Raw genomic sequence first — 57,671 nt, 5'->3', positions numbered from 1 at the left:
AACGAGCCGCTGCTGCCCTCGTCCCAGCGGGGGCGCGCATGCGCCGGGCTCGTCCGGGACCCGGGATTGCCGTGCTCCTTGAGCCGGTGCGGCGTCAGACGGTCATTGCTCCTGGGCACCTCGTCGGGCTCACGGTTCTCCAGGACCGCGCCGACCGGTCCTGACTCGGGCAGGCGCGGCTGTTCCTCCGGGCGCGGCGGGGCGGGCTCGCGGCGGCGGATCCGGGCGCCCATCCAGAAGGCGCCGATCAGCAGCGCCACCAGGACGAGTCCGACGACGAACGGCCAGATGCCGATCGCCGCGCCCTGGGCCGCGGCGATGTCCAGCGATGGGGTACTCATGGGCCGCGGGTACCCCCGGTCCGCGCCGCGAACCTGCTCGCCTCACCCGGAGCGGGAGTCCCTGGTCCTGGAACGGTTCGCCCTGCGGACCGCGTCCAGCAGCTGCGCCTTCGACATCCGCGAACGCCCCTCGACATCGAGGCGCCCGGCGACGTCGTACGGGTGTTCCTTGGACGCGTTCTCGCCGACGCCCTCGCCGCCGTGTGCGCCCCGCCCCCGGGGCTTGGCCGACCGCGGGTCCGAGGGGCCCTTGCGGCCGCGCTCCTTGCGTTCCCAGTGGTGGCCGACCTTCTCGTGCGTGTACTTCAGCGCGCCGTAGGCCACCCTGTGGGCCCGTTCGCCGTAGGCCACCCTGTGGGTCCGTTCGCCCTCGCCGTACTGCTCGACCGCCGAGTCGTGGGCCTTGATCCGGGTGTGCCGGGCGTCCCGGGAGGAGCGCTCCAGCGGCGGTGGCAGCTCCTGTCGTCCGGGAACGGTCTCCACCTCCGTGTCTCGTCGTGCGTCGTGGCTCTGTGTGTCCGCGTGGTGCTCCGCCGTTCCCCGTCGCCGGACGGGTGCGCCGCGGGGCGGGCGGAACACGGGCCGGACCCCTTGGGAGCCCCGGGTTTGGCGGGGTGCGGCACCGGCTACCCGCGCGGTGTGACTACGACATCATCGACCACTTCGCAACAGGAACTGATCCAGTTCCTGGAGGACCGTTTCGCCTGCGCCCAGGCCTGCACGGACTGCGCGCGGGTGTGCGCGCTGCGCGCGAGCCTGGTGGATCCGGGCGGCAGCAAGGAGCAGGAGGTCGTGCGGCGCAAGGGCATCATGTGCGCCGAGGTGTGCGACGCGACCTGCCGGATGCTGTCCGAGCAGAACTGCCAGGACGAGGAAGGCATCCGCCTCCAGCTGGAGTGGTGCCGGACCGTCTGCCTGGAGAGCGCCCACGTCTTCGACCGCCACCCGGGGGCCGAGCAGGCCGCGGACGCCTGCCGGGCCTGCGCCCGCGCCTGCGGAGACTTCATCGCCACCCTCGTGTGACACCGGGCCGGCCCGGACCGGCCCGGTGACACATGGCTGCACCGCCATTCCCAATTTCTGGAACACGTTCTACGGTGTGCGCCGTCAGACCGGCCTGTTGAGCCTGGAGGCGCCGTGCATCTCGACCACACGCCCGAGCAGCAGCGGCTGCGCAACGAACTGCGCGCCTACTTCGCCGAGCTGGTGCCGGACAACGCCTACGCCCGGCATTCGGACCCCGCCGCCCAGAAGCGGTTCTACCGCGCCACCATCCGGCGCCTGGGCGCCGACGGCCGGCTCGGGGTGGGCTGGCCCGAGGAGTACGGCGGGCGGGGTCTGACCCCGATGGAGCAGTTCATCTTCTTCGACGAGGCCGCCCAGGCCGGCGTGCCGCTGCCGCTGATGGCGCTCAACACGGTCGGCCCGACACTCATGCGGTTCGGCACCCAGGAGCAGAAGTCCTACTTCCTGCCCAGGATCCTGTCCGGCGAGATCGACTTCGCCATCGGCTACAGCGAGCCCGGCGCGGGCACCGACCTCGCCTCCCTGAGGACCCGCGCGGTGCGTGACGGCGACGAGTACGTGGTCAACGGGCAGAAGATCTGGACCACCAACGGTGACACGGCCGACTGGGTGTGGCTCGCCGTGCGCACCGACCCCGACGCCCCGCCGCACAAAGGCATCACCATGCTGCTGGTGCCGACCACCGACCCCGGCTACTCCTGCACGCTGATCAACACCCTCGCCTCGCACGACACCACGGCCAGCTACTACGAGAACGTCCGCGTCCCCGTCGACCGCCGCGTCGGTGAGGAGAACCAGGGCTGGCGGCTGATCACCAACCAGCTCAACCACGAGCGGGTCACCCTCGCCGCCCACGGCACCATGGCGATCCGCGCCCTGCACGACGTGCAGCGCTGGGCCGCCGCGACCAAGCTCGCCGACGGCCGGCGCGTGATCGACCTGCCCTGGGTGCGCCGCCGCCTGGCGCAGACCCATGTGAGGCTCGACGCACTCAAGCTCCTCAACTGGCAGATGGTCAGCGCCGTCCAGGACGGCACCCTCACCCCGCAGGACGCCTCCGCCGTCAAGGTCTACGGCTCCGAGGCCCGGCGCGACGCCTACGCCTGGCTCATGGAGGTCGTGGCCGCCGCGGGCGCGCTCAAGGAGGGCTCGGCGGGCGCGGTCCTGCACGGCGAGCTGGAACGCGGCTACCGCTCCGCGGTCATCTTCACCTTCGGCGGCGGCAACAACGAGATCCAGCGCGAGATCATCTCCTGGATCGGCCTGGGGATGCCACGGGTACGGCGTTAGCCTGCCGACGTGGCAACCATTCACAGGGGTGACCCCGGGCTCTTCGGGCCGTCCTCGGTGACCTGGCAGATGCACGGCGACCCGATGATGTGGGTCGCCGGCATCAGGGCGCTGTACCTGCAGGCCCTGCATCCGCGCGCGGTGCGCGGGGTGATGCAGAACTCCGACTTCCGGCTCGATGCCTGGGGCCGGCTGATGCGCACCGCGAACTTCGTCGGGACGACGACGTACGGGACGACCGAAGCCGCCGAGAAGGCGGGCGCCCGGGTGCGGAAGATCCACCGGACGCTGTCGGCGACCGACCCGCGAACGGGGGAGAGGTACGGTATCGACGACCCCGAGCTGCTGCTGTGGGTGCACTGCGCCGAGGTCGACTCCTATCTGCACGTCCTGCGCCGCTCCGGATTCCCGCTCAGCGACGCCCAGGCCGACCGGTATCTCGCCGAACACCGCGAGAGCGCCCGCCTGGTGGGCCTCGACCCCGGTACCGTGCCCGCCGGCCGGCTCGAGATGGCCGCCTACTTCGACCGGGTCCGCCCCGAACTCGCCGCGGGAGCCGACGCACGCGCCGTGGACGACTTCCTGCTCCGCCCGCCGACGCACCCCCTGCTCGTCCCGGCGCGTGAGGTGCTGTGGCGGCGCGTGGCGCATCTCGCCTACGCCTGCCTGCCACCGTACGCCCACGAGCTGTACGGCAGACCGGCCCCCGCAGCCGCCGTCGTCACCCGCAGGCTGCGGGCCACGGGCACCCTGCTGCGCTGTGTTCCCGCACGTCTGCGCTGGCAACTCCCGCCCAAACACATTCTGCGCGCGATGGCGAGGCTCGGTCCCGAGGCGCGTCCCGCACCGTACAAAGCCGGACGATAGCCCGCCATACTGGACGAGGGCCTCCTGAGCGGACCGGGCCGGCACCGGGACGGGGACCCGGGGGCGGTGCGCGAGGCGGGCCCGGCCCGGTGAGGGCGGGGGCACACGGCGACGGGGGCGACGGCGCGAGATGGCGGACAGCAGGCTGATCCAGGGCCGTTACCGGCTGCTCGAGCCGATCGGGCGGGGCGGCATGGGAGAGGTGTGGCGGGCGCGGGACGAGTCGCTGGGCCGCCATGTCGCCGTGAAATGCCTCGAACCGATCGGTTCGCACCACGACCAGTCCTTCAGCCGCGTGCTGCGGGAACGGTTCCGGCGCGAGGCCCGGGTGGCCGCCGCGCTCCAGCACCGCGGAGTCACCGTCGTGCACGACTTCGGCGAGTGGGACGGCGTGCTGTACCTGGTGATGGAGCTGCTCGACGGGCGCAACCTCGGCCAGCTCCTCCAGGACAACAGGCACCACCCGCTGGCCGTCGAGGAGATCGTCGAGATCGCCGAGCAGGTCGCCGCCGCCCTCGGCTACACCCACCAGCAGGGCATCGTGCACCGGGACCTGAAACCGGCGAACATCATGCGCCTTCCCGACGGCACCGTGAAGATCTGCGACTTCGGCATCGCCCGCCTCGGCCATGACATCGGCTTCACCGCCCGGCTGACCGGCACCGGCATCGCCTTGGGCACCCCGCACTACATGTCGCCGGAGCAGATCGGCGGCACCGAGGTCGACCAGCGCAGCGACCTGTACTCGCTGGGCTGCGTGCTGTACGAACTCGCCACCGGAGCACCGCCGTTCGACCTCGACGACGCCTGGGCCGTCCTGGTCGGCCACCGGGACACCCCGCCCGCGCCCCCGCGCGGCCACCGTGCCGAACTGCCCGAGTACCTGGAACGGATCATCCTCGACCTGCTCGCCAAGCGCCCCGAGCAACGGCCCTTTGACGCACACGAGTTGTGCCGCCGCATCATCGCCGGCCGCTCGGCGGCCAGGTACGTGCCGACGGTGGCCGCCCCGCGCCCGCGGCCGAACCAGCCCGAGCCGGCCGCGCGCGGCACCCGCCTGCCGTCGTGGACGCGCGGCATGAGCACCGGCCACAAGGCGACGGGCCCCGAACTGCGCACCACCCCACCGGACCCGTCGGCCGGCCTCACCGGCGAGTGGACGACGCGCCCCGCCGCCGACCGCGCCGGAGCGCGGGTGCCGGTGCCCGTACCGGTGACCGGCGAACGGCCCGCCCCTCGGCCGGAGCTGCTCAGGGCCCTCGCCGACCGGCAGAACGCGGCCCTCGGCCTGGCGCGGCTCGGCTGCTGGGCCGAGGCGGGCGAGATACACCGCTCGGTCGCCGCCGAGCGCGCCCGTCTCCTCGGACCCGACCACCCCGACACCCTCGCCGGCCGCTACGAGGTGGCCTTCATCCTCAGCCGCACCGGCCGCCCCGCCGAGGCGCTGCGCGAGTACAAGCAGGTGGCCGAGGCCCGCATCCGGGTGCTCGGCGCCGACCACCCCGACACCCTGGCCGCGCGGCAGGAAATGGCGTACGTGCTCGGCCGGCTGGGCCGGCACTTCGACGCCCACCAGGTCTACACGGCGGTGCTCGCCGCTCGGGAGCGCACCATGGGCCCGGACCATCCCGACACCCTGCGCTGCCGCCACAACCTCGCCTTCAGCCTCAGCCGGCTCGGCCGCCCGGAGGACTCCCACCGCATGGCCTGCCAGGTGGCCGCCGCCCGCGCCCGGGTCCTGGGGCCGCACCACCCCGACACCCTCGTCACCCGCTACGAAGTAGCCTACGCACTGGGCCAGCTGGGCCGCTGGGCCGAGGCGCTGCAGAGCTACCGGGAGATCACCGAGGCACGCGCCGAGGCGCTCGGCCCCGACCATCCCGACACCCTGGCCGCCCGCCACGAGGTCGGCATCAGCCTGGGCCGGCTCGGCCGCAGCGCCGAGGCGCTCCAGCTCTACCGCGGCCTGATCGACGACCGCACCCGCGTGCACGGCCGCGTCCACCCGGAGACCCTCCGCGCCCGCCACGGCCTGGGCGTCAACCTCGGCCGCCTCGGCCGCTGGGAGGAGGCGCTGGCCGAGTCGCGTGACGTGTGCGCGATCCGCGAGCGGGTCCTCGGGCCCGACCACCCGGACACCCTCGTCAGCCGCCGCGAGGTCGCCGTCGGCCTCGGCTGGCTCGGCCGCTGGGCCGACGCCCTCGCCGAGTACCGGCAGGTGGCGGCCGCCCGCGAACGCGTCCTGGGCGCCGGCCACCCCGACGCCCTCGCCAGTCGCAACGACGAGGCCCACTGCCTTGAGCAGCTGGGCCGCGGCGCCGAGGCCGTCGAGCTCTACCGCAGGGTGGCGGTGCTGCGTCAGCAGCGGGCGGCCGGCGGCCGCTGAGGCCGCCGCCGGCCGCGGGGCCGGGCGAGGCGCACCCTGGCCGACGTGGATCATCGCGTGTTACGAAGAACCATGAGCGCACACGAGGCACACGGGACGTACGACGCCGTCATCGTCGGCGGCGGGCACAACGGGCTGGTGGCCGCCGCCTATCTGGCCCGGGCCGGACGGTCGGTGCTGGTTCTGGAGCGGCTGGACCGCACCGGCGGCGCGGCCGTCTCCACCCGCCCCTTCGCCGGTGTGGACGCCCGGCTCTCCCGCTACTCCTACCTGGTCAGCCTGCTGCCCCCCAAGATCGTTCAGGACCTGGGCCTCGACTTCCGGCTGCGCACCCGCACCATCTCCTCGTACACCCCCGTCGAGCGGGACGGGCGCCCCACCGGGCTGCTCGTCGGCGGCGGGGAGCAGCGGACCCGTCAGGGCTTCGCGCGGCTGACCGGCTCCGACCGCGAGTACGAGTCCTGGCAGCGCTTCTACGGGATGACCGGCCGCGTCGCCCGGCGGGTCTTCCCCACACTCACCGACCCGCTGCCCACCCGCGACGAGCTACGCCGCCGTATCGACGACGAGGAGGCCTGGCGGACCCTGTTCGAGGAGCCGATCGGCGTCGCCGTCGAGGACCGCTTCGCCGACGACCTGGTGCGCGGCGTGGTCCTCACCGACGCCCTCATCGGCACCTTCGCCGACGCCCACGACCCGTCCCTGGCCCAGAACCGCTGCTTCCTGTACCACGTGATCGGCGGCGGCACCGGCGCCTGGGACGTGCCGGTCGGCGGCATGGGCGCCCTGACCGACGCGCTCGCGGACGCGGCCCGCCGGGCCGGCGCCGTCCTCGCCACCGGCCACGAGGCGGTGCGGGTGGCGAGCGACGGCCGCGCTGCCGAGGTCACCTACCGGACCCGGGACGGCGAGGGCACGGTCGGCGCCCGCCACGTCCTGGTCAACGCCTCCCCGCAGGCCCTCGCGGCCCTCACCGGCGACGAGCCGCCACAGCCCGCCGAGGGCGCCCAGCTGAAGGTGAACATGCTGCTCAAGCGGCTGCCCAGGCTCCGCGACACCTCCGTCGACCCGCGCGAGGCGTTCTCCGGCACCTTCCACATCGCCGAGGGCTACCGGCAACTGGCCGCCGCGCACGCCCAGGCGGCGGCGGGCGAACTGCCCACCGCGCCGCCCTCCGAGATCTACTGCCACTCCCTGACCGACCCCACGATCCTCGGCCCCGGACTCGTCGAGCGGGGCTACCAGACCCTCACCCTCTTCGGCCTGCACACCCCCGCCCGGCTCTTCGCCCGGGACAACGACGCCGTACGGGAGGAACTGCTGAAGTCGACCCTCGCCCAGCTGGACGCCCACCTCGCCGAGCCGCTCGCCGACTGCCTGGCGACCGACGCCGACGGCCGGCCCTGCATCGAGGCCAAGACCCCGCTGGACCTGGAACGGGATCTCCACCTGCCCGGCGGCAACATCTTCCACCGGGCGCTGAGCTGGCCGTACACCCAGGAGGGCACCGGCCGCTGGGGCGTGGAGACCCGGCACGGCAACGTGCTGCTGTGCGGGGCGGGCGCCGTGCGCGGTGGCGGCGTCAGCGGAGTGCCGGGGCACAACGCGGCCATGGCGGTGCTGGAGGAGCAGGGCGGCTGAATGCCCCGGCCCTCGCGGGGCACTCCGACAGAGCGACGTTTCCGTAGGACGACCAGGCCGCCCGGCGGCGGCCGCCCACCCCCCACGGGAGGCTCACATGGCCGACCTCAGCCCGATCGAGCTGCAGAAGGCCCTCAGCGGCATGGACTACCCGACGGACAGGCAGCACCTGGTCGAGCGTGCCCGCAGGAACCGGGCCGACAGCAGGATCGTCAGTCGGCTCGACGGCCTGAAGCAGGACCACTTCGACGGACCGACCGAGGTGCAGAAGGCCGTCTTCAACGAGTGACGGCCCCACCTGCGCCCGCGGGCCCGCCGCCCCGGCCGGACGGCGGGCCCGCGGGCGCGTCCGGTGCCGCCGCGGCCGGCAGCGCGTGCAGGGTGCCGCCGGACGAGGCGGCGTGCACACTCCGGCCACCCGGGGCGCAGGCCGTCGCCAGGATCTGGCCGCCGAGGTCGAAGCTCTGCAGCGAGGCCCCGTCCGCCGCGTCCAGCAACTGCAGCCGGCCGCTCCAGCCACCGGCGTACACCGCGGCGCCGTCGGTACACAGCGCGAAGAACTCCTCCTGCCGTCCGTAGTACGCGCGCCAGATCGGCTCGCCGGTCGCCGCGCTGTGACAGTGGACCGTGCCCGCCGCGTCCCCGACGACGACCGTGTCGAGCACCCGGACGGGCTGTGCCACCACGGGCGCCCCGAGCCGCTTCTCCCAGGCGGTCGAGCCGTCGGCGGCGGTGATGCAGCGCAGGGTGCCGTCGCCGTCCGCCACCACGAGGTGCTCCTCCAGCGGCAACGGCGGCGCCAGGACGGGGGCCGGCAGTCGTACCGGCGCCTTCCATGACAGGGCGCCGTCCTCGTCGTCGACGGCGAGGAGCGTCGTGCCCTGCGCCGCCGACAGATACACGTGCCGGGCGCCGGCCGCGACGGGCACGGCCGGCGCTCCCAAGGCGTCGAGGAGAGGGCCGGTCTCCCACCACAGGCGGCGGGTGACCGCGTCGAAGTGGTGCAGCCGGCCGGTGGCCTCGCCGAGGAACACGCTCTGCCCCCGAAGCAGCACCCGGGCCCGGTCGAGACCGCCCGCCGGCACGGACCACCACATGAGGTGCTCCCGGGTGTTCCAGGACTCCAGCCGGCCGGCGGAGTCGCACACCAGCAGCACGTCCCCGTCCGCGCACAGCTGCACCGGGGCGGTGAAGTCCGTCCGGCGGGCCACCTCCGCGCCCGTGGCGGCGTCCAGCCAGCGCACCGCACCACTGCCGTCGGCGGCGACCACACCGCCCTCCTCCGTGGCCACGACGCTGTGCGGCCACTCCCCGGCGCCGACGCTCCAGCTGCGCCGCCCGGGGCGGAACGGCACGGTCAGATCGGCGGCGTTGCCCGCCCCGGCGAGGAAGTCCCGCAGCTGCGTACGGTAGGCGGCCAGGGCACGGCCGACGGAGTCGGGCAGGTGGAGCATTCCCGGTGGGCCGAAGCCCTCGGCGACCTCCTCCAGCGCGGGACGGTCGGCCGGGTCCTCGGCCAGGCAGGCGCGGATCAGCCGGCCCGTGGCGTCGTCCGGCAGCCCCGACAGGTCGGGCGCCATCCCGCCCACACGGCGCAGCAGCATGGCCCGGGCATCGTTCTCCGCCGTGTACGGCGGGTGGCCGGTGAGGGCGTACAGGACGATGGCGGCGACGCCGAAGACATCGGTCGCCTGCCCGGTCCTGGCCAGTCCCCGGATCTGTTCGGGGGCGCAGAAGTGCGGGTGGCCGATGACCGTGTCGAGGGTCAGCGTGACCCGCTGACCGCGGATGCGGGTCAGCCCGAAGTCGATGATCCAGGGCCCGTCCCGGGTCAGCAGGATGTTCCCCGGATGCAGGTCCCGGTGCAGCAGTCCCTTGTGGTGCGCGGTGCCGAGGGTGTCGGCCAGCTCCGCGGCGACCGTCTGCACCGCGTCCCGCGGCAGCGGACCGCCGTGCGACTCCACCACGCGGTACAGCGACAGACCGGGGATGAAACGGGTCGCCAGGGTCGGCCGCCGGCCCGCGCCGAAGTCCAGCGCGAGCAGGTCGGGGATGCGCGCGCCCTTGCAGCGCTCCAGCGCCTTGCTCTCCTGGTGGAAGCGCTGCATGTGCTGGGCGTCCTCGGTGAACTCGCGCTTGAGCAGCTTCACGGCCGCCAGGGCGTCCGGGCCGTGCCGGTCGCCCGGACGCCTGCCCAGGTAGACCGTGCCGAACCCGCCCGTGCCCAGCCTGCCCAGCAGCCGGAAGCCGGCCGCCTCCGGCGGGTCGGCGTCCGGGTCCAGTGGCATCACCATGTCGTCGTCCTCTCTTCGGGCCGGTCTTGGCGCGGGTCTTGGCGCGGGTACTGGCGCAGGCCCTCGGACCGGGCTTGCGGCAGGTCTTCGGGCCGGCTGCCCGGTACCCGCACCGGGTGGGTCAGCGCAGGACGGCCGCCTCGCTCTCCGTCTCGTGGGAGAAGCCGATGCCGCACAGCACCGTGGACTTGCCGAGCTCGCAGGTGCCGGTGTCGCGCAGCCGCTCCCCGCTCGGGCGCGGAGCGTCGCGCTCGCAGCGCAGGACGAGCACCAGGCGTCCCGCCTCCTGCCGGCCGCGCACGGTGATGTGCGCCCGCACCTGCCCGGCATCCGTCTCCTGGGTGACCTCCCGGCCGCGCAGCGGGATCGCCTGACGGCTGCCCGTCCGCAGGTCGGTGACCACGAGGACGCCGGTGAGCTGGGGGTTGCGCTGCTTGTAGGCGCGCCACCCGGCCGCCGAGCCCAGCAGCACCACCAGCAGGACCAGCGGGTAGAGCCAGCCGGGCGTCCGGCCGGGCACCGTGCCCCGCAGGTCGAGTTCGGTGACGACCGGTTCGCCGGTGGAGAACTTCGTGTCCCCCAGGGAGCCGTGGATCGCCGTCGTCCAGGGCGAGGAGATCTCGGCGCGCAGGGGCACCCGGGCCTCGAAGTCGCGTGAGCCGGGGAGCAGGCTGAACCGGGGGTTCTGCCGCCAGGCCAGCGTCAGCCGTACGGTGCGCCGCCCGCCCGGCTGCAGGGTGACGGGGCCCTGCGAGGTCACCCGCGCACCGTCGGTGCCGTCGGCGCCCGTGAGCCGGACGGTCAGCGGCACGTGGTGGGCCTTGGAGACCAGGGTCACCTCCAGGGTCCGGGTCCGGGCGCCGGTGCGGTCCGAGGTCCCTACGGTGACGTGTCCCCGGCCGGCCGCGCGCACTCCCTCGCCCGCGACCGACACGGCGACCGTGCCGTCCTGGTCGGCGCGGAGCAGACTCACCGCCTTCTGGGTCCGGACCTGGTCCTTGGCGGAGCTCAGCTGGGATCCCAGGGCCGCCGGGTCGACCGGCAGGATGCGCGGGGCGCCGAAGGCGCTGCCGAGGACCTCGGAGACCTTGGTGCCCTCGGCGAGCGGGAGCCCGTAGCCCGTGATCTTGTGGTCCGCCCCCAGCGCCGAGTAGCGCGCCCTCAGCCGCTGCCAGGCCTGGCTGCCCAGCTGGGCGTAGGGGCTGCCCGGCGCGTTGACGGCGCCGTCGGTGAGCATCAGCACCGCACCGACCGGGGCCGTGCTGTGGTCGAGCTGGTCGGCCGCGGCGTCCAGCGCGGCGCCGTGGTCGCTCGCCGACTCCTCGGCGGAGCCGGGCAGTTCCCTGTCGAAGAGGCCGTCGGTGCGGTTCGCCGGTGCCATCGGGTGCACGACGCTCGTCGCCCGCCCGAAGGTGACGACGGCCACCTGGTCGGCCGGTGTGAGCGAGGCGAGGAAGTCGGCCAGGCGGCGCTTGACCGTGGTGTAGAGCGGGACGCCGTCGGGTCCCTTGTCCTGCATCGAACTGGAGACGTCGACGAGGACCACGTAGGCCGCCGGGACGTCGTCGACCTTGAGCGAGCGGTAGATGTCGTCGCGCGGCACCGGTGGGTCCGCGGCCACGGCGGGTGCCGTACCGCAGACGGCCAGCAGGACGGCGAGGGTGAGCAGCACGGCGTGGCGGGCCGTCGCCCGGATGGTGAGCATGAGGTGTCTGTCCCCCTGTGGTGTGCGTGAGCGGGCCGTCGGCCGCGGCGTGCCGCCGGGCCGGAGCGGTTCGTGGGGCCGCCGGGTTCAGGAGCGGGTGCGGGCCGGAACAGCCGGGTTCAGGAGCGGGTGCGGGCGGCCACGGCGTCCAGTCTGCGCAGCCGGGCGATCTCCCGTTCGCACTGCCGGATCTGCTGGTCGAGGTCGGACCTCATCCGCGTCAGCCGGCCGATCGCGTGGTCGCGGTAGTGCGGCCAGAGGCGGCGGTCCGTGCTGCCCCGGATGAGGGCGATCTCCAGGTCCTCGCGCTCCTCGTCGGCGCGGTCCCCGCTCGCGTACGACGTCCACACCCGGTGATAGGCGTCGAGGAGGTTCAGGACCCGTTCGCCGACGTGACCGTGGGCCGCCCAGGCCTGCAGGGCCGCGCCGAGCTCTTCGTTCTCCCCGCCCGCCCGGCGGGCCGCGCACGCCCGCGCGGCCAGCAGTTCGCAGTCCTCCCGGGTGCCCGAGCACCGCATCGCCACGCGGTGCACCTCACGGAGGGCGAGTGTGGACCGCAGCTGCGGCAGACGGTCGGCGATCCGCTCGAGCCAGCGCTGGTCCTCGGGCGTCTCCCGCCAGTGCGGCACCTCGGTGGACAGCCGGTGCACCGCGTCGGCGACGATCCGCGGGTAGGGCTCGGGCCAGTCCAGGACGCGCAGGGCGAGGTCGCGGCCGGCCGGTCCGGGGCCCTCGCCGGTGGTCGCGTCGACCGACAGGGCGCCGTCCAGCAGGAGTTGGACGACCGCCGGGGCATGCTGGCGCACCGGGCGTGGATCGAGCGCGGCCTGGAGCATCGAGGCGTAGGTGCCGACGCGTCCCGCCGGGCCGCCGGAACCGGACTGCCGGGCCGCCGCGGCCAGAGTGGCGAAACCCGACGGCGGCAGGTCGGCCAGGACGCACAGCACGTCCCAGCGGGCCGCCGTCTCCGGCCGCATCCGGGCGGGGGAGCGGCCCAGCGCACGCCGGAGCACCGCCTGGGGCGAGAACTCGTCCGGGTCCGCGGGAGTGCGCAGCGCGCAGCCGAGCAGCCCCTGGAAGAAGTCGGACTGCAGGACCTCGTCGGCGACCGCGCAGACGACCGCGGCCTCCAGCAGCCGGGAAGCCGCCTCGGGATGGCCCGACGCCCACTTCCGGTTGGCCCCGGCCGGGCAGGCACCCGAACTCAGCAGGCCGTACAACAGCGGAAGTTCGGGGCTCTCGGCGATCTCCGCGGCCCGCTCGGGCTCCGGTTCGAAGCACAGCCAGCGCAGCCAGGCACGCAGGAGACCGGCCGGGTCGGGCCGCTCGTACAGGGCCCGGACGAGGCGGCGCGCGAGGCCGGGGACCGAACGCAGCAGGTACTGGGTGAAGCCCATGGTGCCCTCGGTGAACGGGGCGACGGCGGGCAGCAGCCGCTCGGCCACGGGATCGGGCGCGTCCTGCGGGCAGGTGGCCCGGATCCGGCCGATGACGAAGGCCAGCACCTCGTCCAGCGGGTCGAGGTCCCCCCCGGTGCCGGCGATGGCGGCGCGCATGTTCTCGAAGTTGCCGAGGGCGACGTCCGTCCGGCCGTCGAGCAGGTCCTCGATCAGCTGCTCGCGGAAGGCCTCGGAGACGACGGGACGGGACATGAGCGGCGCCAGGGCCTCCATGTCGGTGTCCGGATCCGCCAGTGCCCGGCCCGCGAGGACGGCGAGCGCCCCGGCACCGATCCCGGGACTGCGCAGGGCCTGGACGATCCGGTCGGTACCCACGTCCTGGCCCTCGCTGACGGCCTGGACCACGGCCATCGACGGGTCCAGCGCGGTCAGTACCTCCAGCGCCTCCGCGTGCGCGAGGGGACCCTCGATGTCCAACGGCTCGCGGGCGTCGGCCAGATGGCGTACGACCGCCTCGCCGCCGTGCTCCGTCCAGTTCTTGATGAGCAGGTCGTGGTAGGTGCGCGCCTGCGGGGACAGCGCGCCCAGGTCCGGCAGTTCGCCGCCCAGGCTCAGGCTGGTCACCCCGGGGGAGCCGCCGGCGTCCCCCCAGTACAGGCGCATGGGCACCTCGGAGCCCGAGGAGGTCCAGCTGGCGGCGGACAGGGTGCTGCGCATGCCGAACGGCAGCAGGGCCGCCACGGAGTCCAGGACGAGCAGCAGTTGGAGCGGCCCGTACTGGCGGTCGCCCGTCACCGCCACCGTGCCGTCCAGTAGATGGGCCGCCGCGGCCGCCAGCCAGCGGGTGATCTCCGAGACCCGGGGGGTGATGTTGTCCCGGACGTCGGTGACCAGGAGGTCGTCGTCGCCGTAGGCCAGTTCGACCGGTCCGGCACTGCTCTCGGTCAGGCTCTGAGCGGCCGTGCGGGCGGCCCTCGCCAGCGCGCACCAGCCGATGCCCGCCGCCCGCACCTGCGCGTAGGGGACGGCGAAGTGGCTGATCCGGTAGATCGGGCGGTTGGACCCGTCGACCCCGGCCGTGCCGTCCAGCAGGAAGACGCCGACCGTCCCGGCTCCGCCGGGTCCCGGGGCACACCCCATGGTGATCCACGGCAACTGGTCGCCGGGCGCCGGGGTACCCGGCGACCAGTGGTGGATGGTGGTGTTGAAGTCGGCGATGCCGCTCGGCGGATGGGCGGCGAGAACCTGGTAGCCGCTGTTGGTGCGGGGCTCCTTGCCCCACAGGGCCCAGTCGGCGATCAGCCCCGGTGCCATGGTGTGTCCTCTCGTGTGCGGGTGTCGGATGCCGGATCAGGACTGCGACGGGCCGAAGCCCCGTAGGAAGAGGAACGGTTCGAGGATGTTGACGGGCCGGGGCGGCGCCACGAAGCGCACGGCGTCCTCGACCGGGTTGAGCAGGTACGGGTTCTCGAAGTCGAAACCCCGCTCCGGATCGACCCAGAAACCGACGGCCGAGCAGACGAAGTAGCCGACGCGTTCGGGCGCGAAGAACAACTCGATCTGCTGCTGGATCTCGCGCAGACTGCCGTGCGGAAAGGCCTGGCACAGCCCGTCGAACAGCCGCTTGGCGTCCATGACCTCCGGCTGCCCGGTACGGGGGTTGAGCCGGACGTTGCCCTGTTCGCAGGCGAAGCGGAAGACCCGGTCGTCGTCGAACTTCGCCAGGCACACGGCGATGCTGTGCGGCAGGAAATTGCCCTCCCGCGCGTCGTGCATGTTGATCTCGGTGGCGACCCCGCCGAGGACGTCGGTGAAGAAGTCCGCGTTCTGCCGGGCGTCCTTGGCCACCGGTCCGTCGTCGCCGTTGACCTGCCACTCCCGGACGGGGTCGACGACGTAGACCATGGCCCGCGAGGCGCCCAGGTCCTTGATCAGCTTGCCCCCGAGGGCGGCCCCGGTCTGCGAGTGCAGGTCGAACGCCTCCCCGGGCAGGTCCCGGACGGTGACCTTGAACTCGGTCAGGTCGCGCGTGCGTTCGGTGCCGCGCCGCCACCGTTTGCGTCCGGCGCGGGAGAACCGGGTTCCGGTGAGGTCCCCGGCCAGGGTGAAGCGGACCGGGCGCTGTTCGGTGAGGGTGGCGTTGGGGAACTTCCGGTCGCGGTAGAGGATGCGCGCCAGGTCGCCGAGGAACTTCTGCGAGGCGTGGTCCTCCGGCCAGATGCTCCATTTCCCGTACAACGGGTCCTGGACGGCCCGGGAGAGGGCGGCCAGCAGGGTGGACTTGCCGCTTCCCATGCCGCCCCAGAGGGTGACCGTCGACTCGGGCGGGGCGGGCCGGCCCTCCGGCTCCTGATGGGCCCCCTCCTGGCCCTCGCGCTGCTCCGGGGCCGCCTTCCTGCCGCCTTTCGCGGGCTTGTCGGCGCGCGGGGCCGGGTCGGGCTCGTCGACCTTCTCCAGGAAGACGCTGGGCAGCGCCTCCTCGTCCGGTGCGGGCCGTGGGGAGGGCGCGGCGGACGGCCGCGCCCTGTCCTTCCGCCCGCCCGGGGGGCCCGGGCGGGGGCGCGGGCGTGGGGGCGCGGACCCGTTCGCGGCCGGGGCTTCGCCGGTGGCCGCGGGCCCGGCGGCCGGGGCCGTCGGCGGCGAGGGTGGGGGCAGGGCGGCCCGGCCCCCGACGAGGGTGGACCGGTCGAAGACGTCGAACGGCCCCTCCTCCCGGTGCTGCTGCCTGCGGTCCGGTCCGGCGTCCTTGACAGGCTCGGGCCGCGCGTCGTCGTCGACCATGGATGTGCTCCCGCTTGACGGGCGGCGGACCTCGGCCGCCGCACGGTGGTGGTCCGGCCCGCGCGTGGGGCGCGTACCGGGATGTCGGTGAGGTCTCGGTCAGCCGGCCACGGCGTGCTGCCAGTCACCGGCCGTGCCGTCGGCGACGACCAGCCGGATCGGTGTGCCGTCCGCGGGCAGGCACAGCGCCGGTGCGGCGACGGCGGAGGCGATCAGCCGCGGGTCGTGGCCCGCGGTGAACCGCCCCTCGGCGCCGAACGCGTGCCAGGCGTGGTCCGCCCAGTGCGCCAGATGGGGCTCGCCCTGCAGGTCGTCCATCCAGGCGGGTTCGTCCACGACCGCGACACACGCGACGCCGTCGTAGTGGCGTACCGCGTCCAGTTCGGCCTGCCAGTCCAGCCGGTCGGGGCAGATGCGTACGGCCGCGCCGCGCCGCAGCACCCGGGGCGGACGCGCCCGCGGGTGCGGGGGACGGGAGCCGACCACCAGCAGCACCCGGTGGCTGTCGGCCCGCCACAGCGGGCGCCAGGCGGACAGCTCACGGGGCACGTGTTCCAGCCCCGTGGCGAAGTCGTGCCGCAGGGGACGGGGGCGCCAGGACGCGAGGGCGAGCGCGGCGTCCGGTGCCGCCGACATCCCCAGCCGGCGTACGACGGGCCCGCGGTCGCCCGGTCGGTCGAGCGGATCGTGGTCGCGGTAGCCGATCAGTCCCACCCGGAGTGTCTCCTCGACGCCGACCGCGTCCTGGACGGCGGTCACGACGGCCGCCGCCTCCTGCAGCCGCTCCTCGACCGCGGTGCCGCCGTCGGCCTGCGGTCCGGCGACCTCCACGGCCACCACCAGGTCGACCGGGCGGGGCCGGGAGAGCTGCCGCGGGGTCCCGGACGCCAGGGCGGTCCAGGGGGAGGTCTCGGGTTCGTGCGGACCGTCGTGGCGCAGTTCCACCCGGCCGAGCCCGCGCAGGGCGTAGCACAGGGTGGTCCGGGAGCCGGGCGGCAGTTCGAGCCGGTCGATGCGCAGGGAGCGCCACCGCGACGCCGGCTCGTCGAGCCCGGCCAGGACGACGGCGGCGACGCTCTCGCCGGTGGTGGCGCCCTGCGGCGGCGCGGTGACCGGCACATGGACGACCGGTCCCGCGGCGGTGCGGTCGTCGGCGCGGCTGCCGGCCGGGAACAGCGGCCGGCGCACCAGGCCGACCGTGCCCGAGCCGCCGTCGACGTGGGCGGCCGCGAGCCACACCGTGGTGCGCAGCGGCAGCCCGGCCGTCAGGTCGTCCGGCGTCATCGGCCAGTGTGCGGACAGCCGCAGGCACAGCAGCGCGCCGGACTCCCCGCGCACCGCCTCGGCCGCCTGCTCGACGGGCTGCCAGCCGGCGGCCCTGACGGCGAGCACGAGCGGCCCCGCCGCGTCGCGGCCCGCGGCCCGCACGAAGGCACCCAGGGACTTGCGCAGCGCGCTGCCGAGCCCGCCGCCGGCCTGGTCCCGGCCACCCGCGAGCAGGAAGAGCCGGCCGCCCCTGTCCTGCGGAAGTGCCCCGGACGCCGGGGCCAGTTCCGTCCAGGACGCCTCGGCGAGCCGTATCACCTCCGGGCCGGCGGCGGTGTGGAGCAGCCGGCTCAGGCGCAGCCGCTCGCAGCCGGTCTCCAGGATGTCGAGGGCCGGAAACATCCCCGAGGCGAAGCGGGTGAGCACCCATCCCAGGCCGGCCCGGGACAGGCCCGCGCGTTCCTGGGCGAGTACGTCGTCCCAGGCCGGGCGCCAGGCATGAGGGGCGGCGGGGGAGCCGGCGGCGGCCAGCAGCCGCGCCACGTCCCGGTGGTCGGGTGGCGCCGGCTCGGCGGGATGCTCGCCGCCTGTCTCCGCTCCGCGCGCTGTGGGCCCGCCCGCCAGCAGGTCCGCGACGCGGAGTGCGGCCCGAAGATCGGCCGCCCCCGTGTTCACCCCGGTGTTCGACTGCACTGTTCCCCACCCCCGATACGGCCGCCGACGCCCCGGCGAGGCGGCGGGCGGCCGCTGTTGCACGTGAATCAGGCATCGCAGGGCCCTGGTGACGAGGCAGCCATGACTGATCGCAGATCCCGGAATCCCCAGTCCGGTTGCGGATTCACATTATCGCCCGCTGAGCGGATGGGACCCGTATTCGTGAGCTTTTATTTCCGCTGCTGCCACGCACATCCCGAATTGAAAGAAAAGGATGGGGATACTTTCGATCTATTTTCGATGCCGATTGATTGTCGATTTCGGGAAGATGGGAATCGACTGAGATCGATCAGGTGTGATCGCCCTAGTCTGCGGTGGCCGTCCAGCCCTTCGCCTCGATGCGGGCCGCGTCGGCCGGGCGTGCCTCGTCGAACAGGACTTCCCGGCCGGCCTCGACGCGCTGGGCGCCGACGTAGGCCCCGCGGCCCACGTAGCGGCTGTCCGTCGTGTACCGCCAGCGCACGGTCAGCTGCCGGGCGGCCGGGAACGCGGCCTCGAGCCGGTGCTAGGCACGGCCGGAGAAACCGGTGACGACGCCATCGGGATGCCGCTGCGGCCCCTCGCCCGGGCGCGTGGTGGTGAACGGGACCGGCTGCCAGGTCGCGCCCCCGTCCGCCGAGGCCTCGAGGACGAGTTCGTCCGACCGCGGTTCGGTGTCCCACCACACGGCGCAGCACAGCCGGGCGCCGCCTCGGGAGGCGTCGAGCGTGGGCAGGGCGAGGGTCGCCGTCGTGGCGCTCGCCATGCCGGAGAACCAGGCCGTACGCCCCCGCGCCGGGCGCACCGGCACGGCACGCGCGAGATTGTCGCCTGCGGCCACCCTGGGAGCGGACCCGGACCGCCAGGTGCGCACAGGATGCACGGAGTTGCCGAGCAGGACCAGGAAGGTGTCGGTCGTCGGGTCGAGCACCAGGCAGGTACCGGTGAAGCCGGTGTGGCCCGCGGTGCGCGGAGTGGCCATCGCGCCCATGTACCAGTGCTGGTAGAGCTCGAACCCGAGGCCGTGCTCGTCGCCGGGGAAGGCGGTGTTGAAGTCGGTGAACATCAGCTCCACCGACTCCCGCTCGAGGATGCGGGCACGTCCGTAGGCGCCGCCGTTGAGCAGCGTGCGGCCCAGCACCGCGAGGTCCCACGCGCAGGAGAACACCCCCGCGTGCCCGGCCACTCCGCCGAGGCCGAAGGCGTTCTCGTCGTGCACCTCGCCCCACACCAGGCCGCGGTCCAGTCCGGACCAGGGTCTGCGGGCGTCCTCGGTGGCCGCGATGTGCGGCTTCCAGGAGGCGGGCGGGTTGTACCGGGTGCGGTCCAGGCCGAGCGGGCCGGTGACCTCCTCCCGGAGCAGCACGTCCAGCGCGCGGCCCGTGACCTGTTCCAGGACGAGTTGCAGGGAGATCATGTTCAGGTCGGAGTACCGGTACGCGGTGCCGGGCGGGTTCAGCGGCGCCTCGTTCCAGATCAGCTCCAGCTTCTGCTCGTGCGTCGGCGCGTCGTACAGCGGGATCCAGGGGCGGAAACCCGAAGTGTGGGTGAGCAGTTGGCGTACCGTCACATCCTGCTTGCCGGCGCGTGCGAAGTCCGGAAGGTACGCGGCGACCCTGCCCTCCAGCTCCAGCGTGCCCCGCTCGATCTGCTGCACGGCGAGGAGCGAGGTGAACAGCTTGGAGACCGAGGCCAGGTCGAAGACGGTGTCCCGGGTCATCGGCAGCTGCCGGTCGGGCGGGAGCTCCACGCCGGTGTCGGTCTTCTCGTCGTACGCCGTGTAGCGCACCGCCATGCCGATCGGCTCGTGCAGCGCCACGGTGCCGCCGCGGCCGGCGAGCAGGACGGCGCCCGCGTACCAGGGGTGCTTGGGGGAGGGGCCGAGGAACGTCTCGGCATCGGCGACGAGCCGGCGCAGAGCGGCGGGGAGCAGGCCGGCCCGCTCGGGCGAGCCGTGCCGCAGGACGCGGCGGCCGGCCGCCCCGGCCGCCCCCGTGGGGAGAGCCCTGCCCGCCGGGAGGGAGGCGAGACACAGCGCACCGCCCAGCACCATCGACGCCCGGCCCAGTTGACGGCGGGTCAGCCCGCGCCCGCCCCTGTCCCCGTTCCCATTCCCGTTCCCGTCCCCGTTCCCGTCCCCGTTCCCGTTCCCGTTCCCGTCCCTGTTCCGGTTCCCGTTCCCGTCCCCGTTCCGGTTCCCGCGCCCGCCCCTGTCCCCGTACCGGTCCCCGCTCTCGTGCGCCGCGCCGTCCGCCATTCGTCAGGCCTCCCGTCGTACCGCGCCCTGAAAATATCTTTCGCCACTTGCCTCGCAGAGTGAAACTTTCCTGTCAGGTCCGGGGTGTGTCAATGAGGCGTGCGGGGCCGCGCGAGACCCTGCAAAGAATCTGACGGAGTATCAGAAATAGCCTTCCGTCGTCCGGAGGACTGCGGCATCCTGCGCCCATGCAGACGGAGCTGAGCAAGCAACTGGGAGTCGAGCACGCCGTCTTCGGCTTCACGCCGTTCCCCGCCGTCGCCGCGGCCATCAGCCGGGCCGGTGGCTTCGGAGTGCTCGGCGCGGTCCGCTACACCGCCCCCGACGACCTCAGGCGCGACCTCGACTGGATCGAGGCGCACATCGGGGGCCGGCCCTACGGCCTGGACGTCGTGATGCCCGCGAAGAAGGTCGAAGGGGTCACGGAGGCGGACGTCGAGGCGATGATCCCCGACGGCCACCGGCAGTTCGTGCGGGACACCCTCGCCAAGTACGGCGTACCCGAGTGGCCCGCGGGCGAGGCCTCCGGCTGGCGCATCACCGGCTGGATGGAGCAGGTGGCCCGCACCCAGCTCGACGTGGCCTTCGACTACCCGATCGGTCTGCTCGCCAATGCCCTCGGCCCCCCGCCCGCCGACGTCGTGGCCCGCGCCCACGAGCGCGGCGTGCTGGTCGCCGCGCTCGCGGGCAGTGCCCGGCACGCCAGGAAGCACAGGGAAGCGGGCATCGACGTCGTGGTCGCCCAGGGCTACGAGGCCGGCGGCCACACCGGCGAGATCGCCACGATGGTGCTCACCCCCGAGGTCGTCGACGCGGTGGCGCCGCTGCCCGTGCTGGCGGCGGGCGGCATCGGCAGCGGCCGGCAGGCGGCGGCCGCTCTCGCGCTGGGCGCCCAGGGCGTGTGGCTGGGCTCGGTCTGGCTCACCACCACCGAGGCCAAGCTCCACTCGCCGGCCCTGACCCGCAAGCTGCTCGAGGCCGGCTCCGGCGACACCGTCCGCTCCCGCGCCCTGACCGGGAAACCCGCCCGCCAGCTGCGTACCGAGTGGACCGATGCCTGGGACGACCCGCACGGCCCCGGCACCCTCCCCATGCCGTTGCAGGGCCTGCTGGTCGCCGACGCGGTCTCCCGTATCCAGAAGTTCGAGGTCGAGCCGCTGCTCGGTACGCCCGTCGGCCAGATCGTCGGCCGGATGACGAGCGAACGCTCCGTCCGGGCCGTCTTCGACGACCTCACCCGCGGCTTCGAGCAGGCCGTCGGCCGGATCAACCGCATCGCCGGAAGGAGCGGCCAGTGACCGGCACACCCGGCACCGCCGACCCGGGCGGCACACCCCCCACCGGCTTCTGGGCCCAGGCCACCGCCGATCCCGGCCGTGGCGTCCTGGTCGCGCCCGACGGCGAGGAGTGGACCGCCGGTCGCCTGCACGCCGCCGCCAACGGCCTCGTCCACGGCCTCCGGGCCGCCGGCCTGGAGCGCGGCGACGCCTTCGCGGTCGTGCTGCCCAACGGCGTGGAGTTCCTGACCGCCTACCTGGCCGCCACTCAGGCCGGCTTCTACCTCGTCCCCGTCAACCACCACCTCGTCGGGCCCGAGATCGCCTGGATCGTCGCCGACTCCGGGGCCAAGGTGCTCATCGCCCACGAACGCTTCGCCGATGCCGCCCGCCGGGCCGCCGACGAGGCCGGGCTCCCGGCCGGCCACCGGTACGCGGTGGGCGAGGCCGCCGGCTTCCGGCCCTACCACGAACTCCTCGCCGGAAAGCCGGGGTCGGCGCCGCCCGACCGCACCATGGGCTGGGTCATGAACTACACCTCGGGCACCACCGGCCGCCCGCGCGGCATCCGCCGCCCGCTGCCCGGCAAGCCACCCGAGGAGGCCTACCTCGGCGGCTTCCTCGGTATCTTCGGCATCCGGCCCTTCGACGGGAACGTGCACCTGGTCTGCTCGCCGCTCTACCACACCGCCGTGCTCCAGTTCGCGGGCGCGTCCCTGCACATCGGGCACCGGCTGGTCCTGATGGACAAATGGACGCCGCAGGAGATGCTCCGCCTCATCGACACCCACCGGTGCACGCACACGCACATGGTCCCGACCCAGTTCCACCGCCTGCTGGCCCTTCCCGAGGAGATACGGGCCCGCTACGACGTCTCCGCCATGCGGCACGCCATCCACGGGGCCGCCCCCTGTCCCGGCCACGTGAAACGGGCGATGATCGACTGGTGGGGCGGCTGCGTGGAGGAGTACTACGCGGCCAGCGAGGGCGGCGGCGCCTTCGCCACCGCCGAGGACTGGCTGAAGAAGCCCGGCACGGTCGGCCGGGCCTGGCCCATCAGCGAACTCGCGATCTTCGACGACGACGGCAACCGGCTGCCGCCCGGTCAACTCGGCACCGTCTACATGAAGATGACCACCGGCGGTTTCTCGTACCACAAGGACGAGACGAAGACGCGGAAGAACCGCATCGGGGACTTCTTCACCGTGGGCGACCTCGGCTACCTGGACGAGGACGGCTACCTCTTCCTGCGCGACCGCAAGATCGACATGATCATCTCGGGCGGGGTCAACATCTACCCCGCCGAGATCGAGTCCGTCCTGCTCGCCCACCCCGCCGTCGCCGACGCCGCGGTCTTCGGCGTCCCGCACGACGACTGGGGCGAAGAGGTCAAGGCCGTCGTCGAACCGGCCCCCGGCCACCGGCCGGGCCCGGCCCTCGCCGCCGCCCTCCTCACCCACTGCGCCGACCGCCTCGCCGGCTACAAGCGCCCCAGGAGCATCGACTTCATCACCGAGATGCCCCGCGACCCCAACGGCAAGCTCTACAAGCGACGGCTGCGGGAACCGTACTGGGAGGGCCGCACCCGGCCCCTGTGAGCGCACGGTCCTTGACCTCCTCGCGCGGCGAGCCGAGGATCATGTGCCATGACGCCTGGACACGGGAGCACGGTCGACGGAGTGCTGCGGCGCAGCGCCCGGCGCACGCCGGCGCGGGTCGCCGTCGAGTACCAAGAGCGCTCGTGGACGTACGCCGAACTCGACAACGCCGTCTCGCGCGCGGCGAGCGTGCTGCTCGGGCAGGGCCTCGCCCCCGGTGACCGGGTCGGTGCCTTCGGCCACAACTCGGACGCGTACCTGATCGCCTTCCTCGCCTGCGCCCGCGCCGGGCTGGTGCACGTGCCGGTCAACCACAACCTCACCGGCGACGACCTCGCCTACATCGTCGGCCAGTCCGGCAGTGCGCTCGTCCTCGCCGACCCGGACCTGGCCGGCCGGCTCCCGGCCGGGACACGGTCGTTGCCGCTGCGCGACACCGGCGACTCGCTGCTCGACCGGCTGCCGGCCGCCGTGCCCCACGACGGGCCGGAACCGCGCGGCGAGGACCTGGTCCAGCTGCTCTACACCTCGGGCACCACCGCCCTGCCCAAGGGCGCGATGATGACCCACCGGGCGCTGGTCCACGAGTACCTGAGCGCCATCACCGCCCTCGACCTGAGCGCGGGCGACCGTCCGGTCCACTCGCTGCCGCTCTACCACTCGGCGCAGATGCACGTGTTCCTGCTGCCCCATCTCGCGGTCGGCGCGACGAACGTCATCCTCGACGCACCGGACGGCGAGAAGATCTTCGACCTGATCGAAGCCGGCCGCGCGGACAGTCTGTTCGCCCCGCCGACCGTGTGGATCGGCCTGTCGAACCGCCCCGACTTCGCCACCCGAGACCTGAGCGGCCTGCGCAAGGCGTACTACGGAGCCTCGATCATGCCGGTGCCGGTCCTGGAGCGGCTGCGCGAACGCCTGCCGGAGCTGGCCTTCTACAACTGCTTCGGCCAGAGCGAGATCGGCCCCCTGGCCACCGTCCTGGCCCCCGACGAGCACAAGGGCCGGATGGACTCCTGCGGACGCCCGGTGCTGTTCGTGGACGCCCGCGTGGTCGACGAGGACGGCAAGGACGTCCCCGACGGCACCCCCGGCGAAATCGTCTACCGCTCACCGCAGTTGTGCGAGGGCTACTGGGACAAGCCCGAGGAGACCGCCGAAGCCTTCCGCGACGGCTGGTTCCACTCGGGCGATCTCGCGGTCCGGGACGCCCACGGCTACTTCACGATCGTCGACCGGGTGAAGGACGTCATCAACTCCGGGGGCGTCCTGGTCGCCTCCCGCCAGGTCGAGGACGCGCTCTACACCCACCCCGAGGTCGCCGAGGCCGCCGTGATCGGCCTGCCCGACGAGAAGTGGATCGAGGCGATCACGGCAGTCGTCGTCCCGCGCGGCGAGGTCACCCAGGAGGCCCTCATCGCCCACGCCCGCGAGAGGCTGCCCCACTTCAAGGCGCCCAAGCGGGTGCTGTTCGTGGAGCAGTTGCCCCGCAACGCCAGCGGAAAGATCCTGAAGCGGGAACTGCGGGACCGGTACGCGGGGCAGTAGCGACGCATCCGGCGGCGGGCGCCCGTCCGGGTCCAGGACCCCCGCAGAACCGTGTGCAGGTCAGGAGCGCAGGTCCACGATCCGCCTGATCTTGCCGACCGAGCGCTCCAGGGACTCCGGCTCCACGATCTCGACCGTGACCGACACGCCGATGCCGTCCTTGACCGCCCTCGCGATCGTCCCCGCGGCCGCCGCCCGTGCCTCGGCGGTGGCGTCCGGGCGGGCCTCGGCGCGGACGGTGAGGGCGTCCAGGCGGCCCTCTCGGGTGAGGCGGAGCTGGAAGTGGGGGGCGGCGCCCGGGGTGCGCAGGACGATCTCCTCGATCTGGGTGGGGAAGAGGTTCACCCCGCGCAGGATCACCATGTCGTCGCTGCGGCCGGTGACCTTCTCCATCCGGCGGAAGGCACGGGCCGTGCCCGGCAGCAGCCGGGTCAGGTCACGGGTCCGGTAGCGGATCACCGGCATGGCCTCCTTGGTGAGCGAGGTGAACACCAGCTCCCCCTCCTCGCCCTCGGGCAGCACCTCGCCCGTGATCGGGTCGACCACCTCCGGGAAGAAGTGGTCCTCCCAGATGTGCAGGCCGTCCTTGGTGTCCACGAATTCCTGCGCGACCCCGGGCCCGATCACCTCCGACAGTCCGTATATGTCGACCGCGTCGATCCCGAACCGCTCCTCGATCTCCCGCCGCATCTCCTCGGTCCACGGCTCCGCGCCGAAGACGCCGACGCGCAGCGAGGTCCCGCGCGGGTCCACGCCCTGGCGCTCGAACTCGTCCAGGAGGGTGAGCATGTAGGAGGGTGTCACCATGATGATCCGGGGCGCCAGGTCCTGGATCAGCTGCACCTGGCGGGCCGTCATGCCGCCGGAGGCGGGGACGACCGTACAGCCCAGCCGTTCCGCGCCGTAGTGGGCGCCCAGGCCGCCGGTGAACAGCCCGTAGCCGTACGCCACGTGGACCGTGTCACCGGGCCGCGCGCCGGCCGCGCGCAGCGAGCGGGCCACCATGTCCGCCCACAGGGACACGTCGCCGTCGGTGTAGCCGACCACTGTGGGGCGTCCGGTGGTGCCGCTGGAGGCGTGGATGCGGCGGATGCGGTCCCGGGGCACGGCGAACATCCCGTAGGGGTAGTTCTCGCGCAGGTCCGCCTTGGTGGTGAAGGGGAAGCGGGCCAGATCGGCGAGCGAGTGGCAGTCGTCGGGGCCCACCCCGGCCTTGTCGAAGGAGGCCCGGTAGAAGGGCACGTTCTCGTACGCGCGCCGCAGCGAGGCCCGCAGCCGCTCCAGCTGCAGCGCCCGCAGTGCCTCGGTGCCCAGCCGTTCACCCGAGTCCAGCAGCTCCGTCGCATCCGCCATCCGGGAGTCTCCCTCGCCCACCACAACAATACGGTCGACCGATCATTCGGTCGAGATGCCGGAGATCAGTTATCCAGGCCGTCCGGCCGCAGACAAGACTCCGGCGGAGAAATTCCCTGGCAGCCGTCGCCCCGCCCGGCCAGGATCGACGCCGTGCCGATCTTCACCGCGCCCGACGGAACCGAGCTCGCCTACCACCTGCGCGGGCAGGGCGATCCGCTCGTCGTCCTGCCCGGAGGGCCGATGCGGGCCTCCGCCTACCTGGGGGACCTGGGCGGGCTCACCGCCCACCGCCGGCTCGTCCTGCTCGACCTGCGCGGCACGGGCGACTCCGCGTTACCCGCGGACGCGTCGACGTACCGCTGCGACCGGCAGGTGGACGACGTGGAGGCGCTGCGCGCACACCTGGGCCTGGAGCGGATGGAGGTGCTCGGGCACTCGGCGGGCGGCAGCCTCGCAGTGCTGTACGCCGCCCGCCGTCCCCGGCGGGTGGCGCGGCTCGCGCTGATCACCGCCGCCGTGCGCCCGCTCGGCCTGCGTGCGACGGCCGAGGACCGCCTGGCCGCCGCCCGGATGCGCAGCCGGGAGCCGTGGTTCGAGAAGGCGTACCCGGCGCTGGAGGCATGGCTGGCGGGGACCGGCGGGTACGGCCCCGAGCTCGCCCCCTTCTTCTACGGGCGCTGGGACGCAGCCGCCCGCGCCCACGCCGGGGCCGACGAGGAGCAGACCAACGAGGCGGCCGCGGACCGCTACTTCGCCGAGGCGGCGTTCGACCCGGTCGCGACACGTGCCGCACTCGCCGAGCTGACCGCCCCGGTGCTCGTCCTCGCCGGCGAACTCGACGGAGGACCCCGCCCCGGCCTCGCCCGCCGCGCCGCCGAGACCTTCCGCCACGCCGAGTTCGCAGTGCAGCCCGGTGCCGGGCACTATCCGTGGCTGGACGACCCGGACTGGTTCGTGCGGCGCGTCGCCGCCTTCTTCACCGGGGCCGCTGTGCCGTCGGCACAGTGATCGCAGGGTCTGCTGTGCCGGCGGCCCCGTCACCGCGGGGCAGCTCTGCCGCGGGCGCAGTGACCCGCCTGGTCCGCGCATCCGTGGGCAGGTGCCGGAGGGGCGTGGTGTGCCGGTCGGGGGATTCGACCCGCGGACCGTGCGGGCGGGCGGCAGGCCCCTCCTCACCCGCACGCACCTGGGGGCCCGGGCCTGCGCCGCCCGTTCTCCCGCCGCCCATCCGCGGCGCCGGCGGTGCCGGCCGGCACCGACCGCCGCCCGGCCGGCCGCCGGTCCGATTACGCGCCGGGTGCACGCCCCGCACGTCCCGAGCTCAGCGGTCCGCCGCCACCGCCACCTCCCGCGCCCACCGGTAGTCCGCCTTGCCGCTGGGGGAGCGCCGGATGGAGTCCGCGATCACCAGCTGGCGCGGGATCTTGTAGCCGGCCAGGTGGGCACGGCAGTGGGTCTGGACGTCCTGCAGGGACGGCCGCGGGGCGCCCTCGCGCAACTGCACGACGGCGGCCACATGGTTGCCCCACGTCGCATCCGGGACACCGGCCACCAGGGCGTCGTAGACGTCGGGGTGGGATTTGAGGGCCTGCTCGACCTCCTCCGGGTACACCTTCTCGCCGCCGGTGTTGATGCACTGCGAGCCGCGGCCGAGGACGGTGACCACGCCTTCCCCGTCGACGGTCGCCATGTCGCCGAGCAGCACCCAGCGTTCGCCGTCCTTCTCGAAGAACGTCTCGGCGGTCTTGCCGGGGTCGTTGTAGTAGCCGAGCGGTACGTGGCCGCACTGTGCGACCCGGCCCACCTCGCCGGGCGCGACCGGCTCGCGGGTGGCCGGATCGACCACCCGCGTACGGGAGTTCATACGGATACGGAAGCCGCGCCCGGGTCCGGAGTCCTCCGTCGCCGTGCCGTTGAAGCCGGACTCCGAGGAGCCGAAGTTGTTCAGCAGCACGGCGTTCGGCACCAGCGCCCGGAACTGCTGCCGGACCGTCTCCGACATGATGGCTCCGGACGAGGAGACGCTGAACAGTGACGAGCAGTCCGTGCCCTTCATCGGCCCGGCGAGCGCGTCGATCAGCGGCCGCAGCATCGCGTCGCCCACCAGTGAGACGCTGGTGACCCTCTCCTTCTCGATCGTCCGCAGCACCTCCTCGGGGACGAACTTGCGGTGCAGTACGACGCGTTGCCCGAAGTCGAAGCCGATGAAGGCGGTGAGGGTCGAGGTGCCGTGCATCAACGGGGGAGTGGGGAAGAAGGTGATGCCCGCGCCGCCGGCCGCGACGCGTTCGGCGAGCTCCTCCGGCTGCTTCACCGGCTCGCCGGTCGGCGCGCCGCCGCCCAGCCCGGAGAAGAACAGGTCCTCCTGCCGCCACATCACGCCCTTGGGCATCCCGGTCGTGCCGCCGGTGTAGATGATGAACTGGTCGTCGCCCGACCGCGCCGGGAAGTCGCGCCCGGGCGGACCCGCCGCCTCGGCGTCCGTGAAGGCGATCGCGGGGAGCTCGCGGGCCCCCGGCTGTGCGCCGCCCACCCGCAGCAGGTGCCGCAGCCCCTCCACCCGGGGCAGCGCCGCCGCCACCCGGTCGGTGAACTCCGCGTCGAAGACCAGCGCCACCAGGTCCGCGTCCCGGTAGAGGTACACCAACTCCTCTTCGACATAACGATAGTTGACGTTCACCGGCACGATCCGTGCCTTCAGGCAGCCGAGCACGGTCTGCAGGTACTCCACCCCGTTGTAGAGGTGCAGCCCGAGATGCTCGCCCGGGCGGATCCCGCTGTCGGCCAGATGGCGGCCGATGCGGTTCGCGGCCGCGTCCAGCTCCGCGTAGGTCAGGCGGCGCTCCGCGCCGGTGCCCGGGTGGTCGGCGTACACGAGGGCCTCGCGGTCCGGAACCACGTCGGCGACCGACTCGAACAGGTCGGCAAGGTTGTACTCCACCGCTCCTCCTGACCCCGGGGCGTACGGGCATGCCTGGCACCTGGCATCCGTCGGCTCGCCGGTCATCAGAGCAAAGGGCGCCGCAAGTGTGAAGGGGCCGCGCAGCAGAAATCTGACTGACTGTCAGAAAACCCTTGAAGTGGCTTCCCGGCTCCTGCAACCTGTTCTCGTTCCTGCAGACGGGAGACCGCTATGAGTGGGACGGAACACCTCACCGTGCGGCGCGAAGGCGCCACACTGGTGCTCACGCTCAACAGGCCCGAAGCCAAGAACGCGCTCTCGCTCCCCATGCTCGTCGGCCTCTACGACGGCTGGCTGGCGGCCGACGAGGACGACGCCGTCCGCTCGGTCGTCCTCACCGGCGCGGGCGGCGCGTTCTGTGCCGGCATGGACCTGAAGGCCCTGGCCGGAGACGGCATGGCGGGGCAGGGGTACCGCGACCGGCTGAAGGCCGACCCGGACCTGCACTGGAAGGCGATGCTGCGCCACCACCGCCCGCGCAAGCCGGTGATCGCCGCAGTGGAGGGTCACTGCGTCGCGGGCGGCACGGAGATCCTCCAGGGCACCGACATCCGGGTCGCGGGCGGGTCCGCGACCTTCGGCCTGTTCGAGGTCAGGCGGGGACTCTTCCCGATCGGCGGCTCCACGGTCAGGCTGCCACGCCAGATTCCGCGCACCCACGCCCTGGAGATGCTTCTCACCGGCCGCCCTTACAGCGCCCACGAGGCCGCCGGCATCGGGCTGATCGGCCATGTCGTGCCCGACGGCACGGCGCTCGCGAAGGCCCTGGAGATCGCCGAGCAGATCAACGCCTGCGGCCCGCTCGCCGTCGAGGCCGTCAAGGCGTCCGTGTACGAGACCGCCGAGCTGACGGAGACGGACGGACTCGCCGCCGAACTCGAGCGCGGCCGGCCCGTCTTCGGCACCGCCGACGCCAAGGAGGGCGCCCGCGCCTTCGCGGAGAAGCGCACCCCCTTGTACAAGCGCGCCTGACCCACCGAAGGAGCACCCCGGCATGCCCGAAGTCCTCAAGGCCCCCCTCGTCGTCGAGTTCCCCTTCACCCGCTCCCTCGGCCCGGTGCAGAGCGCCTTCCTGACCGGTCTGCGCGAGCGGGTGGTCCTCGGGGTGCGGACCGGCGACGGCCGCACCCTCGTCCCGCCCGTCGAGTACGACCCCGTCACCTCCGAGGAGATCCGCGATCTCGTGGAGGTCGCCCCCACCGGCACGGTCACCACCTGGGCCTGGAACCCCGCCCCCCGCCGCGGCCAGCCCCTCGGCAAACCGTTCGCCTGGGTCCTGGTACGCCTCGACGGCGCCGGCACCGCCCTGCTCCACGCCCTCGACGCCCCCACCCCCGAATCCGTGCACACCGGAATGCGGGTCCGGATCCGCTGGGCCGCCGACCGCACCGGCGCCATCACGGACATCGCCTGCTTCGAGCCGTACGACGGAGACGGCGCCCGGCCCGGCCATCACACCGGCGAGTTCGAGGACCGGGTCACCGGCATCGTCGCCCCCGCACGACTCGACTACACCTACTCGCCCGGCCGCGCCCAGAGCGCGTACATCAACGCCCTGGCCGAGCACCGGACCGTCGGCGAGCGCTGCCCGTCCTGCCGCAAGGTGTACGTTCCCCCGCGCGGCGCCTGCCCCACCTGCGGCGTCCCCACCGCCGAGCAGGTCGAGGTGGGCCCGGCCGGCACCGTCACCACCTTCTGCATCGTCAACATCAAGGCGAAGAACCTGGACATCGCGGTGCCCTACGTCTACGCCCACATCGCCCTGGACGGCGCGGACCTGGCACTGCACGGCCGGATCGGCGGCATCCCCTACGACCGGGTGCGCATGGGCCTGCGCGTGGAACCGGTGTGGACGGCCGGGGGCCGCCACCCCGACCACTACCGGCCGACCGGCGAGCCCGACGCGGACTACGACACCTACAAGGAGCTGCTGTGACCGGCCAGGAGGGCTTGGGGCCCCGTGACATCGCCGTCGTCGCCTTCGCGCAGACCGACCACCGGCGCACCACCGACGAGCTCTCCGAAGTGGAGATGCTGATGCCGGTCCTGCACCAGGTGCTCGAACAGACCGGCCTGCGGACCGCCGACATCGGCTTCACCTGCTCCGGCTCCAGTGACTACCTCGCCGGCCGCGCCTTCTCCTTCACCATGGCCCTGGACGGGGTGGGCGCCTGGCCGCCGATCTCCGAGTCGCACGTCGAGACCGACGGCGCCTGGGCGCTGTACGAGGCATGGACGAAGCTGCTCACCGGGGACGCGGACACCGCGCTGGTGTACGCGTACGGCAAGTCCTCGCCGGGCTCGGTGCGCGACGTCCTGACCCGGCAGCTCGACCCCTACTACGTCGCCCCGCTGTGGCCGGACTCCGTGGCCCTCGCCGCCCTGCAGGCCCAGGCCCTCATCGACGCCGGCGAGACCGACGAGCCCGCACTGGCCGCCGTGGGCGCGCGCAGCCGGGCCGACGCGGCCGGCAACACCCATGCGCAGGTGCGCGGTCCGGTGCCACGGGGCGACTACGTCGTACGGCCCCTGCGCACCGGGGACTGCCCGCCCATCGGCGACGGAGCCGCCGCCGTGATCCTGGCGGCGGGGGAGCGTGCCAGGAGGCTGTGCGCGCGGCCCGCCTGGATCCGGGGCATCGACCACCGCATCGAGGCGCACGGGCTCGGGGTGCGCGACCTGACCGACTCACCGTCCACCCGGCTGGCGGCGGATAGGGCGGGCGCCTTCGAACGGCCCGTGGACACCGCCGAGTTGCACGCGCCGTTCACCGCCCAGGAGGTCGTGCTGCGCAAGGCGCTGCGGCTGGACGACACCGTGCGTGTCAACCCCTCCGGCGGGGCCCTCACCGCCAATCCGATCATGGCGGCCGGGCTCGTCCGGATCGGCGAGGCGGCCGCCCGCATCCACCGCGGCGAGTCCGACCGCGCCCTCGCCCACGCCACGTCCGGCCCCTGCCTGCAGCAGAACCTGGTCGCCGTACTGGAAGGGGATCCCCGATGAGCAAGGAACCCGTGGCCGTCGTGGGGATCGGCCAGACCAGGCACGTGGCGGCGCGCCGGGACGTGTCGATCGCGGGGCTCGTCCGGGAGGCCGCCGGGCGCGCGCTCAGCGACGCCGAGCTGACCTGGGCGGACATCGACGCCGTGGTCATCGGCAAGGCGCCCGACTTCTTCGAGGGCGTGATGATGCCGGAGCTGTACCTCGCCGACGCCCTCGGCGCGGTCGGCAAGCCCATGCTCCGGGTGCACACGGCCGGCTCGGTCGGCGGCTCCACGGCGCTCGTCGCCGCGGGCCTCGTGGCGGCCCGTCTCCACGGCACCGTCCTCACCGTCGCCTTCGAAAAGCAGTCCGAGTCCAACGCCATGTGGGGACTGTCGCTGCCCATCCCCTTCCAGCAGCCCCTGCTCGCCGGCGCGGGCGGGTTCTTCGCCCCGCACGTGCGCGCCTACATGCGGCGCAGCGGCGCGCCCGGCACCGTGGGCTCGCTGGTGGCGTACAAGGACCGGCGCAACGCGCTGAAGAACCCCTTCGCCCACCTCCACGAGCACGACATCACCCTGGAGAAGGTCCAGGCCTCGCCCATGCTGTGGGACCCGATCCGCTACTCGGAGACCTGCCCGTCCTCCGACGGCGCCTGCGCCATGGTCCTCACCGGCCGCGCGGGCGCGGCCCGTGCGCCCCGGCCGCCCGCCTGGATGCTCGGCGGCGCCATGCGCAGCGAGCCGACGCTCTTCGCCGGCAAGGACTTCGTCTCCCCGCGGGCCGGCCGGGACTGCGCCGCCGACGTCTACCGCCAGGCGGGCGTCACCGACCCCCGCCGGGACATCGACGCCGTCGAGATGTACGTGCCGTTCTCCTGGTACGAGCCCATGTGGCTGGAGAACCTCGGCTTCGCCGAGGAGGGCGAAGGGTGGAAGCTCACCGAGTCCGGGGTGACCGAGCTCGACGGGGACCTGCCCGTCAACATGTCGGGCGGGGTGCTGTCCACCAACCCGATCGGCGCCTCCGGCATGATCCGCTTCGCGGAGGCGGCCCTCCAGGTGCGCGGCCAGGCCGGAGAACACCAGGTGGAGGGAGCGCGCAGGGTGCTCGGGCACGCCTATGGCGGCGGGTCCCAGTTCTTCTCCATGTGGCTCGTGGGAAGCGAGCGGCCCGACTCCTGAAAGGTCCTCCTCATGTGGCCTGTTGGCACCCGGACACGATCGCTAGGCTGGCCCGCGGACGACGATTCGGGAGGAGCACGGACGTGGCCGAGAGCACTATCCAGCAGCACCCCCTTGCGGGATGGGACAAGCCGGAGCTGGATCTCAGCAACGCCGAGTGGCAGTCCAGCAGCCGTGGCCTGGGGGATGTCCAGATCGCCTTTGTCGAGGGATTCATCGCGATGCGCAACAGCGGCCGCGCGGAAAGTCCCTCCCTGATCTTCACGCCCGCGGAATGGGGCGCGTTCGTGTCGGGCGCCCGGGAGGGGGAGTTCGACCTCACCTGAGCGCCACGCCGATCCGGGGGTGTTCGCCGCCCTTTTCCGGACACGCGACCATGGAGGCCCTGCCGGGGCCCAGGCCCCAGCGAGGCCGGCTCCCGGCGGGGAAAGGTCGCCACCCGGAGGTGAGGAACCCATGAGCCCCCCACCGGTCGTCGCCGCGGTCGACGGCTCCGACGACAGCCTGCGCGCCCTGGACTGGGCCCTCGACGCAGCCCGGCGGCGCCGTGCGCCGCTGCGGGTGGTCCATGTGCGGCAGTACGCCGCCTGGGCCCAGCCCGACGTGCTGGTCGCCGGCCCGCCCGAAGGCGGCGACGAGGTGCTCGACCAGGCACGCGGCCATGTCGAAGGGCGCACCGACCGGACGGACGTGGAGTACGTGGGCCTGGACGGCCTGCCCGGGGCCCTGCTGCCCGAACTGGGCTCCGCCGCCCAGCTGCTGGTGCTCGGCTCCCGGGGCCGCGGAGGCTTCGCGAGTCTGCTGCTCGGCTCCAACGGCCTCGCCGTCGCCCGCGACGCGGAGTGCCCGGTCGTCGTCGTGCCCCGGCCCGGCCGCGAGGTCCACGGCGAGAACCCGGGCGGGCCCGGACCCCGGGTGGTCGTCGGGCTGCACGTCGACAGCCCCGGCGAGGCCACCCTCGCCTTCGCCTTCGGAGAGGCCGCCCGGCGCGGCGCCCGGCTCCAGGCGGTCGCCGCCTACCCATGGCCGGCCCGGACCTGGGTGGCGCCGGGTGAGTTCGCCCCGCCGGTGATCGAGCAGCAGGCCGTGGAGAGCGAGATGCGCAAACTGGCCGAGGGCTTCCTCGCCCCGCACCGCGCCCGGCACCCCGAGGTACGGGCCGAGGCGTACGTGGCGCCCGGCGACGCGGCAGGCCACCTGGTGGCCGCCTCCAAGGACGCCGACCTGGTCGTGGTGGGCCGCCACCGCCGACGCCTGCTGGCCCCGGCCCGCATGATGGGCTCCGTCACCCAGGCGGTACTGCTGCACGCCGCGAGCCCCGTCGCGGTGGTGCCACCCTCGCCCCCGGAGGAGCGAGGCGCCCCCTCGGCCACCTCGGTCGCCGGAAAGGGGCAGGCCCGCGGCCGACACGCCGGTCCCGTCCCCGCCCGGGGATCCGCCGCGAGCCGACCGTCCCGGCGGCCGTCCCGGCGGGCGGCCTCGGCAGGCAGGTGGGCATCCGCAGGTGCCGTGGGGGCATCGGCTCCGGCGGGCGGCGGAGAGCGGACCGCGGCGCCGAAGGCTGCCGGCTCCGGGGGCCGCATCCCCCCGGTCGGTGGTCGCCCGCACGTCGCGCAGCAGGCCGGGACACGTACCATGGCCGCATGTCGTTCCTCCGTCGCCGCAGCGCAACGCCCGCCGGGCCCGACTTCGACGTACTGGCCATGGACCCGGGCGACTGGCCCGGCAATCTCGGCGCCGGGCTGCTGCCCGCGCCCGACGGCAGCTGCCAGGGCGTGTTCCTGCGCTACGACCTCTTCGGCGGCCGCGGCACCGCGATGATCATCGGCAATCTGCCCGAGGGCTCCCCGGCCCGTGAGGTCGCCGACGGCGAGGCGCCCTTCGAGGTGGCCCAGCTGCTGCTGGCCCTGGAGAACGACGAGGAGGTCACCGTCGTGGGCACCGAGGACATGCCGGTGCTCCAGGGCGACAACCTCCTGATCGTGCGCCGGCTGAAGCTCTCCGAGAGCCGGGTCTCCTGCGTGCAGTTCGACCGAAGCGACGGTGTCCTGGTCACCATCGCCTCCTGGGACCGGCCCATCACCGACGACCTGTACACCCTGCTCAAGCCGCTGCCGGCCGAACTGTTCCAACAGGGCTGACCGGCGGCGTACGCGCACGAAGGGCCGGCCCGCCCGGACCGGCCCTTCGTCCTGCGAACCGCTACGGGCCCGACGGCAGCACCCGTACGTCCGCGGCCCGCACGAACGCCACCCGGTGGCCGAACTGGATCTCGTAGTAGTGGTCCTTGCCGGTCACCACCCGGTGCGAGTCGGTGGTGAAGGTGACCGAGTAGTAGTACTCACCCGGCAACGCGTCCCCCACCACGTACTTCTGGCCCGCGAGCAGCTTGTACGGCAGCGGCGACACCGGCTGCGCGGGCACGCCCGCCGGATAGGCGTCCTTCTCCGGGTACGCGCGTCCGTACACCGGCACGCTGTCCATCCCGGCCTTCGGTGTCACCACGGAACCGATGGCGTCCACCGCGGTGGGCTGCTTCGCCGGGTTCTTGAACCATGCCTTCTGGCCCAGGTACCAGATCGCCGTCCAGTCGCCCTGCCGCCCGGCGACCGCGTACTGCTGTCCGGTCTCCACCCGCGAGCCCACGTCGTTCACGTCGATCGTCGAGTCGCCGCCGTCCGGCCTCAGGCCGATGTCCTTGATCAGCGGCGAGGAGGTGTCCGGCTGCGAGTACAGCCGCACCTCGCTGGACCCGTGCGCCGCGCACGGCCGGCCGCCGTCGGCGCAGCCCGTGTAGGCCGGCCGGTTGGCGGAGTAGTCGGGGCGGATCGTCACCAGCCCGCCGTTCTTGCCGGCGGTGGCCTCGAAGGGACGGCCCAGCAGCTCGAAGTAGTGCCGCCAGTCCCAGTAGGGACCGGGGTCGGTGTGCATCCCGGGAATGGTCGCGGTGGTCGGGCCCGGCACCGTGTCGTGGCCCAGGATGTGCTGCCGGTCCAGCGGGACGCGGTACTTCTCGGCGAGGTACTTCACCAGCCGCGCCGAGGAGCGGTACATCGCCTCCGTGTACCAGGCGTCCGGAGAGGCCAGGAAGCCCTCGTGCTCCAGGCCGATCGACTCGGCGTTGACGTACCAGTTCCCCGCGTGCCAGGCCACGTCCTTCGCCTTCACGTGCTGGGCGATGTGCCCGTCAGTGGAGCGCAGCGTGTAGTTCCACGACACGTAGGTGGGGTCCTGGACCAGGTTGATGACACCGTCCCAGCTGCCCTCGGTGTCGTGGACGACGATGTACCGGATGCTCTGCGAGGCCGGCCGGTCGCCGAGGTCGTGGTTGCCGTAGTCGTTGTTCCCGAACTCCTGGTACGGCGCCGGGATCCACTCGCAGGACACTGCGGCCGGGCATTCCGTACCGGCCGAGGAGACGTCCCGCAGGCCCGTCCGCGCCAGCTGGGCGAGGTCGGGGGCGAGGCGGGGCAGCGCCGTCAGGACCATCCGCTGCCCGGCGTCCGTGGTGCGCTGCTCGCCGGAGCGGATCACGTCGTAGACGTCGTTCGCGTACGCCGCCGCGGTCGCGCTGTCGTCCGCGCCGGAGAACTGGGCCACCGCGCCGTACCACTCGGCCGGGTCCTCGCTCAGCGGCGCGCCGAGCTTCTTCTGCGCGGCGGCCAGCAGGGCCGCACCGCCCGCCACGTTCGCGGCCGAGTCGGTGCGCAACCGCTCGGCGGGCATCCCGGTCAGTCCGGCCGCCTTGGTCAGCGTCTTCAGCCGGGCGGGCAGCACGGAGTCCGCCGGCACCTGCGCATCGGGGCGCAGTGCGGCGCGGGCGGTGTCGCCGCGCGGGTCCTCGGCGCCCTCGCTGTGGTGCGGCGCCCGGCTGAGCGCGGTGTGCGCGTCGGTGAGGTGCATCGGGCCGTAGCCGCCGGTCGTGCTCGGGGCGCCGCCGTGCCCGTCCCAGCGGGACTGCAGATAGGAAACGCCCAGCAGGACGCTGAGCGGCACGTGGTACTCGGCGGCAGCGGCGGCGAACGCCCGCTGCAGCCGACCGGTGTCGTCAGCGGCGGCGGACGTGACCGCGCCCGCGGACGGGGCGGCGCCCAGCAGCGGCAGCAGCAGCGCCGCCGAGGCGACGGCACCCGCCGTCGTGCGCACGCGTCTGCGGCCCGGCGTCGGTCTGGGGTCGGTGGCGGATCCTCGCAATGCAGCCTCCTGGGCGCTCGGGCGTGGCGGGGTGTGCGGGGCCGGCCCGGGTCAGTGGTACCGGCTTGCCGACGATCCGTCAATCATGCGCGCAGCGAGGAGATTTCCCATGTCAAGCGGGGTCCCGGCGTGTTTCGTCGCGGCGGCTCCAAGGCCTGCGGGGCGTCAGTGGCGTACACCAATGGGCGCGGCGAGCGGTGCTCCGAAAGCGGGAGGGGTGCGGGCCGAAAGCGGGACACGACAAAGGTCCGCGGTGCGCCCCCTTGAGCGGGCGTGCCGCGGACCGTCGTCCCCGTCAGCGAGTGCCGACCGCCGCACGCACGGCCCGCCGGGCCAGCTGGCAGTCGTCGTGCAGCCGCCGCAGCAGCAGCCGCTGTTCCTCGCCGGACGGCGCAGCACCCGGGTGGGCCGTGCCCGGTGCCGCCGGGGCCGTATCGTGCATCGAGCGCTGCACGGCCGTCTCGTAGGTGCGGATCTCACGGGTCAGTACGAGCATCAGGTTCACCAGGAACGCGTCCCGCGCGGCCGGGCCGGCCGTCTGGGCGAGCTGACTGATCTGGCGCCGGGCCACCGGCGCGTCCCCGAGCACCGACCACAGCGTGGCCAGGTCGTAGCCCGGCAGGTACCAGCCCGCGTGCTCCCAGTCCACCAGCACTGGACCGGCCGGTGAGAGCAGGACGTTCGCGAGCAGCGCGTCGCCGTGGCAGAACTGGCCCATCCCCTGCCGGCCCGCCGCGTGCGCGATGCCGTGCAGCAGCTTCTGCAGGTCGCCCATGTCCCGGTCGGTGAGCAGCCCCAGCTCGTGGTAGCGGGAGATGCGGGCCGCGTAGTCCAGCGGGGCGTCGAAGGTGCCCGCCGGCGGCCGCCAGGCGTTCAGCCGGCAGATCGCGCCGAGGGCCGCCCTGATGTCCGCCCGTGGCGGGGTCTCCAGCGGATGCCGCTGGAGCGCGGCCACCCGGCCCGGCATGCGCTCGATCACCAGGGTGCAGTTGTCCGGGTCCGCCGCGATCAGCCGGGGCACCCGGACCGGCGGCCGGTGCCGGACGAACGAGCGGTAAACGGCTATTTCGTGCCGGTAGCGCTCCGCCCATGCGGGGGACTGGTCCAGTAAGCACTTGGCGACGGCGGTGCTGCGCCCGGTCGTGCCGACCAGGAGCACGGAGCGTCCACTGCGGCGCAGCACCTGCACCGGAGCGAACTCCGGACAGATCCGGTGCACCGAGGCGAGCGCCGCGCGCAGCTGGGCGCCCTGAGGGCCGGACAAGTCGATTCTCCCGCTGAGCGGTTGCGTGCCGAGCCCCGCGGGGCGCCGCGTCCGGCCCGCACCGAGCACAGGGGCCGCCGGACGCGCGGGGTCGAGGTAGGGGCCGCCGGCGCCCGGACGGGGGCGCAGCGACCGGGGCGGGGCGGACACGGAGGACGATGCTGCGTACATGGGCGAGACAGATCCCTTCGTGTGCCTGCTGCTTGAAGCGCGCTGCCCGGCCCGGACGCCCGGGTGCACCCTGGGGAATGTCCCTCGGCGACCGGGTCGGGGTGGCGCGTTCCTACCTGACACCCGTTGCCCACTGGCACACCATCTGGCGCACCCTGGCGAACCCTGGCGAATAGTCGCCCGGCAACTCTCACCGGGTCTACTGTCAACTCAGCCGAGTACCTGGGGGCTTGACGTGACAGGACAACCCAACACCCGTCTCGCGGACCTGTTCGGCCTGGCCGGCTGGTCCAAGGGAGAGCTCGCGAGGCTGGTCAACCGGCAGGCGGCGGCCATGGGCCACCCCCAGCTGGCGACCGACACCTCCCGGGTGCGGCGTTGGATCGACATGGGAGAGATCCCGCGCGATCCCGTGCCACGGGTGCTGGCGGCCCTGTTCACCGAGCGTCTCGGCCGTGTCGTGACCATCGAGGACCTCGGTCTGGTACGGCACGGGCGTACGGGGAAACGGCAGGGCGACGGGAGTGCGGAACATCCCGACGGAGTGCCGTGGGCGCCCGAGCGAACCGCCGCGGTCCTCACCGAATTCACGGGAATGGACCTCATGCTCAACCGACGCGGCTTGGTGGGCGCGGGCGCCGCGCTCACCGCGGGATCCGCACTCAGCGGCGCCATGCACGACTGGCTGCAGACCGATCCGACACTCAGGGCCGATGCCCCCGACCTCGACAAGCCCCTGCACGCCGACCCCGCCGGGTTCGACCGCTACGAGGCCGCCCCCGTCGGGTCACAGGAGATCGAGGAACTGGAACGCTCGGTGGAGGTGTTCCGGGCCTGGGACGCGGCCCGCGGCGGCGGCCTGCAGCGAAAGGCGGTGGTCGGCCAGCTCAACGAGGTGGGCGGCATGCTCGCCTACCGTCACCCGCCCCACCTCCAGCGGCGCCTGTGGGGCGTCGCCGCCAACCTCGCCGTCCTCGCGGGCTGGATGTCGCACGACGTCGGCCTGGAACCCACGGCCCAGAAGTACTTCGTCATCGCCGCCCATGCCGCGCGTGAGGGTGGCGACCGGCCCCGGGCCGGCGAGGCGCTGTCCCGCGCGGCGCGCCAGATGGTGCACCTGGGCCGGCCCGACGACGCCCTGGACCTGATGAAGCTCGCCCAGTCCGGCTCGGGCGACGAGGTGCTGCCGCGCACCAGGGCGATGCTCTACACCATCGAGGCCTGGGCTCAGGCGTCGATGGGCAAGGGCCAGGCCATGCGCCGCACCCTCGGGCAGGCGGAGGACCTCTTCGTCTCCGACAAGAGCGACGTACCGCCGCCGAGCTGGATGCAGACCTTCAAGGAGGAGGACCTGTACGGCATGCAGGCCCTGGCCTACCGCACCCTGGCGGAGCACGAGCCCGACGCGGCCGTGCACGCGCGGTACTACGCGGAGAAGGCCCTGGCCCTGCGCAACGACGGCCGGCAGCGGTCGAAGATCTTCGACTTCCTGTCGATGGCCTCCGCCTGCTTCATCGCGGACGACCCCGAACAGGCCGACCGGTACGCGCGACTGGCCCTGGTGTCGATGGGGTCCAACTCCTCCCACCGCACCTGGGACCGCCTGCGCCAGATGTACCGGCTCACCGCCGAGTACGCCACCTACCCCAGGATCCACGATTTGCGGGAGGAGATCCGGCTGGCCCTGCCCAAGGCGAAGGGTAAGGGCGCGGACAGCGCACCGGCGTAGAGGCCGGCGCTTCCCGCCGTCCGGGATCGGGTTTCGCGTTCCGCCGTCCGGGAGTCCGTTCGAGTTGGGTCGTCCGGGGGTTGGCCTTCCCCCGCCGGCTGGCTCGTCCGTCGCCTCCCTCGTCGGCTACGACGTCACCCTGGCGACCAGCACACAGGCATCGTCCTCGCGCCCGGCCGTGCCGAACTCCTCCACGACCGCGCGTACGCAGTCCTGCGCACCACGCGCCTCGCCGAACCGCGGGGCCAGGTCGAGCAGACGGTTCACGGCGGCCCTTCCGCCCCCACTCCCGGCTTCGCTCGAGCGGGGGGACTCCCATTGCCGCAGCACCAGTTGGTGGGTGTAGAGCAGGAGCAGGTCGCCCACGTCGAGGGTCTCCTCGGCCTGCCCGTAGGCGGCTCCCGAGGTGGCGCCGAGCAGGACGCCCTCGGGTGCGTCCAGCGCGCGCCCCGTTCCGCTGCGGAACAGCAGCGGAGCGGGGTGTCCGGCCTGCGCCCACACCAGGGTGCGGGTGGCGGGCCGGTAGCGGCAGCAGACGGCGCTGCCCAGGGCCGGCTGGACGGTGGCGTCCAGCAGCTGGTTCAGCCAGCCCATCAGCCGGCCGGGCCCGGTGCCGGTCATCGCCATGCCGCGCAGGGCGCCCAGCAGCATCGCCATGGCCGAGGTCGCGCCGGGCCCGTGTCCGGTGAGGTCGCCGACGCTGAGCAGGGTGTCGCCGCCGGGCAGTTCCAGCGCGTCGTACCAGTCGCCCCCGATCAGCGGGCCGGACGAGGCGGGCAGGTAGTGCGCCGCGAGGTCGAGCGCCGGGCCGCCCCGGCGTGGGAGCCGCAGGGACCCCCGCCACGGCAGCACGGCCTCCTGCAGCTCGACCGCGAGCCGCCGCTCGGTCTGCGCGAGGTGCTGGTGGTGGTGCAGTGAGTCACGGGTCTCGCGCACCGCCGACTGGCTGCGGCGCAGTTCGCTGACGTCCCGCAGCACCGCCCACATGGAGGCGGTGCCGCCGTCGGTGTCGAGCACGGGCTCGCCCATCATGTGCACCGTGCGGACGGCTCCGTCGGGCCGCACGATGCGGAACTCCCCGTCGACGGGCTTGGCGTCGACCAGGCAGTCGGTGACCATCGCGGTCAGCCGGGGCCGGTCCTCGTCGAACACCAGGGAGGGCAGTTCGTCGAGGGTGAGTGCGGGGGCGGCCGGGTCGCGGCCGAGGATCTGGTAGAGCTCACCGGACCAGCCGGCCTCGTCCGTCAGCAGGTTCCACTCCGCGCTGCCCACCCGGCTGAGCAGTGAGCCGTGCGGCGCCCCGGCCGGAGCGGCGGGAGGGGCTTTGGCGGCGGTCACCGCGTCGGGGGCCACGGGCACCGGCGGGGGCCCGTCCCGCAGCTGGGCCAAGTGCTCGTCCAGATCGCTGAGTTGATGCAGCGCCAGGTCGCACAGCGCGCGTTCCCACCGGCCCTGCGGATCCGACCCGTCGCCCTCTGCCTCCCGCCGCACGGCGTCCACCTCGCCCTTGAGCCGGCGCGCCTGCGTGATCAGGGCGTCGACCGTGCCGCGCCCTGGCGGCTGGGCGGGTGGGCGGTCCGCGGAGAGGTGGGACGGCATGACGCACTCCGATGCGGGACGGTACGGCCAAGGCGGCGGGGGACCGTTACGACTGTTGCACAGCCGGCGACGGCCCGTAAGGGATTTGGCAACACACGATACGGTGGTGCATCTGGCATATGCCACAGTCTTCCCGGCGTGACTCTGCGGTGTTTTCGCCTAGTCGGCCGGGTGGGGCAAGTCGTAGCGGGCATACGCGATTTGACGGACCGTCGAGAAGATGTGCCCGTCGTTCAATCGCGCGTTCGACGGCCTTTTGTTCCCCTGCGCCCGCCCCCCGGATGCACCCGACTGGGGGAGTGACGCAGCTCACAGCAATTGATGGGCGGTCAGGCGTAATGCAAACGGCTCCTGCGGGCTCCTAAGAACACACGGCAGAACCGGCCGACCTCCGACCCGCTGGGGAGACCGACCATGGACATCACCCTCGAACAGCCCGCCCGCGCCCGTCTGATCACCGCGGACGAGCAAGAACGCCCCGTACCGGCCACGCTCCGCTACCTCTCCGCGGACCCGCTGGCCGTGCACGTGGACTTCCCGCCCGAGGCATCCCTGGACGGGAGCGACGTCTCGTGGACCTTCTCCCGCACCCTGCTGGAGGAGGGGCTGGCGCAGCCGGCCGGGGCAGGGGACGTCCACCTGTGGCCGTGCGGCGACTCCCGTACCGTGCTCGAGCTGCACTCGCCGTCCGGCATGGCCCTGCTCCGGTTCGACACCCCGGCCCTGCGCCGCTTCCTGCTGCGGACCTACGCCGTGGTCGCGGCCGGCCAGGAGGACGTCGGCGCGGCCGTCGACCGCGGACTGAACGCCCTGTTCGGCACGGTGTGAGCGGAGCGGCCCTCAGGGGCCGTCGGCCGTCGCCGGCCGTCCTTGCGCGTACAGGGCGGGGCGAGGGGCGAGGGCGACCGTCACCCGCCCGCCGTTCTCCAGCGACCGCACCCCGGCCTCGGCGACGACCGAGGCGGCGTAGCCGTCCCACACGCCCGGGCCGGTGACCCGTCCCCGCCGGGTGGCGTCGACCCAGGCCTGCACCTCGCGGTCGTAGGCGTCGGCGAAGCGCACGAGGTAGTCCTGCGGCACCTCCTCGCGCGCGCTGGCCCGCGCGGTGACGACCATCGTGTGCCCGTCGCCGATCCGTGCGCTGCCCGCCTCGCAGACCGCCTCGCAGCGCACCTGGTAGCCGAAGCCGCAGTTGACGAAGACCTCCACGTCCACCAGGGCGCCCCGCTCGGTCTCGAAGAGCACGAACTGAGGGTCCAGCAGTCCGTCGGGGGCGCCCGGGGAGGGCGCCGGGCGCAGCACGGTCACCGCGGTCAGCTCCTGTCCGAGCAGCCAGCGGGCTGCGTCGATCTCGTGCGACGCCGAGCTGTTGATCAGCATGGCGCTGGTGAAGTGCGGCGGGGAGGAGACGTTGCGGTGCGTGCAGTGCAGCATCAGTGGCCGCCCCAACCGCCCGCTGTCCAGCAGGGACTTCAGCCTCAGGTACTCGGCGTCGTAGCGCCGCATGAACCCGATCTGCGCCAGCCGCCGCCCGAGCCGCGCCTCCGCCTCCACCACGCGCAGCGCTCCGGCCGAGTCGGGCACCATCGGTTTCTCGCACAGCACCGGCAGCCCGCGCGCGAAGGCCGCGAGCAGCGCCTCCTCGTGCGCGGGACCCGGCGAGGCGATCAGAGCCGCCTCCACACCCGGCGCGTGCAGCGCTGCCACCGCCTCGTCGTGCACCGAGACGCCCTCGATGCCGCCGACGGCCGCCTTCGCCCGGTCCGTGTCGGGGTCGGCCACCGCGGCCACCCTGGCCCCGCTCACCACCCGGTCCAGGCGCCGTATGTGATCGGCCCCCATGTGCCCGGCACCCAGCACGGCCACGCCCAGCAGGTCACCCACGTGCGCACTCCCTCCTCGCCGACGGTACCGCCGTAGCGTAGACACGCCGGCGAGGAGGGCTCGAGGGCGCCGTCAGTAGCGCAGCACCCCGGCGATGCGCTGCGCCTCGTCCAGGGTGCCGTCCGGGACGAAGCGGACCTCGGCCCCGGTCTCCAGGCACTGCTCGACGATCTCGTCCACGATGTCCTCGCGGACCTCGAGGCCGCCGCCCTCGGCGGGGACCAGGTGGTCGGCGGCTTCGTTGCGCACCGTCACCCGGTAGTTCTCCTCGACGGCCAGCAGCCGGACCCGGCCCTCCCGCGCGCTGCGCCACACCTCGTCGACACCGGCCGCGAACGCGCGGCGCCCGCGGGCCCCCTCCAGCTCCCGGAGCACGGCGGCGGTGTCCTTGGCCGCCTCCGCCTCCTGCATCGGAAGGATCGCGCGCCACACGGCCTCTGGCGTGCTGTGCGCGAGGCCGACGTGCTGGACGTGCACCGCGCACTTGGCGACACCACCGATCTCGTCGAGGGCGGCCAGCGCCTCCGGGCCGCCGGTGAGGTACACCGGACGCGGATGTTCGCGCAGGACCGCGCTCATCGCCGCGTCGGCCTCCCGCAGGAACTGCCGGGCGCGCTCGTCGCGGAAGGTGCTCGGCTGGTCGCCGATCCGCTCCTGGCGCTCCGCGTCGAAGTTCTCGGCGAGATCCCTGGTGAGCGGGAAGCCGCCGGTGCGCTCCTCGGTGACGCGGTCGGCGCCGCCGCTCCACAGGGTCACGCGGTCGGCGGCGACCGACAGGACCCAGAACGGGCGCTCGGCGGTGTGCGCCGAGACGAGGTTGCGGGTGAGGAAGGTGTCCGAGAGCACCACGCGCTCCGGTACGGTGCGGCCCAGTGACCACACCTGGTGCTCACCGGGCGCTGCGAGGATCAGCAGTCCTTCCTCGGCGTGGGCCAGATCCACCTCGGTGAGGGCCTGGTCGAGCTGCCGTACGACATCGGCGCGCCGCTCCCGGCTGACCGCCGGGTCGGTCTCCAGCTGTTTCTTGGCCTCGGCCACGGCATTGCGCAGCCGGACCCGGTCCTGGGTGTTGTCGGGCTCCCGGCGGTGCGTCGGCGTCAGCACGGACACCGCGGGATAGCTGCGCGGACGGCGCAGCTCGGCGAGGGTCGCGGGACTCAGATCGTGCTCCATGACAGCACGATAGGTCCGATTGCCGTGTCGGGCATTTGGAGCAATCAGGTCGGCCGGACGGGGCAATTGCTCGCGGCGGATGTGTTCGCGGGTGTTGGGCAAGTCTTTGCCCTTGGCCGATTCCTGACCCGACACTGCCGGTGCGAGGCGGTTGCGTGGGTGTCGCACGAGCAAAGTGCGGCCGAAAGCACGAGGGTGACGGCGTCGTTCGTGTTACGGCCGCGTTGACCGGTGGCGTGGGTGTGACACACGCTCGTCATATAGATGCTCGATACAACTGGTTTGTTCCGGAGGCAACATATGTGCGGTATCACCGGATGGGTCTCCTACGACCGCGACCTGCGCACCGAGGCCGCGACCCTGGAGGCGATGACGGAGACGATGGCCTGCCGCGGACCCGACGACCGCGGCACATGGGCCGCGGGACCCGCGGCCCTCGGGCACCGGCGGCTCGCGATCATCGACCTGCCCGGCGGCCGCCAGCCGATGACCGTCACCACCCCGCACGGCACGGTCGCCCTCGTCTACTCCGGGGAGACCTACAACTTCACGGAACTGCGCCGCGACCTCACGGCCCTCGGCCACCGCTTCACCACCGACTCCGACACCGAGGTCGTCCTGCGCGGCTACCTGCACTGGGGCGACGCCGTGGCCGAGCGGCTGAACGGAATGTACGCCTTCGCCGTCTGGGACGGCCGCCACGACAAGCTCGTCATGGTCCGCGACCGCATGGGCATCAAGCCCTTCTACTACCACCCGACGCCCGACGGCGTCCTCTTCGGCTCCGAGCCCAAGGCGATCCTCGCCAATCCGCTGGCCCGCCGCCGGGTGACCCTGGACGGCCTGCGCGAGCTGTTCACGTTCGTCATGACCCCGGGGCACGCCGTGTGGGACGGCATGTACGAGGTGGAGCCCGGCACCGTCGTCACCGTCGACCGCACCGGTGCCCGCACCCGCGCCTACTGGCGGCTCGAGACCCGGCCGCACCCCGACGACCGGGACACGACGATCGCCACCGTCCGCACCCTGCTGGACGACATCGTGCGCCGCCAGCTCGTCGCCGACGTCCCGCGCTGCACCCTGCTCTCCGGCGGTCTGGATTCCTCCGCCATGACCGCGATCGCCGCCCGCCGGCTCGCCGAGCAGGGCGAGAAGGTGCGCAGCTTCGCCGTCGACTTCGCCGGCCAGACCGACCACTTCGTCGCCGACGACCTGCGCGCCACCCCCGACACGCCGTTCGTGCACGACGTGGCGCGTGCCGCGGACACCGACCACCAGGACATCGTGCTCGACGCGCACACCCTCGCCGACCCGGAGATCCGCGCGAAGGTCGTCAGGGCCCGGGACCTGCCGATGGGCTTCGGTGACATGGACGCCTCGCTCTACCTGCTGTTCCGCAGCATCCGCGACCACTCCACCGTCGCCCTGTCGGGCGAGTCCGCCGACGAGGTCTTCGGCGGCTACCAGCAGTTCTTCGACGAGGAGGCACGCCGCGCCGACACCTTCCCCTGGCTGGTGCGCTTCGCCCGCGACTTCGGCGACGACAGCAACGTCATGCGTGCGGACCTCACCCGGGCCCTGGACCTGACGTCGTACATCGCCGACGGCTACCGCACAGCCGTCGCGCAGATCCGCCGCTTGGACGGCGAGAGCGACCACGAGTTCCGGATGCGGCGGATCAGCCACCTCCACCTCACCCGCTTCGTCAGGGCCCTGCTCGACCGCAAGGACCGGATGAGCATGGCGGTCGGTCTGGAGGTCCGCGTCCCCTTCTGCGATCACCGGCTGGTCGAGTACGTCTACAACGCGCCCTGGGCCCTGAAGTCGTTCGACGGCCGCGAGAAGAGCCTGCTGCGGGAGGCGACGGCGGACCTCCTGCCGAGGTCCGTGTACGACAGGGTCAAGAGCCCGTACCCCTCCACCCAGGACCCCAAGTACGCACTCGCCCTCCAGGACCACGTCAAGGACCTGCTCGCCCGGCCCGGCCACCCGGTCTTCGGCCTCGTCGACCGGGAACGGGTCCGCCGGGCCGCACAGCAGGACACCCCCATCAGCACCCAGGCGGCCCGGCGCGGACTGGAGAAGACCCTGGACCTGGCCGTGTGGCTGGACCTGTACCGCCCGGAGCTGGTCCTCGGCTGAGCCGGCTCCTCATCCGCTCCCGCTCCCGGCGGACGGCTCCGGGTCCGCCGGGCAGGAGCTGCCGCTGGGCGGCACGGCGCCGTACAGGAGGAAGTCGTTCACCTTGCGGTGCACGCAGGCGGAGGACCCGTAACCCGTGTGACCGTCACCGCGGTTGTCCAGCACCACCGCCGACGAGCCGAGCCGCCTGGCCGTCTCCACGGTCCAGCGGTACGGCGTCGCCGGGTCACCGCGGGTGCCGATCAGAAGCATCCTGGCCGTGTCGACGTTCTTGACCTTCTCGCGGATGAAGTCGGTGCCCTTGGGACGGCCGTAGCACATCAGCAGTTCGTTGAGCCGGTACCGGCCGAAGACCGGTGAGGCCTGCTCGTAGTCCGCGCGCAGCCGGCCCAGATCCTTGGTGATCTGCGCGGCGGCCGGCCGGTCGGGGTCGTCCGCGCAGTCGATCGCTATCATGGCGGCCGGCAGGTTGTCCAGCGGGACGTCCGCGGGGTCGACCAGCCCCTGCTCGTTGCGCTTCGCGGGCGGCCGCTGCCGCGTGGGCAGGGCGCCGCCGCCCGAGGAGAAGGCCTCGATGCCGCGGGTGTCGCCGTCCTGGACCAGTGAGGCGATCGCCCGCTCCAGGGAGGGCCACATCGCCCGGCTGTACAGCGCCTGGCCGATCGCGCCCACCAGGTCCTGGCCGGACAGCCGGCCGCCGAAGTCGGTCGCCACCGGGTTCTCGTCGAGCGAGCGGACGAGTTGCAGGACCTGCCCCCCGGCGCTCCGCCGGTCCTGCCCGAACGGACAGGCGATGTCCTGCACGCACCAGTCGAGGAAGTCCTCCAGTGCAGTCTGCTGCCCCTCGGCGCTCACCAGGCCCTGCTCCGTCAGGGACTCGGTCAGCGAGTCCACCCCGTCCAGGGCCAGCCGGCCCACCTTGTCGGGGAACTCGGCGGCGTACACCGCGCCCAGCCGGGTGCCGTAGGAGAAGCCCAGGTAGTTGAGCTTGTCGTCGCCGAGCGCCTGGCGTATCACGTCCAGGTCGCGGGCCGCGTCGACGGTGCCTATGTGGGGCAGCACGGGGCCGGAGTGCTTGACGCACCGGGCCGCCACCTGCTGCCAGACCTTGAGCGCCTTCTGCGCGGCCTTCGCATCGCCGAGGTCCACGCTGTCGCTCGTCACCTGCGCGGACTGGTCGCCGACGCCCATGCCGCAGCTGACCGGGGAGGACCTGCCGACCCCTCTGGGGTCGAAGGTGACCACGTCGTAGCCGTTGGTCAGGTCCATGAACTCCTTGCCGTCGGCGGCGAGCCCGGGGACGCCCGGGCCGCCGGGCCCGCCGAAGTTCAGCACCACCGAGCCCCGGGACGGCCCCGTGGCCCGGTAGCGGGCCAGCGCCAGCTCAAGGGTGCCGCCGCCCGGGTGGGCATAGTCCAGGGGCACGGTGACCTTCCCGCACTGCATGTCCTTGGGCGCGTCCGTGTCGCACACCGCCCAGGTCACCTTCTGGCGGTAGAACCGGCCGAGGCCGGGCTGCTCCCCGCCCGGCCGGCCGAGGCCGGGGCGCTCGCCGCCCGCGGCGGACGCCGGCAGCCCCGCGCCCAGCACAGCCACCGCCACCGCTCCGGCACACGCACTGCGCCGGGCCACGGGCCGCGTCGACAGCTTGGCCAGCATCGATGCCTCCAGTGACGCTCCCCCGCGAACCGGGGACAACGCCCTGGATCACGATAATCGGCCCACGTGGGTGGCGCCTGTCGGCGAGGGGGGGGGCAGCCCTCGCGCGGCGCTTCGGGTGTCGTTCGATAACCGGGCCCCTCGAAGGAGTGAAAGGCCGATAAGCCATAACTCGGATCGTTCACCTGCGTTTTACCCGGTGCGGGCGAGCGCCCGTGACCATGTCTGGAAGGCAGGGAACCTATGAAACGGGTTACCCGAAACGGTGTGATCGCCGTCGCCGCCGCCTCGGGCGCGATGGCGCTGACGGTACCGGTGTCCGCCGCGTTCGCGGCCGACGGCGGCGCCTCGGCGGAGGGCGCCGCGGCCGGTTCACCCGGGGTGATCTCCGGCAACACCCTTCAGCTGCCGGTGGACGTTCCGGTGAACGTGTGCGGCAACACGGTGAACGTGGTGGGGCTCCTCAACCCCGCGGCCGAGAACCGCTGCGCCAACGCGTCCGACGGGGGGGGATCGGGCGCCGTCATCCGGCGGAGCGACGGCTCAGGCGAGCGGAAAGGATTCGCCGGGCGTGGTCTCCGGCAACGTCGTTCAGCTGCCGGTGCACGTTCCGGTGAACGTCAGCGGCAACAGCGTGAACGTGGTGGGCATCGGCAACCCGGCCACCGGCAACACGTCCACGAACACCTCCGGCCAGCCCACGCCGGGGCCGGTCACGCCGCCCGGGCGGTCGAAGCCGCGGCCGGCGCCGAAGCCGGTGGAGCACCCCGCACCCGCACCGCGGACGCGGACCTCCCTCGCCCACACCGGCGCGGACGGCACTTTGCCCGCCGTCGCCGCGAGCGCCGCGCTGCTGGCCGGCGGAGCCGTCCTGTACCGCCGCTTCGGCCCCGGGGCGCCGCGCTGACGCCGGCCGCAACCACCACCAAAGGCCCCACCGGGCCCGCCTTGGGTCTTGGGTTCTAGCGACCGGTGGGGCCTTGGCCGCGCCCCGAGCGCCCCCCGTGTCCGGCCCCGCTCTTCCACCGGGCCCACGCGGGGCGTGCCTCAGCCGAGGTCGCCGCGCAGGATGCCGTAGCGCACCCCGTCCCGCCACCGCCCGTCGCGGAACGCGACACTGCGCAGGACGCCCTCCCGCGTGAACCCGGCCTTCTCCAGGGCGCGTTGCTCGGCGACATTGCCGGCCTCGGTGTCCGCCTCGATCCGCACCACGGCGGTGTGCGCGAAGAGATAGCGCACCAGCTGCCGCTGCGCCTCGGTGCCGGCGCCCCTGCCGCGTGCCTCCGGCAGCAGCGCGATGCCCACGTTCCAGTAGTACGAGCCCGGGGCCGGCGTGACCTTCCGCCAGGCGACGAATCCCAGCCGCTCCGTTCCCCGCGCCACCATCAGGTGCCCCGCGTCATCGGTGATCAGACCGCCCTCCGACCACTGCCGGCGCCAGCGTCCCGGGTCCCGCCAGCCGTACCACTGGAACGGCGACGCGGCCTCCGGGTCGAGCAGGAACCGTTCCATGACGGGCAGGTCTTCGGCGCCCACCGGGCGAAGAGCGATGTCGGCCGAGGTCATGAACGGCAACCCTAGGGCCGTCAAGCGCCGTACGAAAGACGGACGTTGTCCAGTGATCGGCTTGATCCCGCCGTGGCGCGCCCGGACATGATCGGCAAGGATGCTGTGCGCACCGGCCCCCACACAATGGAGCGCACCGATGGCCTCTGCCGCCCCCGAAGACCTCGTCGTCACCCGGGCCACCCTCGCGGACTGGCCGGTGATCAGCGGATGGGCGGCGGACGAGGGATGGAACCCAGGGCTCTCCGACGGCCCGGCCTTCTTCGCCCAGGACCCCGGCGGCTTCTTCCTGGGCCGCATCGACGGCGAGCCCGTCTCGGCGATCTCCGTCGTCAACCACGGACCCGACTACGCCTTCCTCGGGTGCTACCTGGTCCGCCCCGACCTGCGCGGCCGCGGCCACGGCCTGGCCACCTGGAAGACCGCCCTCGCGCACGCCGGGAACCGCACCATCGGCCTCGACGGCGTGGTGGCCCAGCAGGACAACTACCGTCAGTCGGGCTTCGAACCGGCCCACCGCACCATCCGCTTCACCGGCCCGGCCCCCGCGGCCGTGGCACCGGCGGACGTCCGGCCCGTCGGGCCCGCCGACCTGGACGCCGTCACCGCCTACGACGCCGTCTGCCATCCGGCCGAGCGCCCGCGGTTCCTCGCCCACTGGCTGACCACCCCGGGACACCGCGCCCTCGTCCGCCGCACCGGCGACCACGTCACCGGCTACGGCGTCCTCCGCCCGGCCCGTGACAGCCTGCGCGTCGGCCCGCTGTTCGCCGACACCCCGCAGGACGCGCGTGCCCTGTTCGCCGCGCTGACCGCCGGGGCCGAGGGGCACGAGATCGCCGTCGACGTACCCGAGACGAACACGGCCGGCATCGCCCTGGCCGAGGAGGCCGGCCTCGCACCGTCCTTCGAGACCGCCCGCATGTACACGGGCCCGGTGCGACCGTACGCGCGCGGGCGGGTCTTCGCGGTCACCACCCTGGAGCTTGGCTGAGACCTCCGCAACCGTGACCGGACGGGCGCGTGTCCGGGGGCCGCGGGCCAGGTGGAGGCCACGTCGTAATCCCGTTGCCGCGGACGCGTGCGGTTTGCTGGAGTGAGCGCATGGATCACGCCGCGGTACTCGCCCTGTACGACCGGGACCTGCGCGAAGGCGCTCGGCCCGACGGCCCCGGGGTGCGCGTCGAGCGCGCCGGGCCGGTGGTGCGCCAGGTCGGCTCCGCGCGGGACTGGAACGGCGTGCTGTGGTCCGCTCTGGACGCCGCAGGCGCGGACGCGGACGCGGCGATCGCCGGACAGATCGCCCGCTTCGGCAGGCTGGGCCACGCCTTCGAGTGGAAGCTGTACGGGCACGACCAGCCGGTGGACCTCGGGCAGCGGCTCCGGGCGGCCGGCTTCACCCCCGAGCCCGAGGAGACGCTGATGGCCGGCGAGATCGCGGGACTGGACCGGCTCGGCGCCGAGCCGCCCGAGGGCCTGCGCCTGCGGCCCGTCACCGACGCGGCCGGCGTCGACCTCCTGATCGACGTGCACGAGCGGGCGTTCGGTGCGGACGGCTCCCGGCTGCGGCACCGCGTCCTCGCCCGGCTGGCGGCCGACCCCGGCACGCTGGTCGCCGTCGTCGCCCTCGCCGGTGACGTGCCGGTGAGCGCGGCCCGTATGGAACTGGTGCCCGGCACCGGCTTCGCCGGGCTGTGGGGCGGCGGCACCGTCGAGGGCTGGCGGGGACGCGGCATCTACCGCGCCCTGGTCGCGCACCGCGCCCGCCTCGCCGCCGACCGCGGCTACCGCTACCTCCACGTCGACGCCTCCGGCCAGAGCCGCCCCATCCTCCAGCGCCTCGGCTTCGCAGCCCTGACCACGACCACGCCGTACCGGTACGAGCCGTAGGACGCCGGGGCGCGGTGCCCCCGGGCGGTCTCCGTTCGAACGGTGCAGCGGGACGCGGCTGGAGCGGGCGGGAGCGCCTCGGCGGGGAACGCGACGGCACGCCGGGAGCCGCGACGGCAGAAGCTGACGAAATCGCTGACGATCCGGCGGCCCATGTCGCGCCGCGGGCCGGCACCAACATGTGCGGCCGCGACCGGTTGGCGACGCGCCCAGCGGCTACTCGGGGGCCATGACACACCACACCCTCACCCACCACGCCGCGGCGGCGGCCGGCCGCCTCCTGCCCGACTCGGCCGGTCCCGGCCGCGTACTGCGCAGCGTCGACCGGCTCGAGAGGTTCACCGGTGCCGACCAGATGCTCGACGCCATCCGCCGCAGGGTACGGGCCCTGCCGCTGGGCCGGGCCCGGGACGGGCTGCACGGACGCTGGCTGGGCCACCCGGTCCATCCGGTCATGGTGCAACTGCCCATCGGGAGCTGGCTGTCGGCGGCCGTCCTCGACGCCGTTCCGGGGCAGCGGCGTGCCGTACGAACCCTGATCGCCACCGGACTGCTGACCGCGGTCCCGGCCGCGGTGGCGGGCTGGGTCGACTGGGCGGAGCTGCACCGGCAGCAGATGCGCGTCGGCGCGGTGCACGCCACGGCCAACGTCACGGCGCTCACGCTGTACGCCGGATCGCTCACCGCGCGCCTGCGCGGCCGTGAAGCACTCGGCAAGGCGCTGGGCCTGGCCGGGCTGAGCGCGGTCGGCATCGGCGGCGCGCTCGGCGGACACCTCGCCTACCGGCAGGCCTCCGGCGCCAACCACGCCGAGCACGTCCCCCACCTGGTGTCCCCGGGCTGGCACCACGTCGCCGACCTCGCCGACCTGCCCGAGGGCCGGCCCGTACGGCGCGAGATCGAGGGGATCGCCGTCGTCGTGGTCCGGGAGGGCCCCGAGACCGTGCACGTGCTGGCCGAGCGGTGCAGCCACATGGCCGGCCCGCTGTCCGAGGGCACGGTGCAGGACGGATGCCTGCAGTGTCCCTGGCACGGCAGTGTCTTCCGGCTCTCCGACGGCTGGAACGTCAAGGGTCCGGCCACGTCCCCGCAGCCGGCCTTCGACACCCGCGTCACCGGCGGCCTGGTCCAGGCGCAGCTGCGCACGTCGTAGGGCGGCGTTCGAGGCGGGCCGCCCCCGGCCGGCCGGTGCGGGCGGCCCGACCGCGCACGTCAGTCCAGTGCGAAGGCGTCCGCGAGCATGTCCGTCTGGGCGGCGAGCAGCGTCCCTCCGTCATGACCCATGCCCGTGAACTGCCCGGAGACCTCCAGGCCCACCGCTCCGTGCAGCTGGGCCCATACGAGTACCGCCCCCGCCAGCGCGATCCCCGCGTCCCCCGCGGGCATGTGTCCGCGCACCCATTCGGCGACCGCCGCGTCCCGGGCGGCCCACGCCGTCATCTCCCCGGCCAGCCGCCGCACGGCGATCGAGGGGCCGGCCCCGGCGAAGCAGGGCAGGAAGGGGCCGAGCACCGCCCGCGCGCTGTCGAGGGTGTCCGGCGGGGCGGTGTAGCCCGGCACGGGGGTCCCCTCGATCAGCAGATAGCGATGCGGCTGGGCGACCGCCCAGTCGCGGACGGCCGCGGCGAGGGCCCGCAGCCGCGGCCGTGGTGCGGTGTCCGCCGGGAGCGCCCGCGCCGCCGCCGCGACGGTGGCCCCGAGATCGGCGTACGCGTCGCGGATCAGGTCGGTCAGCAGGGCGTCGCGGCTGTCGAAGTAGCGGTAGAGGGCGGGGCCCGACAGCCCGACCTCCTTGGCGATCCGCGCCAGGGCCACGGCCGCCGTACCGCCCTCGGCGAGCTGCCGGAGCGCGATTTCCTTGATCTCCGCGCGCGTCTGCTCCCGGTATCGGGCCCGCGGGCTCGCTGAACTCCCGGTCACGGGGCGGCTCCTCTCTCCAGTTGCGACACACCTTAACGAAAGCCCGGACGACCCGCTATTGCTACAGCACATCGTATAAGTTACAGTATCTAACTGTTGCGAGTGCCGATAGCGCCGCCTCCCCGACGGAAGCGGCGTGACCGAACGGGAGGAACCCCATGTCCGCTGTCACCCCTGAGACCCGAACCGCCCTGCACACCGTTCTCGGCGCCGGCCCCGCCGGGACCGCCCTCGCCCGGGAACTGGTGCGCCGGGGACATGCCGTCCGGCTCGTCGACCGCAGGGCGGACGGACCGGCCGTCGAAGGGGTCGAGCGGTACGCCGCCGACGTCAGCACCCCCGGGGGCGCCCGCGACGCCGTGGCCGGAGCGGCAGTGGTGTACCACTGCGTGAACGTCGGCTATCACCTCCAGGTCGAGGTGATGCCGCGTATCCAGGAGGCCGTGCTCGGTGCCGTGACGGAGTCCGGCGCCCGGCTGGTGGTGCTCGACACCCTCTACCCGTACGGGGAGACCGGGGGAGCGGTGATGACCGAGGACACCCCGTGGACGGCGACCAGCCGCAAGGGCCGGATGCGCGCGGAACTCGACGAGAAGTACCTCGCCGCCCACCGCGAAGGCCGGGCCCGGGTGGTCCTGGCCCGCTCCGCCGACTTCGTCGGCCCCGGCGTGTTCAACTCCACCCTCGGCGCGGCCGTCTTCCCGGGCGCGCTGACCGGTGGCGAGGTGCTGGGCCTGGGCGACGTCGAACTGCCGCACAGCTACACCTATGTCGGTGACGTCGCCGCCGGCCTGGCGACCCTCGGCGAGCGTCCGGAGGGCGACGGGCGTGTGTGGCACCTGCCCACCGCGCCCGCCGTCAGCACCCGCGAGATCCTCGCGATGATCGAGGAGCGGGTGGGCCGGCCGCTGAACGTGGTGATCCTGGCCCAGGCCCGTCCGTTCGGGCCGTTCGACGAGCAGTTCATGGCCGAGTACGCCGAGATGTTCTACCAGCACACAGAGCCTCAGATCATGGACTCCTCCGCCTTCGAGCGGGCCTTCGGCGCCGCCCCGACCCCGCTCGCCGAGACGCTCGACAACACCCTGGCCTGGTACGGGGAGTTGCTCGCGCGACGGTGACGGTCGGCACCGGCGGCCGGAGTGGGAGCTGTCCGCGCGACGGCGCTCGGCCCCGGGACGCCGAGGGTGCGGGGCCGAGGGTGCGGGGGCGTCGGGCTGTTGGGCTGCCGGGGGTGGGGGCTGCGGTGGTGCGGGGCTGTTGGGCCGCCCGGGTTGAGGGCTGCGGTGGTGTCGGGCTGCTGGGCTGCCGCGGGGGTGAGGGCTGCCGTGGTGCGTGGCTGCCGAGGGTCAGGGTTGCAGGGCTCGGGCCGCCCGGCGCCCGGGCTGCTGAGCCGCCCGGGCCCGGGCCCACCCCGCCCGCCCCGAGCGTCCCGCCCGCCCCAAGCCTGCCCCCCCCCGGGCCCGGCCCGGCGCCCCGGTCCCGGTGAGCGCGCTGCGGGGGCCGGCCGAACACTCGCGGTTCGGCCGGCCCCCGCCGTCCACGTCCGTGCGGGTGCGCAGCCCAGGGGGGCCGCCGCGTCAGCGGTGCACTGTCCTCGCACGGTCCAGCGCCGCGACGCCCACCGCGGCGAGGGCGATCTGGATGAGCCACTCGATCCAGTCGACGCCCTTGGTGTCCGCGACGCCGAGCGCGGAGGCGATCGCCGCGCCGATCAGCGCGGCCACGATGCCGATGAGGATCGTCCACAGAATGCCGATGTGCTGGCGGCCGGGGACGACGAGCCGCCCCAGGACACCGATGACGATCCCGATGACGATGGCACTGATGATGCCCGTGATCTCCATCTTCACCCCTCCAGGTGGTGGTCCCCGCGCTGTTCTGATGCCCGCTCGAACCGGAGGCAGTCCGCTCCGGTCATTGCCGGGACTTTCTGTTCACCACCCCGTAATGCCATGTACCTTTCAACCAATCGACGCGTGTAGAACCATCAACCCCGCTCTACGCGCGCAGACTTGGCGCCCGCACCGCCCTTCACCCCACTTGGAGGTTCGCCGGATGCTCGGATCCAGAAGGTCCCGTCACAGACTCACCACCGCCCTGGCCGGACTCGGACTGCTCGTCACTTCGGCAGCCCTGCAGGTCACCACCAGCGCCACCCCGGCCCACGCGGCCACCACCCACCGCGTCCTGTTCGACAACGCCCACGCCGAGACGGCCGGCAACGCCGACTGGATCATCTCCACCAGCCAGCCCGACCCCCTCGGCCAGGACCCCTCCCCGTCCGCCGAGACGGACTGGACCGGCGCGCTGTCCTCCTGGGGGGTGGCCCTGCAGAAGACCGGCAGCTACAGCCTCAAGACGCTGCCGTCGGGCTCCAGCCTCTCCTACGGCGGCTCGTCGTCGACGGACCTGTCGAACTTCGACACACTGGTCCTGCCGGAGCCGAACACGATGTTCACCAGCGCCGAAAAGACGGCGATCATGAACTTCGTGAAGAACGGCGGCGGCCTGTTCATGATCTCCGACCACACCGGCGCCGACCGAAACAACGACGGCAATGACGCGGTCGAGATCCTCAACGACCTGATGAGCAACAACAGCGTCGACTCCGCCGACCCGTTCGGCTTCTCCATCGACTCGCTCAGCATCGGTTCCGACCATCCGTCGGCGATCAGCGACAGCACCGACCCGGTCCTGCACGGCTCCTTCGGCAACGTCACCAAGAGCCTCATCGCCAGCGGCACCACCGCCACGCTCAAGCCCGCCGACAACTCCTCCGTCAAGGGCCTGCTCTACCGGACGGGTTACTCCGGCAACACCGGCGCCTTCTTCCTCACCAGCACCTTCGGCAGCGGCCGTGTCGCCTTCTGGGGCGACAGCTCACCCATCGACGACGGCACCGGCCAGTCCGGCAACACGCTGTACGACGGCTGGAACGACTCCGGCGCCACCAACGCCCCCCTCGCGCTCAACGCCACCGCCTGGCTGGCCGGTTCGGGCACGAGCAGCGGAGGGGGCACCGGCGGCGGCACCGGCTCCTGCACCGCCGCCCAGCTGCTGGGCAACAACGGCTTCGAGTCGGGCAGCACCGTCTGGAGCGCGAGCAGCGGCGTCATCACCAACGACTCCGGTGAGGCGGCCCGCACCGGCTCCTACAAGGCCTGGCTGAACGGCTACGGGTCGGCCCACACCGACACCCTCGCGCAGACCGTCACCATCCCCTCCGGGTGCACGACGGCCACGCTGAGCTTCTACCTCCACGTGGACACGGCCGAGACGACCACCACGACGGCCTATGACACCCTCAAGGCCCAGGTCCTGAGCAGCAGCGGCGCCGTGCTGTCGACCCTGGCCACCTACTCCAACCTCAACGCGGCGAGCGGATACACCCAGCGCAGCTTCAGCCTGGCGGGCTACGCCGGCCAGACGGTGACGATCAAGTTCACCGGCACCGAGGGATCCACCCTCCAGACGTCGTTCGTCGTCGACGACACGGCGCTCGACGTGAGCTGATCCCCGATCGGAGCGGCGGGGCCCGCCCCCCGGGGCCGGCCCCCCCCCCCCCCCGCCCCCCCCCCCCCCGCCCCCCCCCCGCAGCGGGCCGGCCACCCCCGCGCCCCGGG

42 protein-coding genes and 3 pseudogenes (1 of these 45 running past the window's edge) are annotated in these 57,671 nt (G+C 73.4%); 26 read left to right on the top strand and 19 right to left on the bottom strand.

Annotated elements, in window-relative coordinates; translation table 11 throughout:
* Both ACH4UM_RS29190 and ACH4UM_RS29185 read right to left on the bottom strand, forming a co-directional pair.
* Nucleotides 1-341, bottom strand: the 5' portion of a protein-coding gene (locus tag ACH4UM_RS29190) for a DUF6479 family protein (RefSeq protein ID WP_398185520.1). It extends 28 nt beyond the left edge of the window; only the first 341 of its 369 coding nucleotides appear in the window; it begins with the start codon at nucleotides 339-341; its stop codon lies off the left edge, out of view.
* A gap of 42 nt (nucleotides 342-383) precedes the next feature.
* The gene (locus ACH4UM_RS29185; RefSeq protein WP_398185518.1) at nucleotides 384-824 is read right to left on the bottom strand and encodes a ChaB family protein; all 441 of its coding nucleotides are present in this window, start codon (nucleotides 822-824) and stop codon (nucleotides 384-386) included.
* Nucleotides 825-980: 156 nt separating this feature from the next.
* Here ACH4UM_RS29185 and ACH4UM_RS29180 point away from each other — a divergent pair, with 156 nt between their 5' ends.
* From ACH4UM_RS29180 to ACH4UM_RS29155, 6 genes are all read left to right on the top strand, one after another.
* Nucleotides 981-1,364 (top strand): ferredoxin, encoded by a 384-nt coding sequence (locus ACH4UM_RS29180; RefSeq protein ID WP_398185516.1) that lies wholly within the window; start codon nucleotides 981-983, stop codon nucleotides 1,362-1,364.
* Nucleotides 1,365-1,478: 114 nt separating this feature from the next.
* A complete protein-coding gene (locus ACH4UM_RS29175; RefSeq protein WP_398185513.1) occupies nucleotides 1,479-2,657 on the top strand; it encodes an acyl-CoA dehydrogenase family protein in 1,179 nt (392 codons plus the stop codon).
* 69 nt (nucleotides 2,658-2,726) lie between these two features.
* Complete coding sequence (locus tag ACH4UM_RS29170; protein ID WP_398185604.1) at nucleotides 2,727-3,524, top strand: oxygenase MpaB family protein; 798 nt, start codon at nucleotides 2,727-2,729, stop codon at nucleotides 3,522-3,524.
* Nucleotides 3,525-3,654: 130 nt separating this feature from the next.
* Nucleotides 3,655-5,910: a tetratricopeptide repeat protein gene (locus ACH4UM_RS29165; RefSeq protein WP_398185511.1), complete on the top strand. Its 2,256-nt coding sequence runs from the start codon at nucleotides 3,655-3,657 to the stop codon at nucleotides 5,908-5,910.
* A gap of 72 nt (nucleotides 5,911-5,982) precedes the next feature.
* Complete coding sequence (locus ACH4UM_RS29160; RefSeq protein WP_398185509.1) at nucleotides 5,983-7,551, top strand: phytoene desaturase family protein; 1,569 nt, start codon at nucleotides 5,983-5,985, stop codon at nucleotides 7,549-7,551.
* Between the two features lie 97 nt (nucleotides 7,552-7,648).
* Nucleotides 7,649-7,840 carry a DUF2795 domain-containing protein gene (locus ACH4UM_RS29155; RefSeq protein WP_398185506.1) on the top strand — a complete coding sequence of 64 codons (192 nt, stop codon included), beginning with the start codon at nucleotides 7,649-7,651 and terminating at the stop codon, nucleotides 7,838-7,840.
* Here ACH4UM_RS29155 and ACH4UM_RS29150 read toward each other — a convergent pair.
* From ACH4UM_RS29150 to ACH4UM_RS29125, 6 genes and pseudogenes are all read right to left on the bottom strand, one after another.
* The gene (locus ACH4UM_RS29150; RefSeq protein WP_398185503.1) at nucleotides 7,830-9,845 is read right to left on the bottom strand and encodes a protein kinase; all 2,016 of its coding nucleotides are present in this window, start codon (nucleotides 9,843-9,845) and stop codon (nucleotides 7,830-7,832) included. The genes ACH4UM_RS29155 and ACH4UM_RS29150 overlap by 11 nt on opposite strands.
* Before the next feature lie 121 nt (nucleotides 9,846-9,966).
* Entirely contained in the window at nucleotides 9,967-11,550 is a 1,584-nt protein-coding gene (locus tag ACH4UM_RS29145) for a VWA domain-containing protein (RefSeq protein ID WP_398185501.1), read from the bottom strand.
* A gap of 119 nt (nucleotides 11,551-11,669) precedes the next feature.
* Nucleotides 11,670-14,264, bottom strand: a complete 2,595-nt coding sequence (locus tag ACH4UM_RS29140) for a hypothetical protein (RefSeq protein WP_398185498.1) — start codon at nucleotides 14,262-14,264, stop codon at nucleotides 11,670-11,672.
* A gap of 36 nt (nucleotides 14,265-14,300) precedes the next feature.
* A complete protein-coding gene (locus ACH4UM_RS29135) occupies nucleotides 14,301-15,731 on the bottom strand; it encodes a hypothetical protein (RefSeq protein ID WP_398185495.1) in 1,431 nt (476 codons plus the stop codon).
* 99 nt (nucleotides 15,732-15,830) lie between these two features.
* Nucleotides 15,831-17,690 (bottom strand): hypothetical protein, encoded by a 1,860-nt coding sequence (locus ACH4UM_RS29130; RefSeq protein ID WP_398185492.1) that lies wholly within the window; start codon nucleotides 17,688-17,690, stop codon nucleotides 15,831-15,833.
* A 325-nt stretch (nucleotides 17,691-18,015) separates the two neighbouring features.
* Nucleotides 18,016-19,743 (bottom strand): annotated as a pseudogene (locus tag ACH4UM_RS29125) (serine hydrolase).
* A 392-nt stretch (nucleotides 19,744-20,135) separates the two neighbouring features.
* On the opposite strand from ACH4UM_RS29125, the gene ACH4UM_RS29120 reads away from it, so the two are divergent.
* From ACH4UM_RS29120 to ACH4UM_RS29110, 3 genes are read left to right on the top strand one after another with little or no spacing between them, the layout of a single operon-like run.
* Nucleotides 20,136-21,245 carry an NAD(P)H-dependent flavin oxidoreductase gene (locus tag ACH4UM_RS29120; RefSeq protein ID WP_398185489.1) on the top strand — a complete coding sequence of 370 codons (1,110 nt, stop codon included), beginning with the start codon at nucleotides 20,136-20,138 and terminating at the stop codon, nucleotides 21,243-21,245.
* Complete coding sequence (locus ACH4UM_RS29115) at nucleotides 21,242-22,822, top strand: acyl-CoA synthetase (protein WP_398185487.1); 1,581 nt, start codon at nucleotides 21,242-21,244, stop codon at nucleotides 22,820-22,822. Before ACH4UM_RS29120 ends, ACH4UM_RS29115 begins: the two co-directional genes overlap by 4 nt.
* A 48-nt stretch (nucleotides 22,823-22,870) precedes the next feature.
* A complete protein-coding gene (locus ACH4UM_RS29110; protein ID WP_398185484.1) occupies nucleotides 22,871-24,370 on the top strand; it encodes an acyl-CoA synthetase in 1,500 nt (499 codons plus the stop codon).
* Nucleotides 24,371-24,430: 60 nt separating this feature from the next.
* On the opposite strand, the gene paaK is transcribed toward ACH4UM_RS29110, so the two are convergent.
* Entirely contained in the window at nucleotides 24,431-25,723 is a 1,293-nt protein-coding gene (gene paaK / locus ACH4UM_RS29105) for a phenylacetate--CoA ligase PaaK (RefSeq protein WP_398185481.1), read from the bottom strand.
* 153 nt (nucleotides 25,724-25,876) lie between these two features.
* On the opposite strand from paaK, the gene ACH4UM_RS29100 reads away from it, so the two are divergent.
* The gene (locus ACH4UM_RS29100; RefSeq protein ID WP_398185479.1) at nucleotides 25,877-26,734 is read left to right on the top strand and encodes an alpha/beta fold hydrolase; all 858 of its coding nucleotides are present in this window, start codon (nucleotides 25,877-25,879) and stop codon (nucleotides 26,732-26,734) included.
* 313 nt (nucleotides 26,735-27,047) lie between these two features.
* Here ACH4UM_RS29100 and ACH4UM_RS29095 read toward each other — a convergent pair whose 3' ends face one another.
* Nucleotides 27,048-28,667, bottom strand: coding sequence for an acyl-CoA synthetase (locus ACH4UM_RS29095; protein ID WP_398185477.1), 1,620 nt, complete (start codon nucleotides 28,665-28,667; stop codon nucleotides 27,048-27,050).
* A gap of 192 nt (nucleotides 28,668-28,859) precedes the next feature.
* On the opposite strand from ACH4UM_RS29095, the gene ACH4UM_RS29090 reads away from it, so the two are divergent.
* The 7 genes and pseudogenes from ACH4UM_RS29090 to ACH4UM_RS29060 all read left to right on the top strand — a co-directional run bounded on the left by ACH4UM_RS29090 (nucleotide 28,860) and on the right by ACH4UM_RS29060 (nucleotide 34,995).
* Complete coding sequence (locus ACH4UM_RS29090) at nucleotides 28,860-29,660, top strand: crotonase/enoyl-CoA hydratase family protein (protein WP_398185475.1); 801 nt, start codon at nucleotides 28,860-28,862, stop codon at nucleotides 29,658-29,660.
* A 22-nt stretch (nucleotides 29,661-29,682) separates the two neighbouring features.
* Nucleotides 29,683-30,624 (top strand): Zn-ribbon domain-containing OB-fold protein, encoded by a 942-nt coding sequence (locus ACH4UM_RS29085; RefSeq protein ID WP_398185472.1) that lies wholly within the window; start codon nucleotides 29,683-29,685, stop codon nucleotides 30,622-30,624.
* Nucleotides 30,621-31,691: a thiolase domain-containing protein gene (locus ACH4UM_RS29080; protein WP_398185470.1), complete on the top strand. Its 1,071-nt coding sequence runs from the start codon at nucleotides 30,621-30,623 to the stop codon at nucleotides 31,689-31,691. Before ACH4UM_RS29085 ends, ACH4UM_RS29080 begins: the two co-directional genes overlap by 4 nt.
* On the top strand, nucleotides 31,688-32,854 hold the full coding sequence (locus ACH4UM_RS29075) for a thiolase domain-containing protein (RefSeq protein WP_398185468.1): 1,167 nt from the start codon (nucleotides 31,688-31,690) through the stop codon (nucleotides 32,852-32,854). Before ACH4UM_RS29080 ends, ACH4UM_RS29075 begins: the two co-directional genes overlap by 4 nt.
* A gap of 83 nt (nucleotides 32,855-32,937) precedes the next feature.
* Nucleotides 32,938-33,180 (top strand): DUF397 domain-containing protein, encoded by a 243-nt coding sequence (locus tag ACH4UM_RS29070; protein ID WP_398185465.1) that lies wholly within the window; start codon nucleotides 32,938-32,940, stop codon nucleotides 33,178-33,180.
* A gap of 130 nt (nucleotides 33,181-33,310) precedes the next feature.
* A pseudogene (locus ACH4UM_RS29065) lies at nucleotides 33,311-34,207 on the top strand (universal stress protein); the annotation flags it as partial.
* 290 nt (nucleotides 34,208-34,497) lie between these two features.
* A complete protein-coding gene (locus tag ACH4UM_RS29060; protein WP_398185463.1) occupies nucleotides 34,498-34,995 on the top strand; it encodes a hypothetical protein in 498 nt (165 codons plus the stop codon).
* Nucleotides 34,996-35,056: 61 nt separating this feature from the next.
* On the opposite strand, the gene ACH4UM_RS29055 is transcribed toward ACH4UM_RS29060, so the two are convergent.
* Nucleotides 35,057-37,048 (bottom strand): N-acetylmuramoyl-L-alanine amidase, encoded by a 1,992-nt coding sequence (locus ACH4UM_RS29055; RefSeq protein WP_398185460.1) that lies wholly within the window; start codon nucleotides 37,046-37,048, stop codon nucleotides 35,057-35,059.
* A gap of 295 nt (nucleotides 37,049-37,343) precedes the next feature.
* Nucleotides 37,344-38,483: an aminoglycoside phosphotransferase family protein gene (locus ACH4UM_RS29050; protein ID WP_398185457.1), complete on the bottom strand. Its 1,140-nt coding sequence runs from the start codon at nucleotides 38,481-38,483 to the stop codon at nucleotides 37,344-37,346.
* A gap of 235 nt (nucleotides 38,484-38,718) precedes the next feature.
* On the opposite strand from ACH4UM_RS29050, the gene ACH4UM_RS29045 reads away from it, so the two are divergent.
* The gene (locus ACH4UM_RS29045; protein WP_398185454.1) at nucleotides 38,719-40,212 is read left to right on the top strand and encodes a hypothetical protein; all 1,494 of its coding nucleotides are present in this window, start codon (nucleotides 38,719-38,721) and stop codon (nucleotides 40,210-40,212) included.
* A 126-nt stretch (nucleotides 40,213-40,338) separates the two neighbouring features.
* Here the strand turns inward: ACH4UM_RS29045 and ACH4UM_RS29040 are convergent, their stop codons facing one another.
* Nucleotides 40,339-41,811 (bottom strand): PP2C family protein-serine/threonine phosphatase, encoded by a 1,473-nt coding sequence (locus ACH4UM_RS29040; protein WP_398185451.1) that lies wholly within the window; start codon nucleotides 41,809-41,811, stop codon nucleotides 40,339-40,341.
* A 414-nt stretch (nucleotides 41,812-42,225) separates the two neighbouring features.
* On the opposite strand from ACH4UM_RS29040, the gene ACH4UM_RS29035 reads away from it, so the two are divergent.
* Nucleotides 42,226-42,639 carry an SsgA family sporulation/cell division regulator gene (locus ACH4UM_RS29035; protein ID WP_398185448.1) on the top strand — a complete coding sequence of 138 codons (414 nt, stop codon included), beginning with the start codon at nucleotides 42,226-42,228 and terminating at the stop codon, nucleotides 42,637-42,639.
* A 12-nt stretch (nucleotides 42,640-42,651) separates the two neighbouring features.
* Here ACH4UM_RS29035 and ACH4UM_RS29030 read toward each other — a convergent pair whose 3' ends face one another.
* Together ACH4UM_RS29030 and ACH4UM_RS29025 are read right to left on the bottom strand one after the other, a co-directional pair.
* Nucleotides 42,652-43,695 carry a Gfo/Idh/MocA family protein gene (locus tag ACH4UM_RS29030; protein WP_398185445.1) on the bottom strand — a complete coding sequence of 348 codons (1,044 nt, stop codon included), beginning with the start codon at nucleotides 43,693-43,695 and terminating at the stop codon, nucleotides 42,652-42,654.
* Between the two features lie 72 nt (nucleotides 43,696-43,767).
* The gene (locus ACH4UM_RS29025) at nucleotides 43,768-44,868 is read right to left on the bottom strand and encodes a chemotaxis protein (protein WP_398185442.1); all 1,101 of its coding nucleotides are present in this window, start codon (nucleotides 44,866-44,868) and stop codon (nucleotides 43,768-43,770) included.
* Between the two features lie 300 nt (nucleotides 44,869-45,168).
* Here ACH4UM_RS29025 and asnB point away from each other — a divergent pair, with 300 nt between their 5' ends.
* A complete protein-coding gene (gene asnB, locus ACH4UM_RS29020) occupies nucleotides 45,169-47,010 on the top strand; it encodes an asparagine synthase (glutamine-hydrolyzing) (RefSeq protein WP_398185439.1) in 1,842 nt (613 codons plus the stop codon).
* Between the two features lie 9 nt (nucleotides 47,011-47,019).
* Here asnB and ACH4UM_RS29015 read toward each other — a convergent pair whose 3' ends face one another.
* Entirely contained in the window at nucleotides 47,020-48,669 is a 1,650-nt protein-coding gene (locus tag ACH4UM_RS29015; RefSeq protein ID WP_398185436.1) for an alpha/beta hydrolase, read from the bottom strand.
* A gap of 243 nt (nucleotides 48,670-48,912) precedes the next feature.
* On the opposite strand from ACH4UM_RS29015, the pseudogene ACH4UM_RS29010 reads away from it, so the two are divergent.
* Nucleotides 48,913-49,576, top strand: a pseudogene (locus tag ACH4UM_RS29010) (chaplin).
* 140 nt (nucleotides 49,577-49,716) lie between these two features.
* Here ACH4UM_RS29010 and ACH4UM_RS29005 read toward each other — a convergent pair.
* Nucleotides 49,717-50,235, bottom strand: coding sequence for a GNAT family N-acetyltransferase (locus ACH4UM_RS29005; protein WP_398185433.1), 519 nt, complete (start codon nucleotides 50,233-50,235; stop codon nucleotides 49,717-49,719).
* 139 nt (nucleotides 50,236-50,374) lie between these two features.
* On the opposite strand from ACH4UM_RS29005, the gene ACH4UM_RS29000 reads away from it, so the two are divergent.
* From ACH4UM_RS29000 to ACH4UM_RS28990, 3 genes are all read left to right on the top strand, one after another.
* The gene (locus ACH4UM_RS29000) at nucleotides 50,375-51,229 is read left to right on the top strand and encodes a GNAT family N-acetyltransferase (protein ID WP_398185430.1); all 855 of its coding nucleotides are present in this window, start codon (nucleotides 50,375-50,377) and stop codon (nucleotides 51,227-51,229) included.
* A 110-nt stretch (nucleotides 51,230-51,339) separates the two neighbouring features.
* Entirely contained in the window at nucleotides 51,340-52,125 is a 786-nt protein-coding gene (locus ACH4UM_RS28995; RefSeq protein WP_398185427.1) for a GNAT family N-acetyltransferase, read from the top strand.
* Nucleotides 52,126-52,354: 229 nt separating this feature from the next.
* The gene (locus tag ACH4UM_RS28990; protein WP_398185424.1) at nucleotides 52,355-53,278 is read left to right on the top strand and encodes a Rieske 2Fe-2S domain-containing protein; all 924 of its coding nucleotides are present in this window, start codon (nucleotides 52,355-52,357) and stop codon (nucleotides 53,276-53,278) included.
* Nucleotides 53,279-53,337: 59 nt separating this feature from the next.
* Here the strand turns inward: ACH4UM_RS28990 and ACH4UM_RS28985 are convergent, their stop codons facing one another.
* Entirely contained in the window at nucleotides 53,338-54,045 is a 708-nt protein-coding gene (locus tag ACH4UM_RS28985; RefSeq protein WP_398185421.1) for a TetR/AcrR family transcriptional regulator, read from the bottom strand.
* Between the two features lie 158 nt (nucleotides 54,046-54,203).
* Between ACH4UM_RS28985 and ACH4UM_RS28980 the strand changes: the two genes are divergently transcribed.
* Nucleotides 54,204-55,166: an NAD-dependent epimerase/dehydratase family protein gene (locus ACH4UM_RS28980; RefSeq protein WP_398185418.1), complete on the top strand. Its 963-nt coding sequence runs from the start codon at nucleotides 54,204-54,206 to the stop codon at nucleotides 55,164-55,166.
* Nucleotides 55,167-55,625: 459 nt separating this feature from the next.
* Here ACH4UM_RS28980 and ACH4UM_RS28975 read toward each other — a convergent pair whose 3' ends face one another.
* Nucleotides 55,626-55,892: a GlsB/YeaQ/YmgE family stress response membrane protein gene (locus ACH4UM_RS28975; RefSeq protein WP_398185416.1), complete on the bottom strand. Its 267-nt coding sequence runs from the start codon at nucleotides 55,890-55,892 to the stop codon at nucleotides 55,626-55,628.
* 211 nt (nucleotides 55,893-56,103) lie between these two features.
* On the opposite strand from ACH4UM_RS28975, the gene ACH4UM_RS28970 reads away from it, so the two are divergent.
* The gene (locus ACH4UM_RS28970; protein WP_398185413.1) at nucleotides 56,104-57,561 is read left to right on the top strand and encodes a hydrolase; all 1,458 of its coding nucleotides are present in this window, start codon (nucleotides 56,104-56,106) and stop codon (nucleotides 57,559-57,561) included.
* Nucleotides 57,562-57,671: the final 110 nt, after the last annotated feature.

This window comes from Streptomyces sp. NPDC020801 (genome assembly GCF_044334385.1).
GTDB lineage: Bacteria > Actinomycetota > Actinomycetes > Streptomycetales > Streptomycetaceae > Streptomyces.
This window is presented reverse-complemented; position numbering and strand designations above follow the sequence as displayed.

Bases quoted from the DNA above. Each gene is read 5' to 3' on its own strand.
- ACH4UM_RS29040 (WP_398185451.1), bottom strand. From the start codon at position 41,811: ATGCCGTCCCACCTCTCCGCGGACCGCCCACCCGCCCAGCCGCCAGGG.
- ACH4UM_RS29075 (WP_398185468.1), top strand. From the start codon at position 31,688: ATGAGCAAGGAACCCGTGGCCGTCGTGGGGATCGGCCAGACCAGGCAC.
- asnB (WP_398185439.1), top strand. From the start codon at position 45,169: ATGTGCGGTATCACCGGATGGGTCTCCTACGACCGCGACCTGCGCACC.
- ACH4UM_RS28975 (WP_398185416.1), bottom strand. From the start codon at position 55,892: ATGGAGATCACGGGCATCATCAGTGCCATCGTCATCGGGATCGTCATC.
- paaK (WP_398185481.1), bottom strand. From the start codon at position 25,723: ATGGCGGATGCGACGGAGCTGCTGGACTCGGGTGAACGGCTGGGCACC.
- ACH4UM_RS29150 (WP_398185503.1), bottom strand. From the start codon at position 9,845: ATGGTGATGCCACTGGACCCGGACGCCGACCCGCCGGAGGCGGCCGGC.
- ACH4UM_RS29050 (WP_398185457.1), bottom strand. From the start codon at position 38,483: ATGTACGCAGCATCGTCCTCCGTGTCCGCCCCGCCCCGGTCGCTGCGC.
- ACH4UM_RS29025 (WP_398185442.1), bottom strand. From the start codon at position 44,868: ATGGAGCACGATCTGAGTCCCGCGACCCTCGCCGAGCTGCGCCGTCCG.
- ACH4UM_RS29165 (WP_398185511.1), top strand. From the start codon at position 3,655: ATGGCGGACAGCAGGCTGATCCAGGGCCGTTACCGGCTGCTCGAGCCG.
- ACH4UM_RS29060 (WP_398185463.1), top strand. From the start codon at position 34,498: ATGTCGTTCCTCCGTCGCCGCAGCGCAACGCCCGCCGGGCCCGACTTC.
- ACH4UM_RS29005 (WP_398185433.1), bottom strand. From the start codon at position 50,235: ATGACCTCGGCCGACATCGCTCTTCGCCCGGTGGGCGCCGAAGACCTG.
- ACH4UM_RS29140 (WP_398185498.1), bottom strand. From the start codon at position 14,264: ATGGCACCGGGGCTGATCGCCGACTGGGCCCTGTGGGGCAAGGAGCCC.
- ACH4UM_RS29120 (WP_398185489.1), top strand. From the start codon at position 20,136: ATGCAGACGGAGCTGAGCAAGCAACTGGGAGTCGAGCACGCCGTCTTC.
- ACH4UM_RS29155 (WP_398185506.1), top strand. From the start codon at position 7,649: ATGGCCGACCTCAGCCCGATCGAGCTGCAGAAGGCCCTCAGCGGCATG.
- ACH4UM_RS28980 (WP_398185418.1), top strand. From the start codon at position 54,204: ATGTCCGCTGTCACCCCTGAGACCCGAACCGCCCTGCACACCGTTCTC.
- ACH4UM_RS29160 (WP_398185509.1), top strand. From the start codon at position 5,983: ATGAGCGCACACGAGGCACACGGGACGTACGACGCCGTCATCGTCGGC.
- ACH4UM_RS28970 (WP_398185413.1), top strand. From the start codon at position 56,104: ATGCTCGGATCCAGAAGGTCCCGTCACAGACTCACCACCGCCCTGGCC.
- ACH4UM_RS28995 (WP_398185427.1), top strand. From the start codon at position 51,340: ATGGATCACGCCGCGGTACTCGCCCTGTACGACCGGGACCTGCGCGAA.
- ACH4UM_RS28990 (WP_398185424.1), top strand. From the start codon at position 52,355: ATGACACACCACACCCTCACCCACCACGCCGCGGCGGCGGCCGGCCGC.
- ACH4UM_RS29170 (WP_398185604.1), top strand. From the start codon at position 2,727: ATGCACGGCGACCCGATGATGTGGGTCGCCGGCATCAGGGCGCTGTAC.
- ACH4UM_RS29035 (WP_398185448.1), top strand. From the start codon at position 42,226: ATGGACATCACCCTCGAACAGCCCGCCCGCGCCCGTCTGATCACCGCG.
- ACH4UM_RS29090 (WP_398185475.1), top strand. From the start codon at position 28,860: ATGAGTGGGACGGAACACCTCACCGTGCGGCGCGAAGGCGCCACACTG.
- ACH4UM_RS29110 (WP_398185484.1), top strand. From the start codon at position 22,871: ATGACGCCTGGACACGGGAGCACGGTCGACGGAGTGCTGCGGCGCAGC.
- ACH4UM_RS29145 (WP_398185501.1), bottom strand. From the start codon at position 11,550: ATGCTCACCATCCGGGCGACGGCCCGCCACGCCGTGCTGCTCACCCTC.
- ACH4UM_RS29085 (WP_398185472.1), top strand. From the start codon at position 29,683: ATGCCCGAAGTCCTCAAGGCCCCCCTCGTCGTCGAGTTCCCCTTCACC.
- ACH4UM_RS29015 (WP_398185436.1), bottom strand. From the start codon at position 48,669: ATGCTGGCCAAGCTGTCGACGCGGCCCGTGGCCCGGCGCAGTGCGTGT.
- ACH4UM_RS29000 (WP_398185430.1), top strand. From the start codon at position 50,375: ATGGCCTCTGCCGCCCCCGAAGACCTCGTCGTCACCCGGGCCACCCTC.
- ACH4UM_RS29135 (WP_398185495.1), bottom strand. From the start codon at position 15,731: ATGGTCGACGACGACGCGCGGCCCGAGCCTGTCAAGGACGCCGGACCG.